Here is a 42356-nt window from a genome sequence, read left to right as displayed (position 1 = left end):
AGGCGCCGATGCCCCGCGACCCCGGCCCCTGGCCCCGGCTGTACCGACCGGGGTCAGGAGCAGTTCGCCCGCTGTTGGGTCCGCGGGCCCAGAACCGCTGGGAGGCGCCCCTCCAGCAACTCCACCCCGAGGGGTGTCAGAGCATGGCGAATGGTGTTCCCTACCCGCAGGCTCCCGATCAGCCCCGCGTCACGCAGCACGGTCGCATGCTCACTGGCCGAGGCTGGCGAGATATCGAGTCGGCGGGCGATCTCGTTGCCCGTGGCGTTCTCGGAGTCCGCGATCATCAGAAGGGTGGCCGCGCGGGTGCGGCCGAGTAGGCGTGCCAAGGTGTCGGCGCCCGGCGCGTATGCGGTCTGGTCCAGTGTCAGCGCTCTGGTGTCCCGGTTGATCGGATAGACCAGCATGGGCGCGAGCGATCTGTCCCGGAGTGTGATCGGCATGTTCCGACAGAAATACGAAGGCACCAGGAGCAGCCCACGCCCCTGGAGGAACAGGTCCTGCCGCGATGGGTAGTCGACCTCCAGCACGGGTGCCTTCCAGCGCACGGTCGGATGCAGACTTCCCAGGAGCCCATCGGTACCACCGGCCAGGAAGGCCTTGGCCCGGGCCGACCGCTCGGCGTCCACCGCGGACTGGATCTGCGCCCAGTACGGACGCAGGGCCTGCCGGTGGTACCGCCTCAGCGCTGACCCCAAACCCCTGAGTGCCCCCGGATCGCCCTGTGCCAGTGCCTCCGCCCACGACGGAAGCTTCTGTTCCGCGCCGAGCGTGGCGAGATCTGTACGAAGCTGTGTACGAGGGGTCGACAGAATCGCTTCGATTCCGCTTTCGACACAGGTGGTACCGCCGGCCGGCGTCAGGAAATCCGGTGAGTAGCCGCGAGGCGGGGCCAGGCGCAGCAGCGGTCGGGCCGCGGGATCGAGTGAACCCCGCATTCGAGTACGCCAGCCGAGCATCCCGATATCGTTGTCGTAGCTGCCCAGGACATGAATGCTCAGCAGTGTTTCCCACGCGGGATCAGGTCCTGGTGCAAGACGGATCCGACCGAGATCCTCCGCACTGAAGTGGATGCGCAGCACGAACGTACCCCCGTGAAAAGGCTGCCTACCCAGGCGTCTTACTGTTCCGGCTCGGTGTCCCCGGCGGTAGTGCCTATTCCGCCATCTGGTGACCTTCGGCCAGGACCGAAATTTATTTCACCTCCATCGGACGCGTCCTAGCGTGGGAGCCAAGCACCACGGGGTGGGCCGGAGGCTGCCGACGGCGTCTGTCTTCACCCCGGCAACGGAGGAAATCCATGACATCTGTACGTCGTACCGTTGGGGCACTCGCAACCGCAGCGGCGCTGCTCGCGACAACGGCCGTTCTGGCTACCGGACCTGCTTCCGCTTCTGAGCCCGCAGCGGTATCCGAGGCCCCTGGGGCCGAGCGGGCAGCGGCCTGGGACGGGAACATCTACCTGTACTACAGCGCGTCCGCCAACAGTTCCTGGAGCAAGTACGGGGGCGCGGTGAACGACTTCGCCGGACACACCTTCGCCGCCGGCGGGGAAGGCCATGGCCTGCGGGTCAAGAACAACGTCAACCGTGCCTGGAACAACGACGGCACCTGGGTCGCACGCATCTACTACAACGAGAACCAGAACGCGAGCGGCGCGGCTCCGTACGACGACTTCTACCCGGGTGACTCCCGCGCGCTCAACAACGGAGTGCGCAACAACAACGCCTCACTCGGCTGGTGGAGGTAGGAGGCAGGAGGTAGTCACCGTACTGCCCGCCCGTGTGCACACGGGCGGGCACCCGCACCACCACGGCCTGGGCACCGGGCCGGTTGCCTCAAGCAGGTCGCAGAAGGGGAGCCGCGATGAACCCGCTCAGCAAGCGCACGCTTGCGGCCTTGGTCCTCCTGTTCGCCACCGCCGTGGGTTGCGCTCCGGGTGATCGGTCACCGGGCCAGCAGCAGCGCCCACCCAGCCTGCGCGAATTTCCCACCCTGCTGTCGGTCGACTCCCTCGTACTGCCCATCGAGCCCTATCTCTTCACCGACCGTCAGGTCGCGCGGCTGCTCCAGGCACGGGCGGTACTGACAGCCTCCTGCATGCGGCGCTTCGGCCACCCCTGGCCCGTGCCGAAGTCAGCGCCACCGGACACCGGAACGCGCAATCCCGCCAACACGGCACACCGATACGGTCTCACCGACGCCGTGGCCGCATCCCGGCACGGCTACCATCCCGCTCCCGGGTCACCCCAGAAGCAGGTCAAGAGCAAGGTGGCAGCCGGGCCCACGCCCGCACCGGCCCATATGCTCGTCGCGACCGGACTCAACGAAGACGGCACCCCGGCGCAGCAGGACGACAGCGGGCGAGCGCTGCCTCGCGGGGGATGTCTGGGGGAGGCAACCGCCGCACTCTCCGGCTCCCCAGACAAGATCGGCAATCGGGAACTCGTCGGTGCCATCAACATCGGTAGTTATCAGCAGTCACAGCGTGACCCCCGGGTGACCGCCGTCTTCGGGGCGTGGTCGCGCTGTATGCAGCGGTACGGCTACGACTATGCCGATCCGACCCGGGCTCCTGGAAGATCACCCCTGTACCAGACCGACACCGCGGGCCCGGCGGAGATCGCGCTGGCGCGCAGGGATGTGTCGTGCAAGAGGGACACCAATGTCGTCGGGGTGTGGTCCGCCGTGGATGCGGACTATCAGCGGCGGGTCATGAGGGAGAAGAAGCCCGAACTGGCCGCGATCGCCGCGGACATTCGTACTCAACTGGCCAACGCCGATCGGGTGCTCGGCGGCCACTGACGAAACCGGCACACAGCGACGCCGCACCTGAGGGCGACGACCCCTTCGGGCAGGGATCGCCTGTGGCCGCCGCCCATCACCGGTGCAGCCGAACACACACAGGCGCCGCCCAGCCGACCGGGACGGGCGCCCACCTTCGTACTCCGTCTCCGTACTCCGCTACAGCGTTCCCTTTCGCCGTTCCCTGACCAGCAGATATCCGAGGTACGCGCCGCCGATGGCCATGGTGTAGATGCCGACCGGAAGGTTCTCAAAGAGCGGGAGCTGCTGTGCGCACAGGTCAGCCAGTACGAGGAGCAGCGCCCCGGTGAGCGCGGAAAGCAGCAGATGGGGCCCCGGTACCCGGGTGATCCGCTTGGCGATCTGAGGCGCGGTCAACGCGATGAACGCGATGGGACCCGCCACGCTGACCGCACCCGCCGAGAGCACGATGGCGAGGACGACGGCGAAGGTCTTGGTGTTCTTCGGGTTCGACCCCAGCCCTTGCGCGATGTCGTCGCCCATCTCACTGATGGACAGACGCCGTGCGATCAGGGCGGTCAGCGGGGCGGCGCAGAGCATCACGAGCCAGATGGTCGTCGCGTCATCCCAGGACCGCGCCGACAGGCTGCCGTTGACATACGACATCAGAGCGGAAGCCTTGTCCCGTTCCATGGCGTACACGACGTACTGCGTGACCGCGGTGCAGATCGCGGCAACACCGATACCGGCCACGACCAACCGCGCGGGATTGCGGAAGCCGGTCCCCGTGGAGACATAGACCAGCGTCATCGCCAGTACACCTCCCACGAGCGCGCCCACCGCTACCGGTACGGTTCCCGGCAGCATCAGCGCGGCAAACGCCGCCCCCGCGCCAGCCCCAGCGCCCAGCCCGATCACATCAGGACTGCCCAGCGGGTTGCGGGTCGCCGACTGGAACAACGCACCCGACAGACCGAGCGCGCACCCGGTTCCGAGTGCGACGACGAGCCGAGGGCCGCGGAGTCGCTCGAAGACGAAGGCGTTCTTGCCCTTCGCCCCACCGGAAACCGCCTCACCGAGTTCGGCCAGCGGAATGCCCAGCCGGCCGAGCGAGAGGGTGACGATCGCCACAGCGGCGGTCAGCACCAGCAGGACGACGGCCGTGATGAGGGACACTCGCCGAAGGGGGACCGCCACCACCCCTCCCACCTGGAGAAATCCCCGAGGTGCGGTGGAATGCGGGGCCGGTCGGGACGTGCCGCGCGCACAGTCGCCTCCCCCGCTGCCGGTGGGCTGCTTCCGCGGGGCTGGTGTGCCACTGTGCCGCGCCGTCATGCGTTCCCCCTCATTCTGCGTACGGCGACGAGCAACGCGGGAGCGCCGATGAAGGCGGTCACCACCCCCACCATCAGTTCCTGGGGCCGCATCACCACCCGCCCGACGACATCAGCGGCCAGCAGCAGCGTGGGTCCCGCGATCGCTGAGAACGCGATCTGCCAGCGAAAGTCCACTCCCACCACGGCCCGTACGACATGGGGCACGGCGAGACCGACAAAGGCGATCGGACCGACCGCGGCCGTCGCGGCCGCGCTGAGCAGTGTGGCCGCGACCAAGCCCGCCCCACGGACCAACCACGGGTTGGCGCCGAGCGAGGCAGCGGTCGCGTCACCGAGCGCCAGGGCGTTCAGGCTCTGACCCAACACCACGGCGAGGACGAGACCGACGACGGTGAACGGAAGCATCGCCATGAAGACGTCGAAGTCCCGGCCGCCGAGCGCGCCGACCACCCAGTACCGGTAGCTGTCGAACACCTGCGGCTTGCTCAGGGTGACCGCCTGGATGTACGCCATCAGCATCGCCGAGAGCACCGCGCCCGCCAGCACCAGTCGGACCTGGCTCTTGCTGGAACCCACCGAACCGATGGCCTGGACGGCGATCCCGGCGACCAGTGCTCCCGGCAGCGCCCACCACATGGTGGCGGAGTTGCCGGTGGCTCCCCAGAAGGCGGTCGCGGTGACGATGCTCGCACTCGCTCCCGCGTTGATTCCCAGGAGTCCCGGTTCGGCCAGCGAGTTGCGGGTGACGCCCTGCATCAGCGTGCCCGCGACGGCGAGCGCGAGACCGGCCAGCACACCGAGCGCGGTCCGGGGGTAGCGGCTTTCGATCACTGTCGTGACCTGTTGGCCGGCCGTACCGGACAGCACATCGACCACATCGCTGAAAGAGGTCGTCCGGCTGCCGAACATCACGCTCGCAAAGAGGGCGAGCGCCAGGAGGGCCACTCCGATGACCAGCGCATACGCACGCCGAGCAGTACCACTGCGCGTGGTACTGCCCGGCGGGAGCTGAGTGACAGTCGTCATCTGTCGGGTGCGCCTACTTGCCCGCGGCGACGACGGCCTTGTCGATCAGCGGCAGATAGCGGTCGATCACCCACGGCACGGTCAGCGGGTTGATGATCGAGGACGCCGTCACAAACGGGTTGTTGTCGCCGACCACGACGGCACCCTTCTGGATTGCCGGGATGGCCTTGTACAGGGGCTGGGACTCGATCTCCTTGCGGTTCTTGTCATCGCTGTAGAACGTGAAGATCAGATCGCTGTCCTTGAGCTTCTCCGCGTTCTCCAGACCGATGAGCGCCGAGTCCGTGCCCTCGGTCTCCTTGAAGGTGTTCACCACCGGGTCCACGGTGAGACCCAGCGAGGAGACCATCTTCACCCGCTGCTCTTCGGCCTGGAACACACCGAGAGTGCCGGGGCCGGTGTTGTAGACGTACGAGAACGTGAGGTCCTTGTAGTTCGGCCGGGTCTTGGCCGCGTCGGCCAGCTGCTTCTCGATGGTGTTCGTGAGCTTCTTCGCGTCGTCCGGCTTGCCCAGAGCCTTGGCGATGATGCCGATCTGCTGGTCCCAGTTGGTGCTCCACGGCAGATCGGGGTAGGCGACCGTGGGGGCGATGTCCTTCAGGATGTCGTACTGCTTCTGTGTGACGCCCGACCACGGCGCGAGGATGACATCCGGCTCCAGCTCGGTGATCGCTTCGAAGTCGATCTCCTCGCCACCGGTGAACTGCTTGGGCAGCTTGTCGCCCGCCTTGGTCACCGCCTCATGAATCCAGGGGAGGTATCCGGTCTTGTCGCTGCCCCAGGGGTAGCTCTCGATGCCCACCGGGGTGTGCCCCAGGGCGATGGCCGTCTCGGTAGAGCCCTGGCCCAGCGTGACGACACGCTTCGGCTGCTCGGTGATCTCCGCCGTACCCAGTGCGCTCTTGATCGAGACCGGGAACGCGCCGCCGCTCTTCTCGGTGCCAGCGGCCTTCTTGTCGCCCTCGTCGGATGATGAGCAACCACCAATGGTGAGGACAACGGCCGTGGCGGTGGCCGCGGCGGCGAGCGTGCGACGACGCACGCGAGTGAACCCGAGCATGGATGTTCCTCATGGAGTTGGTGTGTGGGTCGATCCGGCGTGGTCCGGATGGCCACCCCACCCGTAAACACGCCATGTCGGACATGACGGAACAGTGCGGCGCTGATCGACTTAGGTAAGCCTAAGCTACGATTGGCGAAACGTTCAACCACCCCCCTGATCGGGGGCTCGGCACTTCCGGCCTCGCGAGTCCGGGTGGTGCGGCTGAGGCAGGTGCCGAGATATCGGCCAAGATCAACAGTCGGCTGTGAGGCCGATCCTCGGGAACCCCGAGAGCCGCCCCCAGGAGGAACGGTACGAACTGGGCTACATCCGCTGCCGTGCGCGAGGTCTTTGGGTTGCCGTGGGGGAAACCGTCTCCGGAAGCCTGTGCGAACGTGGCCGAAAAGGAGTGTCGCGGACTCCGTCCTTACCGGATGGCCTATCCGGGGGAGCACCCTCTCCCTAGCATGGTCGCCCTGTAGCTCCTGTTCAAGAAACGCGGGTGAGGGCTGGATGCGTGGGGAGTCATGGCGCCCGGACGCCATTGACACGACTGTGCCGAGCGTGGCTCGGATGTACGACTACTACCTGGGGGGTAGCGACAACTACGAGTCGGATCGCGAAGCATGCGAAGAGCTGCTGAAGCAGGTGCCCAGCACCAAGGAACTGGCGGTGAACAACCGCCGCTTCCTCCAGCGGGTGGTGCGGCTGCTCGCCAGTGAACACGGCATACGCCAGTTCATCGACCACGGTTCCGGCCTGCCCACCCAGGACAACGTCCACCAGGTCGCCCAGGCCATCGCCCCCGAGTCGAGGGTCGTGTACGTCGACAACGATCCGATCGTGCTGGCCCACGGCCGTGCCCTGCTCAACGAGAATGACCGCACCGCGGTCATCCAGGCTGATATGCGTGACACCGACGGCATCTTCGGCCATGAGGAGACTACCCGGCTCATTGACTTCCGGCAGCCCGTCGCAGCGCTCTTCGTCTCGGTGATGCACTGCATCCCGGACGAGGACGATCCGGCCGCCTTGATCCGACGGGTCGCGGAGAAGTTGGTGCCCGGTAGCTTCCTGGTCGTCTGCCAACTCGTCAGTGACCGCCCCGAGATCCGCAAGTTCGTCACGGACTTCATGGCCGAGGCCACCGGCGGCCACTGGGGCCGGGTGCGTGAACAGCGGGAGGTCGCGGCCTACTTCGATGGATTCGACATCCTCAGCCCCGGACTCGCCGAGGTCTCCACCTGGCGGCCGGACAACGATCTCGCGCCCGTTCAGCAGACCCATGAGTGGCTTGAGTGGGGTGGCGTCGCCCGGATAGGCTGATCCGCCCTGATTTCCGGCAAGTCGCCGGTCGGCTGACACAACGGCCCTGGTCGCACACCGCTCGCGGCGGGTGCGATCAGGGCCGTCGGTTTCGGTGCTTCCGTCCGTCCGTCCGTCGCGCTCGCGGGCCAAGGTCGAGCCGAACGAGTCGGCGCCCTCTGCCAATCGCCGGCCCCCCTGCCGATGGCTGGACCGGCGCCCTCACGCGAAAGGCCACCCCTGGAATTCGCCTCTCAGGGGTGGCCTTTCGTATGCGATCAGTAGGCGTCGAGTCGTTTCTCCAACATGGCCCGGGACTCCGCGGGGGTCAGGGCGCAGGCGCCGAGCCGGTCCAGCATGTTGCGGTACTGCTCGACGGTCTGCGGCTTCTGGGTGAACGTCGAGTCGGTCAGATGCTCGATGTAGACGGCGTCCTTCAGACCGCCCAGGGCGAAACGCAGATAGGTGACACCGGTCCCGACACCCACCGCTGCCGACACATCGAGAGGGGCGATCTGAAGGGAGACCCTCGGGCGCTCCATCATGGCGATGAGGTGCTTGAGTTGCGCCCGCATCACCTCCGGGCCGCCGACCGTGCGCAGCAGCACGGACTCATCGAGGACGGTCCACAGATGAGGTGCGTCCGGCTCGTCAAGATGCCGCTGCCGCTCCTGCCGCAGCTCGACCCGGCGCATCACATCGTGGGAGAGGAGATGCTCCGGGCCGTTCGTGATCACAGCGGTGGTGTACTCGGGAATCTGGAGCAGCCCGGGTACGTAGAACGGCTCGTAGGTACGGATGCGCTCTGCCGCGCCCTCCAGGGCCACGAGCGGGGTGAAGAAGTCGGAGAGCACATCGTTGAAGGAGCGCCACCAGTCCGGTCTATGGGACTGTTCGACCAGCCGCAGGAACTCGGCTATGCGCTCCTCGCCGTCAACCCCGTAGAGGCCGAGAAGCGCAAGGGCATCGGCGTTTTTGCACCCATGGCGCCCCAGTTCGATTCGGCTTGTTTTCGAGCGTGAAAAGCCGAGTCGACCATCCACATCAGCCGGGTCGAGCCCGGCGGCAACTCGCAGTTCGCGTAGTTTGCCGCCGAGGATCACCTTCAGTGCGGTCGGGTTCTTCTCCACCGCCCCCAGGGGTCGTACGAACAACGACTCGTTCGGGTCGGTTGCAGCCATCGGGCGCTCCTGCGGACGCTGGGAAGGTGCCAGTATCCCCTACCGATGCTTCTCAGATATGGAACACGACGTTCCCTAGAAGCTTTTCAGCCAATCACAGAATCAAAGTCGCCACCTCTGGCTCCTGCCACGAACGCGGCTATCTCGTCCCGCGTATAGATCAGGGCCGGCCCCTGCGGGTCCCGGGAGTTGCGTATCGCGACCCGTCCGCCCGGTAGTTGTGCGAACTCCACACAGTTTCCCGTTGCGTTGCTGTAACTGCTTTTTGTCCATGTTGCCGCACTCAGGGTGTCGGCCCTCATGCCGTTGAAGAAACGCTCCACCGCAACAGCCCCTTGCTCTCCGAACGTACGTTCGTGCCAAATGGTACCGGTCTATGCAATCCCATTTGCAATCTCAGATGCAATTGCATTCCGACGTGATACTCGACCATACTCGTCCTCACGGCGGCTGCTACAGCGCCCGAAGTCCGCAGCCTCCAGGGGGACATGACCAGTGACGACCCATGTGTCAGCCTCGGCGAACGCGAGCACCAGGTACGGCGGCCGGTTGCGCGAGGCCGCCCCCGGTGTGCGCTGGCCGTTGGGCTTAACCGCGTCGAGCGAGCAGCCGTGGGGAGCGGGCCAGGGCGTCCGTCCGGCAGGTTTCGCGGCTTGCGGCCTGGATGGCCAGCTGCGCAACGCGCCCCAGGCTCGACGCTTTCTCGCATCCACCCTGGATCGATGGGCACTTCAGCGGGTACTACCTGACGCGGGACTGGTCGTCAGCGAGTTGGTGACCAACGCCGTTCAGCACGCACTGGAGCCGGGAGCCGGTGACCTGGGGGAGTACCCCGTCTGGCTCGGCATCTTCCTCCACCCCGATGAGCTGGTCTGCGCGGTCACCGACCCCAGTTCCAACCCGCCGTGTCCGCGTGATGCGGAAGCCTCGGCGCTGGGCGGTCGGGGGCTCGCACTGATCAGCGCGCTGAGCCGGACCTGGTCCTGGTCGCTGACCCCGCCACGGGGCAAGACGGTCTGGGCGACGCTTTCGCTCCAGCCGAGCAGCGGTTGAGATCCGGACCTGGGCTGCTGTGACACCGCCGCATCCGCGCGGGTGTCTGAAGAATGCATTCGTCTCCAGCCCGCCGTCCGGTCCACCAGGACCGAGGTCCGGTGTGTCGGAGCAAGCGCTCAAGTCAGCGCGACGCGAACGGGGTGGCCGCCGCCGGACAGGTCCTGGTGTGGTGGTGTGACAGTGTGCGGCTCGGCTTCAGAGCCCATACGATTCACTCTCGCCCTCCAGGAACGTTCCGAGCACCTCGATGCTCCCGATGGCGGAGGAAGGCACTCTCCTGGGATCGTCGGCGAGCACCACAAGGTCTGCCCGCTTGCCTGCGGAGATGGTTCCCGCGCTGTCTTCCCAGTGGCAGGTGTATGCGGCGTCCGAGGTGTAGGCGCGCAGTGCCTCCTCGACCGTGACTCCCTCGTCCGGACCGATGATCTGCCCCGAGAGCGAGGCCCGTTCCACCATGAACTGGATGGCCCGCAGGGGAGCGCCATCGGCGACCGGCCGGTCCGAACTTCCCACCAGGCGTACGCCGTTGTCGAGGAAGCCCCTGCCACGGTAGAGCCAGGGCGCACGCTCATCGCCCATGATCGCGGCGTAGTCGTCACCGAAGTGCCTCAGGAAGCCGGGTTGGATGACAGCGGACACCCCGAGTGCGGCGAATCTCGGCAACTGGTCGGGGCGGACGAGGCCCGCGTGTTCGATGCGGTGGCGAGCGTGGGGGCGGGGGTGCTGGCGCTGGGCTTCCGCCAGGGCGTCGAGTGCGACATCGACCGCCCGATCGCCGATGGCGTGCACGGCGAGCTGCCAACCCGCGAGATGTCCCTCGACAATGATGTCCTTCAGCGGTCTGGCGGTCTGCTGCAACTGCCCTGATTCCGAGGAGCCCTGGTAGGGGCTGCTGAGTGCGGCCGTTCGTGCCATCATTCCGCCGTCGGTGAAGATCTTGAGTGCTCCCAACGAGAGCCTGCCGTCTCCAAAACCACTGCGCAGCCCAAGACTGATGGCGTGGGTGGTTCGATCGTGGGGCGATGCCTCCACCGGGCCCAAGGCGTTCGCCGCCACCATGAGTTGGGTGCGAACCGTCAGTCGACCCTGGTCCAGGGCTAGTTGGAAGGCGCCGGCATCGAGCGGGCCATAGGCGAAGAGTTCGCTACCGAGGCCGGCCTCGGCACAGGCCGTGATGCCTTCCGTACGACAGACGCCCGCTGCCTGCTCGATCGCCGCCGCCAGTTCCACCAGCGACCGCGGTGGCCGCAACAGCCGTGCGGCTGCCATGGCTTCCTCCGCGAGAAAGCCCGCCGTACGCGTCGAGCCGACCGGCAGCAGGTCAAGGACCGCGGTGTTCACCACACAACCATGGCCGGAGACATGCCCGAGGAAGACCTTGCGGCCCGCGCTCACGGTGTCCAACTCCGCGGCGGTCAGATGACGGCCCAACGGGCGCTGATCGTATCCGGACAACTCCACCCAGTCGTCCGGTGCCGTGGCCGCGGCCGCGGTAGCGACCGTGCTGAGGATGTCGTCGATGGCGGTGCTGGGCGCGATGCTCACCGCCCGGGCGGCCAGCCCCGCCCACATCAGATGCACATGGGCATCGATGAATCCAGGAAGAAGCGTTGCCCCGCCGAGGTCCAGAACACGCCGGGCGGGGAGCGCGGCCACTTCATCGTCGACCCCGACGATCAGCCCTCGCCAGATGCCGAGTTCATGGCCGGCGGGACGGGCTGGGTCCATGGTGATGATGTTGGCGTTGGTGATCCTTGTGCAGAGCATGGGCGTATCCCTCCGGTGGAACGAGAACCGTCTGAATTCCCTCTAGTGATACGAAGTCACGCCTGGGTGGGGTCCATATCGATGCAGAAAGGACTATGTTTAGGTGAGGCTAACCTAAGAAGGTGTTGCGGTGTGGATGAGTACGGGGAGACTCCTGCGAACTCGTTGGAGGCATGGGCCGATGGCGTGGTAGCCCGTCTCGACGTGCACGAGGATATTGACCGCTCCTTGCTCTACGCCCTGCGCAAAGGGCCCAGTCTCCGCGATGAGACCGCTGCCAGAATGGCCGACGCCCTGCGGGCCGCGGCACTCGGACTGAACTCGGCCGGCTGCGCCATGGCCGCGGGTGTCTCCGAACGGCTCCTGCTCAACTGGCAGTCACAGGACCCGTCTTTCGCCGCCGCCATGGCCGCGGCCACCGATATGGCCCGAGCGCAGACCGCGGGATTGGCGGGCCCGCTGAACCCCGCCGCCCTGCGCGTACTGCTGCGGGCGCTACGCAACGGCGCGCTCCACGGCCCGGCCGCGGCGCTCGTGGGAATGTCGGGGCGTGCCCTCTATCGGCTGCGCAGGGAGAGCCCCGAGGTCGCCGCGTTGGTCGCCGCCGCGCGCCGAGCCAGGCCCAAGAAGGCGGATCGGCGCAGAAGGTCGCCGTATGAACAGCGCTATCGGCTGATCCGGCTTGATCAGGGTGTGGAAGTGGGAGCGGTGCGGGATTCCCGCCATGCCGGCCCTGGTACGGGGCATTCCCTCCGGGTCTGTGCGGAGGAGTCCGAGGCGCCGCAGTGCGACGGTGGTGACCCCGGCCGCCCGAGCGGTTGAGGCGTTCGCTTCGACGCGATCCCCTCCCGCACCATGGGCCTCACTGTGCCCGAGGGGCGGACCAAGGGTGGGCATCGGCTGGAACTTAGTCTAGCCTTACCTAAATTCTCGTGCTCTTTCGATGGGCACTGCGGGACGGTGCCGGAGGGGTGCGGTGGGTTCAACAACCCTGTCGGGAAAGGTAGTTCTCAGGACTTCGGTGGCCGGGCAGCGGCGCGATGTCGTGCTTGGCTCGCTCTTGGGGGCGGGCCATCAGGCCGGCGAGGCCCTGGTGCCCGTGGTGATCGGCGTGGTGATCGACCGCGGTGTCGCCCAGGGGGATGCGACCGGGCTGGTGCTCGGAATCGTCGCCCTCGGGGTCATCTACATCGGTCTCTCCTTCAGTTTTCGCTTTGGCGCCCGTGCGGGGGAGCGCGCCGCGGAGACGGCGGCCCACCGGCTGCGGACCCGCCTTGTGGGTCGGCTGCTCGCGCCCGAGGGCCAAGCGATGGGCGGGCGGCTCTCCGGTGAACTGACCAATATCGCCACGCAGGACGCCAAGCGCGTTGGCGCCGTCTGTATGGCGCTGATCGTTGGCATCTCAGCCCTGATGGGACTGCTGGTCAGCGCGGTCGTCCTGGTGCGGATCTCTGCCCTGCTCGGCCTGGTGGTCCTGCTGGGCACACCGCTACTCCTGTGGCTGGGGCATCTGTTGAGCAAGCCCTTGGAGCGGCGCAGTGAGGCAGAACAGGAGCGCGCCGCCCACGCGTCGGGTGTGGCGGCGGATCTGGTGACGGGGCTGCGCGTTCTCAAGGGCATCGGCGCTGAACCCGCTGCCGTCGCCCGCTACCGCCGCACCAGCGGTGACTCGCTCACCGCCACCCTCCGTGCGGCGCGCGCCGGGGCATGGCAGAACGGACTCGTACTCGCGCTGACCGGTGTCTTCATCGCCCTGGTCGCCCTGGTCGGTGGACGTCTGGCCACCGAGGGCGACATCAGCCTGGGCGAGTTGGTCTCGGCGGTGGGTCTGGCGTTGTTCCTGCTGGGTCCGCTCTCGGAGTTCTCCTGGGTCAACGCGGAACTGGCACAGGGCCGGGCCTCGGCCGCCAGGATCGCCGAGGTGCTCGCCACCGAGGGCGCCGTGCTCTCCGGCACCGGTACCCTTCCCCGTCCCGTACGAGGACGGATCCAACTGCGCGATGTCTCCCATGGATCGCTTCAAGCCCTCGATCTCGAAGTCGCCCCCGGCGAGATCGTCGGTGTGGTTGCCACCGAGCCCGCCGACGCCACCGCGCTCCTCGGCCTGCTGGCTCGCCGCTTCGACCCCGACAGCGGTGTGGTGGAGCTGGATGGAGTCGCGCTGAGCACCCTCGATCCCGGAGATCTGCGCACGGCGATCCTGGTCGCCGAACACGACGCGGACCTGTTCGAGGGCACCCTCCTCAGCAATGTCTTCGCAGCCGCCGACTCCGCGGACTCCATCGCCCGTGCCATGGCCGCCTCGGGCGCGGACGAGGTCGCCCTCACACTGCCCCAGGGAGGAGGGACCGCGGTGACAGAGCGTGGCCGCTCGCTCTCCGGTGGCCAGCGGCAACGGGTGGCGCTGGCGCGGGCTCTCGCGGTTGACGCCCCCGTGCTGGTCCTCCACGATCCGGCAACCGCGGTCGACGCGGTCACCGAGGCCAAGATCGCCGCCGGGCTCAGGGAACTACGCCACGGCCGTACCACGGTGGTGGTCACCACCAGCCCGGCACTGCTGGCGATGACCGACCGCGTCGTCCTGATCGAGGGCGGCAGCACCACCAGCACCGCGGCCCATGTCGAACTCGTCCGAGACCATGTCACCTACCGCACGGCGGTGCTCTCATGACCGACCGTCAACACCAGCCGTACGGGGACGAGGCGGCGGAGGGCTCCAGGTCCCCCAGCCGATCCGACGCGCCCCCCACCGCCGACCCGGTGGGCGAGGGCTCGCCGACGGCCCCGGCGGGCGATGAACCCGAGCGCACCCTCCTGCCCATCGCCACCGCTGCCCGCACCCGCGCAGCCGTCGCCGAGCTCCTACGCCCCCACCGCCGGCTGGCCATCGGCGGCTTCGCGGTCATGGTCATCGCAACCGCCGTCGGATTGCTCACTCAGCCGCTGCTCGGCCGTATCGTCGACATCGCCGCCGACCAGCGCCCGCCCAGCGCCTTGACCACCACCGTGCTGTTGCTGGCGGCCGTCGCCGTCGCCCAGGGACTCAGCACGGCTGCCGGTCTCTCCTTGATCTCGCGCCTCGGTGAGTCCGTCCTGGCCCAGCTGCGCGAACGATTCATCGAAAGAGCTCTGGGCCTGCCCCTGGAACAGGTGGAGCGCGCCGGCTCGGGGGATCTGACCGTCCGTGTCACCGGGGATGTGTCACTCACCGCCGACGCCGTCCGCAACGCCCTTCCGGAGTTGGCCCGCTCCCTGCTGGCGATCGTGTTGACCCTGGGCGCCCTAGCCGTTTTGGACTGGCGGTTCCTCCTCGCCGCCCTGCTGGCCCTCCCCGTACAGATCCACACCGCCCGCTGGTACGTGCGTCGCGCGGTCCCGCTCTACGCGGAGCAGCGGGTGGCCAACGGAGCTCAGCAGCAACAACTGCTCGACACCATCGGCGGCAGCTCCACCGTGCGCGCCTTCCGGCTGGAGAAGGAGCACAGCGAGCGGGTCGAGGAACGATCATGGTCCGTGGTCGGGCTGACGATGCGCGGCGTTCATCTGGTGCTGCGTTTCTACAGCAGGCTGCACATCGCCGAGTTCATCGGGCTCGCCGCGGTGCTGGCCACGGGATTTCTGCTGGTTCGAGCGGAGGCGGCGTCCCTGGGTACGGCAACGGCGGCCGCGCTCTACTTCCACAGCCTCTTCACTCCCGTCAACTCCGCCCTGGTGCTGATCGACGATGCGCAGTCGGCCATCGCCGGGCTCGCCCGCATCATCGGAGTGGCGGACCTGCCCCTCCCGAAGGAGCCCGAGCGTCCCCTGGCGCCGAAGGACTCCTCCGTAGCGGTGGCCGGGGTGAGTCACTCCTACCGAAGCGGCCACCCGGTCCTGCACGACGTCGCCATGGCCCTGCGCCCCGGCGAACGCGTCGCCCTGGTCGGTGCGAGCGGTGCCGGTAAGACCACGCTGGCCAAACTGATCGCCGGCATCCACCGACCGACCACGGGGTCCATCGAGCTCGGTGGTGCGTCCTTGGAGGACATCGGGCCGGGAGCGATCCGGCGTACCGTCGCCCTGATCACTCAGGAGACCCATGTCTTCGCCGGCCCGCTCGCCGATGACCTTCGACTCGCCAGCGCTGGCGCCACGGACGCCGAACTGCGGGCGGCTCTCGACCGGGTTGACGCCCTGAGCTGGGTCGAGGCACTGCCTGATGGAATGGCGACGGTCATCGGCGAGGGCGGCCACCGACTCAGCGGAGCCCAGACACAGGCTCTGGCACTGGCCCGGCTGATTCTCGCCGACCCTCCGGTGGTGATCCTCGACGAGGCCACCGCGGAGGCGGGGAGTACCGGAGCACGGGCCCTGGAGAAGGCCGTCTCCCGTGCGATCGACGGTCGTACCGCACTCATCGTCGCCCATCGGCTCACTCAGGCGGCCAGCGCTGACCGGATCGTGGTCATGGAGGCCGGGCGCGTAGTGGAAACCGGCACCCATGACGCGCTGCGGGCCGCTGACGGGCCCTACGCCGCTCTGTGGGAGGCCTGGTCGGACACCCGGCGGTCCCCGAACCACCCGGAGCCCGGCTCCTAGAACCCCACCCTCACAGCCCCCACATCAGGCACCACATTCTCCACCGCTCCACAGGAACCCGAACCGAAGGACCACCGATGGCCCGCTCGAAGAGAGCTCCACGGCTCGCCACCGCCCTCGCCTCCGCACTGCTGCTGTTCGGCACCGTCGCCGCGTGCGGTGGTGGCTCTGACGACTCCAAGGACTCCGGCAAGGACAAGGAGTCCAAGAGCCCGTCCAGTAACAGCGCCGCCGCCTATCCGGTCACGCTCCAGCACAAGTACGGCAGCACCACCATCAAGTCGGAGCCGAAGCGGATCGTCACCGTTGGCCTCACTGACCAGGACGCCGTGCTCGCGCTGGGCAAGGTCCCGGTCGGCACCACGGAGTGGCTCGGCGGGTACCCAGGAGCCATCGGCCCCTGGGCGAAGGACAAACTGGGCGATGCCAAGCTTCCGACCGTACTGAAGGACACCGGCACGGGTCCTCAGGTGGAGAAGATCGCAGCCCTGAAGCCCGATGTCATTCTGGCCCTGTACGGGGGCCTCACCAAGGCCCAGTACGACTCCTTGAGCAAGTTCGCCCCGGTGGTGGCCCATCCCAAGCAGTACAACGACTACGGCATTCCGTGGCAGGAGCTGACCCAGAAGGTCGGCCTGGTGCTCGGCAAGCCCAACGAGGCGGTGAAGGTGATCGCCGACACCGAGGCGAAGATAGCCGAGGCGGCGAAGCCCGAGTTCAAGAACGCCACCGCCATCATGGCAACCCCGTACGAGGGCATGTTCGTCTTCGGTAGCCAGGACCCGCGCTCCCGGCTACTGGGCAACCTCGGCTTCAAGCTGCCCGCTGGCCTCGACAAGGCGATCGGCGACCAGTTCGGTGCGAACATCAGCAAGGAGCGCACGGATCTCCTCGACCAGCAGGCCATCGTCTGGATCGTGGGCGATGTGGCGAAGGACAGCGCCAAGCTCCACAAGGACGCTTCCTACCGCGGTCTGAAGGTGGCCAAGGAGGGGCGTGAGGTCTTTGTCCACGAGACCAGCGACTACGGTCACGCCACTTCGTTCGTCACGGCCCTCAGCCTGCCGTACGTGGTGGAGCGACTCGCTCCGCAACTGTTGGCCGCGGTGGATGGAAAGCCGGAGACCAAGGTGGCTCCGCCCGCGTCCTGATCGGATGACGTAGCGTAGAAGAGGGAGCCGGGCCCATGGGCCCGGCTCCCTCTTCGTCTGCCTAACCCTCCATGGCTCGCACCAGGCTCTTGGGTCGCATATCGGTCCAGTTGGCCTCGATGTAGTCGAGGCAGGACTGGCGCGGCCCGGGACCGTGGACCACTCGCCAGCCTGCGGGAACCTCGATGAAGTCGGGCCACAGACTGTGCTGGTCCTCATCGTTCACCAAGACGGTGTAGACGCCATCGGGGTTCTCGAACGGGTTACTCATCGCCTTCGCTCTCCTGTCGTTGTGGGTGGTTCGTGGTGGGTGGTTCGATGTGGATGGTCGAGCTGTACGGGTCGGTCACCTCACCGGTCCCCGGTCATCGTCGCCGCACGGCCCAGCAATCCCTCCAGCGCTCGGAACCAGGTCTCCGCTAGATCCTGCACCATTTCCTGGGTCAGCACCCCCGTCAACCACGACCAGTGCGCGGCCAGTACCGGGCCGTCTGCCCGGTCCTCGGTGACCACATTGATGCCCAGCGCGTGGCCCTCCCGCATGGAGGCGTCCGCACCGATGTCGGCCACATCCTCCTCCGGGGCATAGGACCAGTCCGTGGCCTCGGGGATGCCGAACCGGCCCAGGTAGTTGAACTCGATCACCGGGGCGTCCAACTGTTCCAGGACCGCCCGGGTCCGGGGGTTGAGGTGCCTCAGCAGCCCATAGCCGACCCCGCCGCCGGGCAACGACGACAGATGGGCGCGGACGCGTGCCACGACCTCGTCAGCGGCCGGGCCACCCGCGAAGGCGTCGGCGAGCTCGATCGGCCCGGTGTCGAGCCGCACGGGGAAGACACTGGTGAACCAGCCGACCGTACGGGACAGATCCATGCTGTCGCCGCCGAGTTCCTCCTGCCGACCATGGCCTTCGAGGTCGACCAGGACCGAGGTGTCGCTGCCACCGTGCCGCCGTCGCCAGTCGGCCACGGCCAGCGCCAGCCCCGCGAGCAGCACGTCATTGACACTCGCGCCGAAGGCCGCGGGCACGACCGAGAGCAGCGGAGCGGTGTGTTCGGTCGGGAGCCGCAGCGCCAACTCCTTCATCGAGCCGGTGGTGTCCCGCGCCGGATCGAGCTGGCGCCTCAGGGGGAAGGGCTCAGTCCCCCCACCCAGGACATCGGTCCACACCGCCAACTCCGCCTCGTGCGCGGGGTCCTGCGCCAACTCGGTGAGCAGCCGTGACCAGCGTGCGAACGAGGTCTCGACCGGTGCCAGCCCAGCGGCGCGCCCGGCGGACACATCCGCCCAGGCGGCGGCCAGATCGGGCAGCAGAATCCGCCAGGAAACACCGTCGACGATCAGGTGGTGGGCCATCAACAGCAGTCGTCCCGGCTCCTCGCCGGCATCGAACCACACTGCCTTGACCATCGCCCCGGCGTCCGGATCAAGCTGGCCGCGCGCGGTGTGCGCCCGCTCCGCGACAGCCGTCCGCAGGGCGTCCGCGGTCATTCCGGTCGCGTCCACCCGCTCGATCCAGCCAGCGGCGTCCAGGGCACCCGCGGCGGGCACCTCCAGGGACCAGTCTTCCGCACCCGTGCGCACCAGCCGGGCCCGCAGGAGGTCGTGGCGGTCGGCCAGTGCCTGGAGCACGGCCGCCAAGGCGGTGTGATCGAGCGCCGCCGGGGTCTGTACCAGAGCGGCTTGGTGATAGCTGGCGAAGGGCCCGCCCAGTTCCCGCAGCCAGTGCATGACCGGGGTCAGCGGAACCGTACCCGTACCGTCGTCCGAGACCGCCACCAGATCCGTGATCTGGGCGACGGCGGCAAGACCCGCGACCGTCCGATGCCTGAACACCAGCCGCGGACTGATCCGCACCCCCGCCGCACGGGCCCGGGAGACCAACTGCATGGCCACGATGCTGTCGCCGCCGAGTACGAAGAAGTCGTCGTCGGCGCCGACCTGCTCCAGGCCCAGCACCTCGGCGAAGACGGTGCACAGCAGGTGCTCCACCGGAGTCGTTGGTTCCCGGCCGGAGGAGAGGGCGGAGAAGTCGGGTTCCGGAAGTGCCGCACGATCGAGCTTGCCGTTCGCCAGATGCGGCAGTCGCTCCATCACCACCACCGCGGCCGGGACCATGTAGTCGGGCAGCTGTCCCGCGAGATGGCTCCGCAACAGCACCGCGTCCGGTGATTGTCCCGCCGACGCGACCGCGTAGGCCACCAACTGCTGCCGGGCTCCATCGCGGCGGACCGTCACCACGGCCTGGGCGACGGACGGATGGCTGACCAGGGTGTTCTCGATCTCCGCCGGCTCGATTCTAAAGCCGCGGATCTTCACCTGGTCATCGGCCCGCCCCAGACAGTCGATCCGGCCATCGGTGGTCCAACGAGCCAGATCCCCGGTGCGATACAACCGGGTGCCCGGTGCGCCGAACGGATCGGCGACAAAACGTTCGGCCGTCAGCGCCGGGGCGCCCAGATAGCCACGGGCCAGCCCCCCGCCGGCGAGATACAACTCACCGATCACTCCGGGCGGCACCGGCTGGAGCCGTCCGTCGAGCACATAGGCCCGGGTGCCCGCGACCGGGCGTCCCACGAGAGGCCGATCGCTGTCGTGTACCCGGGCCGCAAGGGCATCGACGGTGGATTCGGTGGGTCCGTACAGATTGAACGCCTCCGTCCCCCGCAGCGAGCGCAACCGCTCCCACAGGGCCAGCGGCACGGCCTCGCCGCCCACGCCCACCACGGCCAACGGGCATTGGTCGTCCTTGACCAACCCGCTCTCCGCCATCTGCGCGAAGAACGACGGTGTCACCTCAAGGAAGTCAAAGCCGTGCTCGACGACGGCAGCCGCCAGCAGACCGGGGTCCCGTCGGGTTTCGTCGGACACCACATGCACACAGTGCCCGTCCAACAGCCACAGCTGTGGTTGCCAGGATGCGTCGAAAGCGAACGACCAGGCGTGCCCGGCCCTCAGCCGCGGTCGTCCGGTGGCTGCGACAGCGGGTGTGTACAGGGTCTCGCGATGGCTGTGGAACAGATGCCCCACGCTCTCATGGCTGACCGCCACGCCCTTGGGGCGGCCCGTCGATCCGGAGGTGTAGATGACATACGCGGGGTGGGCGGGCCGCAGCGGTGCCCGACGCTCGGCATCGGTGAGATCGCCGGCGGCCAACCCGGTCAGCCGCGGGTCGTCCACCAGGACCGCGGGCACCTCGCGCGGCAGTTCCCGAGCGAGCTCACGCGTGGTGAGCACCGCCACCGGCCGGGCATCGGTCAGCATGTCCTCGACGCGAGCCGTCGGGGTGTCCGGATCGAGGGGCAGATAGGCCGCGCCCGCCTTCTGTACGGCCAAGATCGCCTGGAGCCACCGTGCGGTACGGGGCAGTGACACCGCGACCAGGCGCTCCGGCCCGGCACCCGACTCCACCAGCAGCCGGGCCAACCGATTGGCCCCCGCGTTGAGCTCGGCGAAGGTCAGCTCCACACCGTCCGACGCCACCGCTGGCGCATGGGGGGAGAGCCGCACCTGCCGCTCGAAGAGGGCGGGCACCGTCGTCGGCCCGGCGATCGCCGGTCGGGCGTGCCACCCGGGGAGCAGCGACCGAAGTTCGTCATCACCCAGGATGTTGATCCCGCCGACCCGTACCTCGCGATCGGCGGCAACCGCCCGCAGAATGCGCAGCAGCCGCTTGGCGAATGACTCGGCCGTCGCCTGGTCGAACAGTTCGGCGCTGTACTCCAGCACCCCGTCGACGCCCTGGCCGTCCGATCGCTCCATGAAGTCGAAGGAGAGATCGAACTTCGCCGACTCCAGACCCACCTCCACCCGCTCGGAACGCAGACCTGGCAGCCCGACGTCGTCGCCGTCCGCGGCCAGATAGACGACCATCACCTGGAAGAGAGGATGACGGGCCAGCGAGCGCGCCGGATTGAGCACCTCCACCAGCCGCTCGAACGGCACGTCCTGATGGTCGAAGGCCGCGAGATCCGCTTCCCTCACCCGGGCCAGCAACTCCGCGAAGGTGGGATCGCCCGAGGTGTCGGTCCGCAGCACCAGCGTATTGAGGAAGAAGCCGACCAGATCTTCCAGCGCCTCGTCGCTGCGGCCGGAGATCGGCGAGCCGAGGGGGATGTCATCGCCCGCACCGAGCCGGTTGAGGAGGGTTGCCACGGCGGCTTGGACCACCATGAACATACTGACCCCGCAGTCCCGGGCCAGTGCCCGCAGCCCATGTGTCAACTCCGCGTCGAGAGCCAACTCCGCGGTGCCACCGCGATAGCTCGACTCCAGCGGACGCGGCCGGTCGGTGGGCAGGACCAACTCCTCGGGGAGACCGGCCAGGGCGTCTTGCCAGTAGCCCACCTGGCGTGCGATCAGGCTGGTGGGATCCGCCTCATCGCCCAGCACCTCCCGGTGCCACAGGGTGTAGTCGGCGTAGCTCACCGGCAGCGGTGCCCACCGGGGGGCGTGCCCGGCCGACCGAGCCGCGTAGGCGATCGAAAGATCGCGCTGGAGCGGCAGATCCGACCACTCATCACCCGCGATGTGATGCAGCAGCAGCAACACCACATGCTCACCGTCGGCGAGTTGGAACACCTCGATCCGCAGCGGTGGTTCCCGGTCCAGGGCGAAACCGTACGCGGCCGCATCGGCCAGCAGTCCGGGCAGCGCCTCCTCCCTGGCCCGCACCACCTCCACCGGAATCCGTGCCCGCTCCGGATCGAGGACGAGTTGGTACGCGGTGCCGTTCTCCTCCGGGAAGACCGTCCGCAGCGTCTCATGACGCTCGACGAGGTCCGCTACGGCAGCCCGCAACGCATCGAGGTCCAGCGCACCGGACAGCCGCCAGGCCGAGGGGATGTTGTAGGTGTCGCTGGGGCCCTCCACCTGGTAGAGCACCCACAGCCTGCGCTGTGCGGAGGACAGCGGCAGCCGTTGTGGCCTCGACCGGGACGTCAGGACGGGCCTCGCCCCCGCGACGGCGCCGCCGAGCCGCTGCGCCAGCTGGGCAACCGTGGGTGAGTCGAACACCTCCCGCAGCGACACCTCCACACCGAGAGCCGAACGCACCCTGCTGACCAACCGCATCGCCAGCAGCGAATGCCCTCCGAGTGCGAAGAAGTCATCGTCGACACCGACCCGAGGCACTCCGAGGACCGCGGCGAACTCCTCGCACAGCACTTCCTCGCGCGGTGAACGCGCCCGGCGCGACGATCGCGACGATACGGCCGTGGACAGGTCCGGCGCCGGCAGCGCCGCCTGATCGAGCTTGCCGCTGATGGTCCGCGGCAGCGACGGCACAGCCACGAACGCGCTCGGAACCATATGCGCCGGCAGCGCCCCCGCCACCTGGGCCCGCAGCTCAGCCGCGGCGGGAGCACGCCCTGGTACGGCGACGGTGTACGCCACCAGCCTGGGCGCCCCTGGGGAGTCCTCCCGTACGACCACCGCGGCCGAGGACACCGCGGGGTGCGCGGTGAGGACGGACTCGATCTCACCCAACTCGATCCGGAACCCGCGGAGCTTCACCTGTCCATCGGCCCGGCCGAGGAACTCCAGGCTCCCATCGCGCCGGCGCCGAGCCAGATCCCCGGTGCGGTACATCCGCTGACCCGAAGTGCCGAACGGGTCGGCGGTGAAACGCTCGGCGGTGAGCCCCGGCCGGTTCAGATAGCCACGCGCCAGCCCCTCCCCCCGGAGATAGAGCTCTCCCGCCACTCCCACCGGGAGCTGCCGCAGTTCAGCGTCGAGAACATACGCCCGGGTGTTGGCGATGGGCGCCGCCCAACGCTCGCCCGCACCCCCGTGCCAGCCGTACGCGTCGACGGCACACTCCGTCGGACCGTAGAGATCGTGCGCCTGCACACCGGGCAGCGCGCAGAGCCGCTCCCACAGTGCCGCGGGAGTCGCCTCGCCGCCCACCGCGATCACCCGTGGTGTGTACCCGCCGGGGGCCAGGAACCCGTGGTGGGTCAGTTCGCCCAGATAGGTGGGAGTGACATCGAGGAATCCGATCCGCTCATCGCGCAGATAGGCCAGCAGCGCCGCCGGATCGGTCATGGTGAGCTCGTCGAGTACATGCAGTTCATGTCCGGCCAGCAGCCACAACAACGGCTCCCAGGAACCGTCGAAGCTGAAGGAGGCCGCGTGGACCGCGCGCAGCGCCTCCCCGTCCGCGGCCCGCTCCGCGGGAGCCATCAGATCCGTCCGATGGGAGGCGAAGAGATTGCTCAACCCCCGATGGGTGCCGATCACCCCCTTGGGCCGGCCCGTGGAGCCGGAGGTGAAGATGAGGTACGCGGCGCTGTCGGCGTCCGGTACGGGCAGCGCGATCGGTGGTGAAGCCGGCGCCAGATCGTCCAGCAGAATGACCTCATGCTCCGTCCGCGGCAGTTTCGCCGTCAGTTCGGCCACCGTCAGCAGGCATCGAGGCGACGCGTCCCGCACCATGGTCTCCAGCCGATGCGGCGGATACTCGGCGTCGAGCGGCAGATAGGCGGCCCCCGTGGCCAGTACCCCCAGAATCGCGGGCACCATCTCCCGCCGGGGAAGCGCCAGGGCGACCACGTCACCCGGCCGGACACCGTACGCCATCAACGCCCGGGCGATGGTGTCGACCCGGGTCGACAGCTCGCCGAACGTCAACCGGACCCCACCGGTGACCAGGGCCGTTCGCTCCGGATGGGCCCCCGCCACCTCGGCGAACAACCGTGGCACCGAACGGGTCTCCACCGGCCGGTCCGTGGCGTTCCAGACCGCCTCGGCCGCCACCTCGCCATCGGTGAGCACACCAAGCCGTGCCACCCGCTGGTCGGGGTCCACGGCGAGCTGCCCAAGCAGCGACACCATGCGCTCACTGAGTCCCAGCGCGGTCCCCCGATCGCAGAGGTCGGCCGCGTACTCAAGGAGCAGCACCAGCGAACCGTCCGCGCCGTGGTCAACGAAGGTGAAGTCCAGATCGAACTTCGCCCAACCAGTCTCCATCTCCCACCACTCGGTCGGAAGACCGAGCACCTCGGGATCGCCGTCGGGCCGCAGATGGTAGCCCAGCATCACCTGGAACAGGGGGTTTCGGCCGGCGACCCGTACCGGATTGACCGCCTCCACCACGCGGTCGAAGGGCATGTCCTGATGCTCGAACGCGGCGAGGGCGAACTCCCGCACCCGACCGAGTAGTTCGGTGAAAGTGGGGTCCCCCGACAGATCCGTCCGCAACACCAGTGTGTTGACGAAGAATCCGACCAGATCGTCCTTGGCGGCGTCCGTGCGACCCGCGATGGGCGCCCCCAGCGGAATATCGTCACCCGCGCCCAACCGATGCAGGAGCGCGGCTGTCGCGGCCTGGAAGAGCATGAACATGCTGACCCCGTGCGCCGCGGCCAGCTCCCTCAACGCCCCGCCGACGGACGGGGGAACCTCTACCCGAACCGTTTCGCTCCGGCCGCTTCCCTCCGTCGTCCGAGGACGGTCCAACGGCAGCGTCAGCTCCCCGGGCAGCTCCCGCAGCGCCCCCGTCCAGTGCGCCAACTGCTCCTCGCCCACGCTCGCGAGCAGCTCCTCCTGCCAGAGGGTGTAGTCCGCGTACTGCACCGGTAGCGGCTCCCACCGAGGAGCCCGACCCGCCGTACGCGCCGCGTACGCCGTGTTGAGATCCGCCAGGAACGGACGGTCCGACCATTCGTCGGTGGTGATGTGATGCAGCACCAGGGCCACCACCTGGTCGGCCGGGGCCAAGGCCATCACCTCGATGCGCACCGGCAGTTCCACGGCGAGATCGAAGGGACGCTGCTGTGCCGCCTCGACGCGCGACGCGAGCTCGTCCTCGGTGCAGGTGCTCACCGTGAACTCCGGATCCGCTTCCGCCGTGGTGACGATCCACTGGTAGGGCTCGCCCCGGTGTTCCACGAACCGGGTCCGCAGGGTCTCATGGCGGCCCACCACATCGCCCAGCGCCGCCCGCAACGCGTCCAGGTCCAACTCACCCCGCAGCCGGAACACCAGCGGGAAGTTGTACGCGACTCCGCCGCCGGTGATCTGCTCCACCAGCCAGAGCCTGCGCTGGGCGGCTGACAACGGAATGCGATCCGGCCTTGACACCGCGGCCGTCAGAGCGGGGCGCGCGGGACGGGAGGAGTCGGCGCGTTGGGCCAGTAGCTCAGGGGTGGGTGCCTCAAACAGGTCGCGAATGGCCAACTCGGTGCCCAGTTCGGTACGGGCCCGGCTGATCAGGCGAGTCGCCAGCAGCGAATGCCCGCCCAGATCGAAGAAGTTGTCCTCCGCGCTGATGCCCGGCAGCCCCAGCACCTCAGCGAAGAGGCGGCAGAGCACATCCTCCTGCGGGGTGCGCGGTCCACGGCCTGCCGAGAGTGCCATGGCCGGCTCGGGCTCGGGTAGCGCCCGGACATCGAGCTTGCCGTTGTCGTTCATCGGCAACCCCGGCAGCACCACGAAAGCGGCGGGGACCATGTAGGAGGGGAGTCGCTGGCCCAGTTCGTCCCGTAGCCGTCGTACCAGCGACCCGGCGCCGCGGGCGAGCGCCGGGGCGTTGGCCCACGCCGACCCGGTGTGCGCGGGGCGGAACAGGCCGGCCGACAGTCGCGGTCCGTCCGATTCGGTGAGGAGGACGGCATCGAAGTATCCGGTGGTGGCGGACCAGGTGGTGAGCACCCGATAGCCCAGCGCGGCGCCGAGTCCACGCAGTTCCTGGGGGTCCGTACCACCCGCTTCGGTGTCCGGAAGCCGTCCCTGGGCCAGGGCCGCGACCGCGCTCAGTTCCCCCGCCAGCCGTGCGTCGGGCACCTTGGTGATCCGCACCGACGGGGGTCGTTGCCCGGTCAGCAGCGCCTGGAGTGCGGTGGCGGATGTCCAGCGGACCTCCGGGGCGTCGTCGACGCCTCGGGCTGCCGCGCCCGACCGGTAGAGGACCGTGTCATAGCGGTGCCGGGACAGCTCGTTGTGATGATGAGCGACCTTGGTCCGAAGATCGACCCCGTATCCCAGAGTGGTGAACCAGTCCGGGTCGACCAGCAGTTCCTTCTCCAGGGCGATGCCCCGATCCACCGCGCGACGGACCGCGGACGCGTCAGTGACCTCGACTGCTCCCGCGGACGTGGACGCAGCCGCCCGGGTCAGCTGGATACCGCTCTGGAAGGCACGGGCCGTGCGGAGATTGCGGATGTCTCCGACGAAGAGCGCACCCTCGTCGGTGAGCAGCTCCATCAGCCCGTCGATCACTCCACCGAGATGGTCCAGGCTCGGGAAGTACTGGATCACCGAGTTGATGACGATGGTGTCGAAGAAGTTCTTCGGCAGGCCATCGGTCACATCGGCCGGCTGGCAGCGCAGCTCGATCTTCGCCGCCAGCTCCGGGTCCCGTCGCAGATCCTCACCGAGCTTGCGAATCACCGGTGCGGCGAAATCGGTTGCCCAGTAGGCCTCGGAGTCCGGGGCCAGCTGGGAGAGCAGCAGCCCGGACCCCACTCCGACCTCAAGGACGCGCTGGGGCCGCAACTCACGGATCCGCTCGACCGTCGCCGCCCGCCACTCGCGCATGTGCTCCACCGGGATGGGCATCCCGTCGTAGGAGCTGTCCCAACCCGCGAAGTCCTCGGTGAAGACGGCCGTACCGATCTCGCTGTACTCGGCGGAGTAGATCTCCCGCCATTCACCGATCTGCTCCTGCTCGGCTTCCTCCCGTTCCGCGTCGCCGGGTTCCGCCGGCACGACATAGCCGACCAGCCGTTGGGTGCCCGGCGCTGCATCGTCGTCGCGGGCGATGACGGCGGCCTGGGCGACCGAGGGATGCCCGGCGAGGGCCGTCTCGATCTCCCCGAGCTCCACCCTGTGACCACGGATCTTCACCTGGTCGTCGGTGCGCCCCAGGAAGTCGAGATTGCCGTCCGGACGGCGCCGTACCAGGTCGCCGGTGCGGTACATCCGCTCACCGGGCTCCCCGAACGGGTCGGCCACGAACCGCTCGCCGGTGAGCCCGGGCCGGCGGAGATAGCCACGGGCCAGCCCGGCTCCCGCGATGTACAACTCGCCGGCGACACCCTCCGGGACCGGTCGCAACCATCCATCCAGGACATGTGCCCGGGTGGCCCGGATCGGACGGCCCACGGTCGGGGTCGCGCTGTCCTCCGTACCACCGCCGAGGGTGTTGATGGTGTACTCGGTCGGTCCGTACAGGTTGTAGCCGTACGTTCCCTCGGTATCGCGCAGCCGGTTCCAGACCGCCTCGGTCACCGCCTCCCCACCGAGCAGGACCAACGGCGGACGGTGCCCCTCCAGCAGCCCCTCCTCGATCAGCAGATGGGCGTAGGTCGGGGTCACATTGACGACGTCGACCCGGTGCGTCTCGCAGTAGGCGACCAGCGCCAGCGCGTCCCGACGCAACTCCTCATCGCAGATATGGACCTCATGGCCCTCCACCAGCCACAGCAACTCCTCCCACGACATGTCGAAGGCGAAGGACACCGTGTGGGCGATCCGCAGTCGACGCCCACCGGCCGAGCGAATCGCCGGCGCGAAGATCTCCGACTGGTGGTTGAGCTGCATGTTCGTCAGACCGCGGTACGGCGTCACCACACCCTTGGGAAGACCCGTCGAGCCCGAGGTGTAGATGACGTACGCGGGGTGGTCGAGGCTGAACTCCACCGGAGCCGGCTGATCGGAGAACTCCGCCAACTCCGCCGCGACCACGGAATCGTCCAGGAGCAACCGCGGTAGGTCCGCCTCCAACGTGCGGGAGACCGCCGCGGTCGACAGCAACAGCAGCGGGCGGGCGTCCTGGAGCATCAGCGAGAGCCGGTCCGCCGGATGGTCCAGCTCCAGGGGAAGATAGGCGGCCCCCGTACGCAGCACCGCGAACAGCGCCACGACCATGTCGAGCGAGCGCGGCAGCCCCAACGCGATGACCGTCTCAGGCGCCGCTCCACGCGAGCGCAGCAGCCGGGCCATGCGATTGCACCGGGCGTCCAACTCGGCGTACGTCAACGTCCGCGCGCCGAAGACCAGCGCCGTGGCGTCCGGGGTACGAGCCGCCTGGGCGGCCAGCATATCGGCGACGGTCTCCTTCGGCACGGATACCCGGCTCGCCGCGTCCTCCAGCGCCAGCCGGACGCGTTCCCCCGGCAGCAGCGGGTCGAGCGAGCCAACGGGTGCCGAAGGGGCGGCCGTCAGCCGCTCAAGCAGCAGCGTGAAGCGGTTGAGCAACCCCTCGGCGAACTCCGCGCTGATCACATCCGGACGGTGGGCGAGCGTCACCCGCACCCGTTCTCCCGGCGTCACGATCAGGTTCACCGGGTAGTGGGTCGCGTCCACGTTCGCCACGGCCCGCGCGCCGTGCTGCTGTGCCAACCCGGCGAGGCGCTCCTCCGTATCGGCGTTACGGAGTACGAACAAGGTGTCGAACAGCCGCCGATGCCCACTCTCCGCCTGCAGCACACCGAGCCCGACATACTCGTGGGCCATCAACACCAGACGCTCCGCCTGGACCCGGCGCAGCAGGGTCAACACCGGCTCGCGGGGATCGAAGGCGATCCGGGCCGGCACGGTGTTGAGGAACATCCCGATGACGTTCTCGACGTCCGGGACCTCGCTGGGCCGGCCGGCGACCGTCGTACCGAACACCACGTCATCCCGGCCGGTGGCGCTCGCCAGGGTCAGTCCCCAGGCCGCGGTGAGCAGTGTGTTCGCGGTGAGCCCGTGCTGTCGTGCGGTCACCCGCAACCGCTCACTCCCCGCTGGGGAGAGCACGGCGTCGAGTTGCTCGGGCACCACGGGTTCCAGAGAGCGGTCACCCGCCGCGGGCACCAGCAGCGTCGGCTCGTCCAGACCGGCCAGCGCGCCCCGCCAGGCAGCCGTGGACGCATCGGAGTCCTGACCGTCCAGCCAGGTCAGATAGTCCCGGTAGGAACCGGGCCGAGCCAGCGCAGCGGCGTCGCCCCCGCTCTCGTACAGGGCGAAGAGCTGGTCGAGGAAGAGCCATGCCGACCAGCCGTCCCAGAGGATGAGATGGCGGCCGATCACCAGTCGGTCGCCGCGTTCCGCACCCAGCCGGACCAGCAGCATGCGAAACAGCAGCGGTCGGCTCAGATCAAAGCGGCGCACCCGCTCCGCGGCCATCAACTCGTGCAGCCGGACCTCCTGCTCCGAGCGGGGGAGGGCCGACAGGTCCACCTCTTCCAGCGGGATCTCGGGGTCACGGACGATGAACTGGACCGGTTGACGCAGCCCTTCGCTGGTGAAGCCGGCCCGCAGCCCGGGGTGGCGGGCGAGGAGCGCTCGTACGGCGGTCCGCAGCCGGTCCGCGTCCACCCGCTCGGCCAGGTCAAAGGACTCATGGACGGTGTACACATCCAGCACGCCGTCGTCGTAGGCGGCGTGGAAGAACAGCCCTTCCTGGAGGGGTGCCAGCGGCCAGACGTCCTCGATCCGGCCCGGTGCCAGCCGCTCGACCCCCGCCCGCTCCTCATCGCTGAGGACGAAGACGGAATCGGCCCGGGTCGCGGGGTCGGTGACCGTCGACGCGGCAGCCGCGAGCGCGGCCGGAGTGCGGTGCTCGAACACCGTACGCGGATCGATGGCGAGCCCCGCCCGACGGGCACGGCTGCAGACGCTGATCGACGTGATGCTGTCGCCGCCGAGCAGGAAGAAGTCATCGTCGATGGAGACGCCGGCCACCTTCAGTACCTCGGCGAAGATCTCCGTCAGCACCTGCTCGCGGGCATCGCGCGGCGCCCGAGCAGCGGCCCGTACCGCCTCGGGTGCGGGGAGCGCGCCCCGGTCCAGCTTTCCGCTCGGGGTGAGCGGCAGCGCGTCCAACCGCACATAGGAGTCCGGCACCATGGGCGTGGGCAGCGCCTCGGTGAGCAGGGCCCGGAGCGCACCGGTGTCCAGGCTCTCCGGCGCCACCACATAGGCCACCAGAGACCCCTCACGAACGGTGACCGCGGCCTGGGCCACCCCCTCCTGGCGTACGAGCGCGGACTCGATCTCTCCCAGTTCCACCCGGTTTCCGCGCAGCTTGACTTGGCGGTCGGTGCGGCCGAGGTACTCGATCTCCAGATCGGGGCGCCGCCGCACCAGGTCGCCGGTGCGATACATCCGGGCTCCGGGCGGACCGTAGGGGTCGGCGGTGAACCGCTCCGCGGTGAGCGAGGGGCGGTCATGGTAGCCGAGCGCCAACTGCACACCGGTGAGATAGAGCTCCCCGGGTACTCCGTCCGGCACCGGTCGTAGACAGGAGTCCAACACCCGCAGGCCGGTGTTCCACACCGGCCTGCCGATGGGAACCGTGCCGCTGTCGCCATCCAGCAGTGGATCGAAGCGGTGGTGGGTCACATCGACCGCGGCTTCGGTCGGTCCATACAGATTGTGCAGGGGTACGCCCGTCAGGGTGTGCCAGCGGTGTGCCGCCGTACCGGGCAGCGCCTCGCCGCTGCTGAAGACATGGCGCAGTGTCGCCGCCCAGGACGGATCGTCGGTGACCTCGTCGACGAGGAGGAACGCCTCCAGCATCGAGGGCACGAAGTGCATCGCGGTGATGTGCTGCCCCCGGACCAGGGAGGCCAGATAGGCCGGGTCCCGATGGCCGTCCGGCTTGGCCAACACCACCGCCGCCCCTTCCAGCAGCGGCCAGAAGAACTCCCACACGGAGACATCGAAGCTCGCTGGGGTCTTCTGCAGAACGCGGTCGCCGGGGCCGATGCGGTACTCGTCCTGCATCCACGCCAGCCGGTTGACGACCGCGCCATGGCTGACCAGCACGCCCTTGGGGCGGCCCGTCGAGCCGGAGGTGTAGATCAGGTAGGCGGGATCGTCCGGATGGGCGGGCGGGCCCAGGGGCAGGGCGGGGGAGTCCTGGTCGAGCGTGTCGATCAGCAGCGGAGTCAGGCCGCTCCCACGGGGCAGACGGGCCGCTGACGCGCTGGTGGTGACGACGGTCATCGCCCCGGAGTCGGTGAGCATATGGACCACCCGGTCGGCCGGGTAGTCCAGCTCGACGGGTAGATAGGCCGCACCGGACTTCACCACCCCCACCAGGGCGACCATGAGGTCCGCCGACCGTTCCACGGCGACCGCCACCAGGCGTCCAGGCCCGGCGCCCTGGGCACACAGCACACCCGCCAGGACCTCGGCCCGGGCGTCCAGTTCCGCATAGGTCAGGGGCTCCCCGTCGAACACCACGGCCGTCGCCTGCGGGGAGCGGGCGACCTGTGCCGCGAAAGCGGCTGCCAAGGTGGTGAGGGGAACATCGTGTCGCTCACCGTCGTTGTGGGCCGTGGCCAACTCGGCGGACGAGAGCAGCTCAAGTGCTGCGGCCGGTCGCTCCGGGGCGTCGGCGAGTGCCTGAAGGACGCGGGACAACCGATCGGCGATGGCCCGCACACTCGGCGAATCGAGCCTGTTGGCATGGTACTTGAGCCGGAGGTCCAACTGCTTGCCGGGCTTGACGATCAGCGCGAGCGGATAGTGAACGGCGTCATGGAACTCATGGCCGGTCATTCGCACGGTGCCCGAGGGGTCCCGGAGATCGACGTCCGAAGGGTAGTTCTCGAACACCAACAGGGTGTCGAAGAGCTCACCGCTGCCGGCGTGTGCGGTGAGCCGCTGGATCTCCGCCAGCCCGAGCTGCTGATGGTCCAGGAGGGCGGCCTGCTCGTCCTGGAGCCGGGTGAGCACAGTGGTGAGCGCCTCACCAGGGCCCCAGCGGAAGCGGGTCGGTACGGTGTTGATGAACAGCCCCACCATGGATTCAACGCCGTCCACCGCGCTGTTGCGCCCTGACACCGTGGTCCCGAACACCACGTCCTGGCGACCGGTCAGCCGTCCGAGCAGCAGTCCCCAGGCAGTCTGGACCACAGTGCCCAAGGTGACACCATGGTCACGGGCCCGGTCCACGAGCCGTGCGGTGGTCCGCTCGGAGAGTTCCAACCGGATCTGCTCCGGTCGTAGCGGGGTCGTCTCGGCAGGGGTGGTGACCAGTCTGGTCGGCTCCGCCAGATCGGCGAGCGCGGTGCGCCAGGCCTCCCTGGACCCCTGGTGATCGAGTTCGGCGAGCCGCCGCAGATGGGCGCGGTAGGGGGTGACGGGCGGTAGGGCCGCGGGGCCTGGGCCGTAGAGCGCGAGAAGCTCACGGTGGATCACCGGAAGCGACCAACCGTCCGCGACGATGTGGTGGAACGTCAGCACGAGTCGGCTCTCACCGTCGGCGAGCCGGACAAACGCGCAGCGCAGCAGCGGCGGATGGGCCAGGTCGAAGCGGCGCGCCCGCTCAGCGGCGGCGATCGACGCCAACTCGGCAGTATCCGAATCCCCGACCTCGCGCCAGGGCAGCTCTACCTCGCGGGCGATGATCTGCACCGGAGCACCATCGGGGCGTTGCCGGAAGGCCGACCGCAGCGGAGCGTGCCGATCGAGCAGGGCCTGCGCCGCGCGACGCAGCGCCAGGGGGTCCACGGGGCCGGTCAGTTCGATGATCTGCTGGACGACATAGGCGTCCGCGTCCTGACCGCGGCTGAGCAGGGTGTGGAAGAAGAAGCCCTCCTGGAGCGGTGTGAGCGGCAGTACGTCCTCGACCGCCAACGGGCGCTCGCCCTGGATCTCCACCAGTTCGCCCGGAGCGAGTTCGAGCAGCGGTGCGGTGTCCGGCTGCTCCGTTCGGGCAGCACTGCCCGTACCGTCGGCGCTCGCCGCCAGGGCGAGGGACGCGACCGTTCGGTGTCGGAACACATCGCGAGTGGTGAGTCGCAGCCCGGCCTTACGTGCCCGGACGAGGAGTTGGATGGCGGTGATGCTGTCGCCGCCCAAGGCCAGGAAGTCGTCGTCGGCCGAGACCGAGCGCAGTCGCAGGACTTCCGCGAACAGCGCGGCGAGCAGGGTCTCCCGCTCGCCGTGCGGGGGGCGGCCCGAGCTGAGCGCCGCGTAGTCCGGGGCGGGCAGGGCGTTGGCGTCGAGTTTTCCGCTGGGTGTCACCGGTAGCTGTCCCAGCGCCACAAAACCGGACGGCACCATGTACTCCGGCAACCACTCGGTGGCATGCGCCCGCAGTGCCTTCAGCAGGGTGGTGATGTCACGGAACGGGGCCGGCCGATTGGCCAGCGGAAAGCCGCTGCCCGGCTGGTAGAGCCCGGAGGAGATCTCTTCGCTCGTGGAGCCGCTCGCGGATTCGCTCGTTGAGCCACTGGCGGATTCGCCCGTGGTGAGGACCACATCAACGGCGCCGTCGTCGGAGGTGCCGTTCCAGGTCATCGCCACCCGGTAGCCGTGCTCCGCCCCCAGCGCGGTGAACGCTTCCGGATCGACCCGGTGGGTATCGGGCTCGGGCCCGCTGCGGTCCTCCAGCAGACGGATATCGGCGAGGTCGTCGACGAGCCGGGCATTGGGCACGGTGGTGATCCGCACCCGCGGCGGACGCTCGGCGAGCAGTTCGGCCAGTGCGGTGAGTCCATTGAGTTCGCCCCAGCGCACGGTGTGCTCCGGGGGAGTCACCACCGATGACCGCGCTGCCGATGCGGTGGGGCGCAACACCACGTCGTACCGGTATCTGCTGAGTTCGTTGTGGTGGTGGGCGCGTTTGATCTGGATCTGTGCGTCGAACCCGGGCAGGGCCGCGAAGAAGTCGGGGTCGAGCAGTAGCTCGCCCTCCCAGGCGACGGACTGATCGACCGCGGTACGCAGTCCGTCCTTGTCGGTGCCGTCGGCCGCCCTGCGGGTCTCCACCGCGGCTCGCAGCGTCCTCAGCAGCCGCAGATTGCGCACATCGCCGACGAAGATCCGGCCACCGGGCGCCAGTAGCCCGCGCACCTGACGCAGCACATCGGTGAGATAGGCGGCACTCGGGAAGTACTGGGCGACCGAGTTGATCACGACCGTGTCGAAGAAGCCCACCGGCAGCCCGCTGATGTCATGAGCCGGCTGGGCGCGCAACTCCACCCGGTCCGCGACCTGGGGTAGGGCCGTGTCCAGCCGGTCCCTCAGCGCCTGAACCGCGGCTTCGGAGAGGTCCGTACCCCAGTAGCTCGTGCAGTCGGGTGCGATACGGGAGAGGATCAGGCCGCTGCCGGCCCCGATCTCCAGCACCCGGCGGGGTGCTCCCAGCTCCCGGATGCGGGCGACGGTGGCGTCTCGCCACTCCCGCATCTCCGCGAGCGGAAGGGGACGGCCGTCGTACATGCTGTTCCAGCCGGCGAAGTTCTCCTGGAGATCGGTGGAGCCGCTGATCCTGGTGGGGGCGACCTCTGTGCCGGCGGCCCCGTAGAGCAGTTCATGGAGCGCCTTCCACTCCTGGACCTGCTCCTCCTCGCCGTGGCCCTGGTGCGCGTCGACCACCGGAACCACATAGGCGGCCAGCCGCCGGTCGCCCGGTCGGTCCTCCCGCGCGATCACCGTGACCTGGTCGACGAAGGGGTGTCGGCGCAGCACGGACTCGATCTCGCCCGGTTCCACCCGGAAGCCGCGGATCTTCACCTGCGCGTCCGAGCGGCCGAGGAACTCCAGCCGTCCGTCCGCCTTCCAGCGAACCAGGTCGCCCGTGCGGTAGAGCCGCTCACCGGGCGCACCGTAGGGGTCGGCGACAAAACGCTCGGCCGTCAGCCCGGCCCGCCCCAGATAGCCGCGCGCGAGGCCCGCGCCGCCGAGGTAAAGCTCACCGGGCACCCCGGCGGGAACGGGACGGAGCCGGCCGTCGAGCACATAGGCGCGGGTGCCCGGGTCGGGGCCGCCGATCGGGACGATGGCGCCGGATGGGGTGTGGGGGTCGCAGCGACCGAGGGTGGAGTTGGTGGTGGCCTCGGTCGGGCCGTAGGCGTTGAACATCATCCGGCCGCCCGCATAGCGTCCGACCAGTTCGGGTGAGACCCGCTCGGTGCCCGCCAGCAGGGTGGCGGCGGCCGGGAGTTCCACGTCGTCCGGCATCGCGGCCAGCAGCGCGGGCGGCAGGATCATAAAGGTGATGCCGTTGCTGTGGGCGTACTCGGCGAGCGCCGCGCCGGGCACCCGGCGTTCGGACGGAACGACGACCAGCCGCCCGCCGGACAGAAGTCCCAGGCAGAGGTCCCAGAACGCCACATCGAAGCTGGGCGAGGCGAACTGCAGGACCCGGCTCTGGGGTCCGATGCCAAAGCGCTCGCTCTGGGTGGCGACCAGTTTGGCCACTCCGCTGTGCGCGAGCACCACACCCTTGGGGCGGCCCGTCGAGCCCGACGTGTAGATGACGTAGGCGGCGTTCAGGACGCTCAACGGTCCGCGGTCGGCCTCGTCGGGATCGTGCGCCGGGCGCCTCACCAGCTCATCCGCGATGCCGGGCGCGTCCAGCAGCAGGCGGGCCATCCCCTCCCGGGCCGGGATGTCCTCGGCGGTCTCCGCGGTGGTCACCAGACAGGTCGGTTGCGCGTCGTCGAGCATGTAGGCGATGCGGTCGGTGGGGTAGTCGTGGTCGATGGGCAGATAGGCGGCACCGGACTTCAGTACGGCGACTTCGGCGACGATGAGGTCGGTCGAGCGTGGCAGCGCGAGCGCGACGATGCTCTCGGGGCCGGCGCCCCGGGCGATCAGGGCATGCGCCAGCCGGTTGGCCCGCTCGTCCAACTCCGCGTAGCTGAGCCGTTCGTCCTCGAAGACCAAGGCGGTCTCATCGGGGCGCCGGCGAACCTGCTCGGCGAACATCTGAGGCCAGGTGGCGAGCGGAACGGTGTGTTCGGTGGCGTTCCACTCGATGACCACCCGCCGCAGTTCGTCCGGCGTCATCAGGGCGAGTGCCCCCACCGGTGCTTCGGGCCGGGAAACGCCCTCACCCAGGAGGGTTGTGTAGTGGCCGAGGAGCCGGTCGATGGTCGCGTCCTCGAAGAGATCGGGGCGGTAGATCGCCCGCACCTCACCAGACAGGATCTCCAGCACCAGATCGAGCGATGGGGCCGGGTCACCGTCCGGGGACGCGCCGTCGGACCCCTCGGCAGGACGGGGGTCCGTGCCCGTCGAGCGCGACGCGTCAACGGTTTCGGTCTCGAACGCGGTGTTGAAGAACAGTCCGCCGCCGCGGGTGGGTTCCGGGTTCAACTCCGAAACCAGGAGGGCCAACCGCAGCCGTTGGGCCTGTCCATCTGCGCGGACCCGCGCCACGGTCCGTACCAACTCGGCGAAGGGCACATCACCGGCGACAGGGATCCGCAGGGGAAGCGAACCGTGGCCGACCGTGAGGTCGGGGGCTCCGCTGTATCGGTGCAGCAGCGCGCAGTACGCCGCGATCAGCACCTCCGGCGCGACCTCCGAGCGATCTCGCCCAAGGGGACGAGTGCGTACGGCCGTTGTCGGCGCCGGACTCAAGGGATAGGGCCGGTCGACCGGTAGGGCCGTCTCCTGCGGTTGCGGTGTGAGTGACTGCCGCCAGTATGCGACGAATTCTTCAGGGACTGCCACAGAACCGGACAAGTTGGCCGCGCCTTCCAGCAGGTCAATTCCGGCCTGAGGCCGGAGACGGACCTGGCCATACTAAGGTAAGGGTTACCTAATTCAACAGTGCCGCATTCCCTGGTGGGGCCAAGGCGCCGAGTGGGCTTACATTTAAGGCCTGCCTAACCTAAGGAAGTTGATGTGGGGAGCTTGGTGACCAAGGCGAAACGCCCCCGCACGGTGCTCCTCCTGGCACTGCCGGGTGCCGCGCTCGCCGCTCTGGTCGTGCTGTCCATGCTGTTCGGAGCCCTGACCGTGGCGCCCGACCAGGTGTGGGACACCCTGCGGGGCCATGCGCCCAGTAACCAGATCCGCAATGCCATCTGGTCCGTGCGGGTACCTCGCACCGCACTGGGCATCGCCGCCGGAGCGGCCCTTGGCCTCTCCGGCGCGCTGATGCAGGCCCTGACCCGAAACCCCCTGGCGGACCCCGGGGTGCTCGGCGTCAGCGCGGGCGCCGCGTTCGCCATCGTGCTGGCCGTGGGCGTCCTCGGCCTGAACTCCGTCTACGGCTACATCTGGTTCGCCTTCGCGGGTGCGCTCGGGGCCAGCGTTCTGGTCTATGTGATGGGCGGACTGGGACGATCCGGTTCAACACCGGTCAAGCTCGCCCTCGCCGGAGTCGCCATCACCTCCCTGCTCTTCTCCCTCACCAGCGCGATCGCGCTGACCAACCCGGACGCACTCAATCGCTACCGGTTCTGGTCCGCGGGCTCCCTCGCCCACCAGAACGGGGAAGTCCTCCTCCGGATACTGCCGTTCATCCTGGCCGGAGCCGTCATCGCCTTCGCGTTGGCACCCTCGCTCAACAGCCTCGCCCTCGGCGACGATGTGGCCACCTCGCTCGGCCAGCGGCTCGGTCTGATCCGTGTGCTGGGCGTCACGGCCGTCACCCTGCTCACCGGCGCGGCGGTGGCCGTGATCGGGCCCGTGGTCTTCATCGGCCTGGTGGTCCCACACGTGGCCCGCTCACTGACCCAGTCAATGGGCGTGGGCCCCGACTACCGCTGGCTGCTGCCCCTCTCCGCCGTTCTCGCCCCGTGCCTCCTCCTCGCGGCAGACATCGTCGGACGGCTGCTGGCCCGCCCGGTCGAGATCCAGGCCGGTGTGCTCGTCGCCTTCATCGGCGGCCCCTTCTTCATCGCTATGGTTCGCCGCCGACGACTCGCGGAGCTGTGAGCATGACCGATCTGCTACCCGCCCGCTCTGTTGACCGGATTCCCTACCGGCTCTCCACACCGCCGATCTCCGGTGTGCTGCGTCCCCGGCTCGCCGTCGTCTGTGTCGTTCTCGCGCTCGCCGTCTTTCTGGTGTTCTGCTGGGGGATCTCCGTCGGAGACATTCCCTACTCGCTCGTCGAGGTCGTCCAAGCGCTGATCGGTACGGGAGACGCCGGGACCCAACTCATCGTGCGGGAGCTGCGGCTGCCCCGAGCGGTGACCGGACTGCTGGTGGGCATCGCCTTCGGAGTCTCCGGCGCACTGTTCCAGACCATGACGCTCAATCCGCTGGCGAGCCCCGACATGATCGGAATCACCCAGGGCGCGGGCGCCGCGGTCGTCGCGGGCATCGTCCTGGGCTGGGACGGCGGACTGTCGACCCAGGTCCTCGGTCTGCTCGGGGCGTTGGGGGCCGCGCTCCTCGTCTACGCGCTCGCCTGGAAGCGGGGCACCACCGGCTATCGCATCGTCCTGGTGGGCATCGGCATCGCGTGGATCTGCACCAGCGTCACCGACTACCTGATGGCACGCGGCAAGCAGTTCGAGGCTCAGGCCGCCCTCGGTTGGCTCGTGGGAAACCTCAACGGGCGCACCTGGGACCATGTCGGCCCGCTCGCCGTGGTGCTGGCGGTACTGCTGCCCGGAGCACTGCTGCTGGGACGGCTGATGCGTACGCTCCAACTCGGCGACGATGTCGCCCGAGCCCTCGGCACCCGGGTGCAGCCGGTCCGGCTGGCCATCTTGTTCACCGGCGTCGGACTGGTCGCGTTCGGCACCGCCGCGGCGGGCCCGGTCGCCTTTGTCGCGCTCGCCGCACCGCAGATCGCCCAGCGCCTGGCGGGCACCGCCTGGCCGCCACCGATCGCGGCGGGGCTCACCGGAGCGCTGGTCGTCCTCTCATCCGATCTGATCGCGCGCGAGCTGATCTCCGGCACGGAGCTTCCCGTCGGCATCGTCACCGGCGTGCTCGGCGCCCCCGTACTGCTGTGGCTGCTCATCCGCGCAAACCGCGCCGGCTCAGGAGGCTGACACCATGTCAAGGGAACATCTGACCAAAGCCGGTCCCGATCTGCGAGCGGAGGGGCTACGGCTGGCGTACGACCAGCGAGTCGTCGTGGAGGACCTCGACGTAGCCATCCCCACCGGTCGGATTACGGCCATCGTCGGAGCGAACGCCTGCGGCAAGTCGACCCTGTTGCGGGCGCTCGCTCGGCTGCTGTCTCCGCAGGCCGGTTCCGTCAAGCTCGATGGCCGACCGGTGCACTCGATTCCGACGCGGGAACTGGCCCAGCGACTCGGCATCCTGCCGCAGTCACCGGTCGCCCCGGAAGGACTGACCGTGGTCGACCTCGTCGGCCGCGGCCGATCTCCCCACCAGACGTGGTGGCGCCAGTGGTCCCGGTCCGATGAGGACGCGGTACGGGACGCCCTGCGAGCCACCGCGATGACCGACCTCGCGGACCGTCCCGTGGACGAACTCTCCGGGGGGCAGCGGCAGCGCGCCTGGATCGCGATGGCCGTGGCCCAGGGCACGCCGGTGCTCCTCCTCGACGAACCTACGACCTACCTCGATCTGGCCCACCAGATCGATGTGCTGGACCTGATCACCGATCTCAACCGCCATGAGAACCGCACCGTCGTCATGGTGCTGCACGATCTCAACCAGGCATGCCGCTACGCCGACCATGTCATCGCCATGAAGTCGGGCCGGATCGTCGCCGAGGGGCTGCCCACCGACGTGATCAGCGCGGACATGGTGGAGGAAGTCTTCGGACTGCGCTGCCGGATCGCCACCGACCCCGTCAGCGGGACTCCGATGGTCATCCCGGTGGGGCGCCACCATGACAACGAGGACGCCGTGGCCGTCACCGGAACCGCGAGCTGAAGCCGATCCCGCGACTGGGCCGGCCGGGCGGGAGCCCGGCCGGCGATCCGCTAGGGCCGCGCGGTCAGATATCCGCCCATGGTGCGGAAGTAGTCGCTCGCGGCGTGCTCGGAACCGTCCTCGGTCCGTATCCGGCGCACCAGCAGACCGCGGTGGCGGCCGGATCGTGCGTCGCGACCTGCGACGATCACGACTCCATCACCCTCCCGGATGAAGATGCGCCCGGGGGTACCTCCGTACCGCCCCTCGGAGACCGCCGCGGAGATGATGCGGATGCGTGCTCCGCGATGGTGGGTGAAGGCATTGGGGTAGGGATCGGACTGCGCACGGACAAAGCGCTCCAGGTCCTGGGCGGGCCAACTCCAGTCGATCCTGCTGTCCTCGATCGACCTCTTGTGGAAGAAGCTGGCCTGTGAGCGGTCCTGCTGGGTCCAGACCGCCTTCCCCGAGTCGATCAGCGTCAACGCGTCCCGCACGATGGGTCCGATCAGATCCACCGTGCGATGGAAGAGATCGGTGGCCGTGTCGCTGGGGCCCACCGGTACCGAGCGTTGGAGCACGATGTCGCCCATGTCGAGTTCGGCGTCCATCCGATGGGCGGTGACGCCCACCTCGGGCTCGCCGTTGATGAGCGCCCAGATCAGCGGGGAGAACCCGGCATAGCTGGGCAGCAGCGAGTCATGCACATTGAGCGTGCCATGGGGCGGCAGCTCGAAGATCTCCGGCGGCAGCCAGGTGCGCCAGTTGTTGGCGACGATGATGTCCGGCTCCGCGGACTTCAGGGCGGCGAGTAGCTCCTCGTCGCCCGGACGGCTCCGCAGGAGCACGGGCAGCCCGTGCCGCTCGGCTAGTTCGGCGACCGAGTCGTCCCAGATCTTCTCGTACGCATGGTCGCTCCTTGGATGGGTGACGACGAGTACCACCTCGTGCTCCGAGTCCAGCAGGGCCTGGAGCGTGCGATGACCCCAGGTCTGATAGCCGAACATGGCGACCCGCATATGAATCCTCCTCAGAACATTGCAAGGTTAGCCTTACCTTATCTAACATATGCCTGCTGAGGGAGGCGATGACGCGGTGGACACACTGCACAGTGGTTCGGGCACCATCTACGACGTTCTGGGTATTGGCTTTGGACCGTCAAATCTCGCGCTGGCGATAGCAGTTCAGGAGTACAACACCCAAGTCACCACTGAAGAGAGAATCGTGGCGGGCTTCTTGGAGCGGCAGCCGCGGTTCGGCTGGCACCGGGGGATGCTCATCGACGATGCCACCATGCAGGTCTCATTCCTCAAGGACCTGGTCACCATGCGCGACCCGACCAGTGACTTCAGCTTTCTCTGCTATCTGCGGGAGCGGGGGAGACTGGTCGACTTCCTCAACCAGAAGACGCTCTTCCCGCTGCGCATCGAGTTCCACGACTACCTTGAGTGGTCCGCGGCGCGGGTGGCCGATCTCGTGGAGTACTCCTGTGAGGTCGTCTCGGTGCAACCGGTCACCGAGGGCGGGGAGGTTCGCTGGTTCGACGTCACCAGTCGGGATCCCCGCACACCCGGTCAGTTGACGGTCCGTCGAGCACGGAACCTCTGTATCGCCACCGGTATGGAGCCCCATCTGCCGCCGGGCACCGTTCTGTCGGAGCACGTCTGGCACACCAGCGAACTCCTGCCCCGGGTCGCCGATCTGGTGAGCAGCGGAAAGCCCGTGCGCCGGGCGGTCGTCCTGGGAGCCGGCCAGAGCGCGGCCGAGGCCGTCGAGTACCTGCACCGCAGCTTCCCGGACGCGGAGATCTGTTCCGTCTTCGCCAAGTACGGCTACACGCCGGCCGATGACAGCCCCTTCGCCAACCGCATCTTCGATCCGGAGGCCGTCGACCTCTACTACGCCGCGCCACGCGAGGTGAAGCAGTCGCTCTTCGACTATCACCGGGGCACCAACTACTCGGTGGTGGACATGGAGTTGATCGAGGCGCTCTCCAAGACCATGTACCAGGAGAAGGTCCAGGGCAGACAGCGGTTGAGGATGCTCAACATCTCGCGCATCCGCGAGGTCGACACCGCCGAGGGCCGCCTGGGGATCACCGTGGAGTTCCTCCCCACCGGTGAGCGCGAGGTGCTCGACGCCGATCTCCTGGTCCATGCCACCGGCTACCAGCCGCAGGGCATCGGCGAACGGCTGGGGGAGGTCAGCAAGCTCTGTCTCCGGGACGAGGAGGACGCACTGGTCGTCGGCCGCGACCACCGGGTGGCCACCAGCGCCAACGTTGTCTGCGACATCTACCTTCAGGGCGGCACCGAGCACACGCACGGCATCACCTCCACCCTGCTGTCCAACACCGCGGTCCGGGCCGGGGAGATCCGGGCCTCCCTCATCGCCCAGCGGCTGGCGAGGAGGCAACCCGCGGACAGCGCACACTGATCACGATCGGAGGAGCATCTCCGTCGGCCCTCTCCCAGGCCCGATCACGGATGGACTTCCCGCGTTCGGCCGACGACGGAACCCCCGACGGACAGCGACACCTCCTGATCACCCGTGCCATGCGTCACACCCCGGTCCGCCGCCGGACCGTCCTCAAGGCCGGCACGGACCGAACTCGACCCGGGCCCGG

At 68.6% G+C, this 42356-nt stretch carries 22 protein-coding genes; 12 read left to right on the top strand and 10 right to left on the bottom strand.

Annotated features, from left to right (window positions below):
* Window positions 1-53: 53 nt before the first annotated feature.
* Entirely contained in the window at window positions 54-1082 is a 1029-nt protein-coding gene (locus tag NBG84_RS20120; protein WP_250920914.1) for a MarR family transcriptional regulator, read from the bottom strand.
* Between the two features lie 218 nt (window positions 1083-1300).
* Here NBG84_RS20120 and NBG84_RS20115 point away from each other — a divergent pair, with 218 nt between their 5' ends.
* Window positions 1301-1750, top strand: coding sequence for a hypothetical protein (locus NBG84_RS20115; protein WP_250920913.1), 450 nt, complete (start codon window positions 1301-1303; stop codon window positions 1748-1750).
* Window positions 1751-1866: 116 nt separating this feature from the next.
* Window positions 1867-2805 (top strand): hypothetical protein, encoded by a 939-nt coding sequence (locus NBG84_RS20110; protein WP_250920912.1) that lies wholly within the window; start codon window positions 1867-1869, stop codon window positions 2803-2805.
* A 159-nt stretch (window positions 2806-2964) separates the two neighbouring features.
* On the opposite strand, the gene NBG84_RS20105 is transcribed toward NBG84_RS20110, so the two are convergent.
* The 3 genes from NBG84_RS20105 to NBG84_RS20095 are packed head-to-tail and all read right to left on the bottom strand — an operon-like array spanning window position 2965 to window position 6189.
* Window positions 2965-4101 carry a FecCD family ABC transporter permease gene (locus NBG84_RS20105; protein ID WP_425608666.1) on the bottom strand — a complete coding sequence of 379 codons (1137 nt, stop codon included), beginning with the start codon at window positions 4099-4101 and terminating at the stop codon, window positions 2965-2967.
* The gene (locus NBG84_RS20100) at window positions 4098-5129 is read right to left on the bottom strand and encodes a FecCD family ABC transporter permease (protein WP_250920910.1); all 1032 of its coding nucleotides are present in this window, start codon (window positions 5127-5129) and stop codon (window positions 4098-4100) included. The genes NBG84_RS20105 and NBG84_RS20100 overlap by 4 nt, the downstream gene beginning before the upstream one ends.
* A gap of 13 nt (window positions 5130-5142) precedes the next feature.
* A complete protein-coding gene (locus tag NBG84_RS20095) occupies window positions 5143-6189 on the bottom strand; it encodes an iron-siderophore ABC transporter substrate-binding protein (protein ID WP_250920909.1) in 1047 nt (348 codons plus the stop codon).
* 495 nt (window positions 6190-6684) lie between these two features.
* Here NBG84_RS20095 and NBG84_RS20090 point away from each other — a divergent pair, with 495 nt between their 5' ends.
* A complete protein-coding gene (locus NBG84_RS20090) occupies window positions 6685-7497 on the top strand; it encodes an SAM-dependent methyltransferase (RefSeq protein ID WP_250920908.1) in 813 nt (270 codons plus the stop codon).
* A 257-nt stretch (window positions 7498-7754) separates the two neighbouring features.
* Here the strand turns inward: NBG84_RS20090 and NBG84_RS20085 are convergent, their stop codons facing one another.
* Window positions 7755-8657 (bottom strand): helix-turn-helix domain-containing protein, encoded by a 903-nt coding sequence (locus tag NBG84_RS20085; protein ID WP_250920907.1) that lies wholly within the window; start codon window positions 8655-8657, stop codon window positions 7755-7757.
* An 86-nt stretch (window positions 8658-8743) separates the two neighbouring features.
* Window positions 8744-8959, bottom strand: coding sequence for a DUF397 domain-containing protein (locus NBG84_RS20080; RefSeq protein WP_250921095.1), 216 nt, complete (start codon window positions 8957-8959; stop codon window positions 8744-8746).
* Between the two features lie 193 nt (window positions 8960-9152).
* Here NBG84_RS20080 and NBG84_RS20075 point away from each other — a divergent pair, with 193 nt between their 5' ends.
* The gene (locus NBG84_RS20075; protein ID WP_250920906.1) at window positions 9153-9710 is read left to right on the top strand and encodes an ATP-binding protein; all 558 of its coding nucleotides are present in this window, start codon (window positions 9153-9155) and stop codon (window positions 9708-9710) included.
* Window positions 9711-9908: 198 nt separating this feature from the next.
* Here NBG84_RS20075 and NBG84_RS20070 read toward each other — a convergent pair whose 3' ends face one another.
* Window positions 9909-11480 carry an amidohydrolase gene (locus NBG84_RS20070; protein ID WP_250920905.1) on the bottom strand — a complete coding sequence of 524 codons (1572 nt, stop codon included), beginning with the start codon at window positions 11478-11480 and terminating at the stop codon, window positions 9909-9911.
* Window positions 11481-11612: 132 nt separating this feature from the next.
* Here NBG84_RS20070 and NBG84_RS20065 point away from each other — a divergent pair, with 132 nt between their 5' ends.
* From NBG84_RS20065 to NBG84_RS20050, 4 genes are all read left to right on the top strand, one after another.
* Window positions 11613-12302, top strand: coding sequence for a hypothetical protein (locus tag NBG84_RS20065; RefSeq protein WP_250920904.1), 690 nt, complete (start codon window positions 11613-11615; stop codon window positions 12300-12302).
* Between the two features lie 121 nt (window positions 12303-12423).
* Entirely contained in the window at window positions 12424-14151 is a 1728-nt protein-coding gene (locus tag NBG84_RS20060; protein ID WP_250920903.1) for an ABC transporter ATP-binding protein, read from the top strand.
* The gene (locus tag NBG84_RS20055; RefSeq protein ID WP_250920902.1) at window positions 14148-16058 is read left to right on the top strand and encodes an ABC transporter ATP-binding protein; all 1911 of its coding nucleotides are present in this window, start codon (window positions 14148-14150) and stop codon (window positions 16056-16058) included. Before NBG84_RS20060 ends, NBG84_RS20055 begins: the two co-directional genes overlap by 4 nt.
* Window positions 16059-16135: 77 nt before the next feature.
* On the top strand, window positions 16136-17209 hold the full coding sequence (locus NBG84_RS20050; RefSeq protein WP_250920901.1) for an iron-siderophore ABC transporter substrate-binding protein: 1074 nt from the start codon (window positions 16136-16138) through the stop codon (window positions 17207-17209).
* A gap of 61 nt (window positions 17210-17270) precedes the next feature.
* On the opposite strand, the gene NBG84_RS20045 is transcribed toward NBG84_RS20050, so the two are convergent.
* Both NBG84_RS20045 and NBG84_RS20040 read right to left on the bottom strand, forming a co-directional pair.
* Window positions 17271-17480, bottom strand: coding sequence for an MbtH family protein (locus tag NBG84_RS20045; RefSeq protein WP_250920900.1), 210 nt, complete (start codon window positions 17478-17480; stop codon window positions 17271-17273).
* An 80-nt stretch (window positions 17481-17560) separates the two neighbouring features.
* Window positions 17561-36613, bottom strand: a complete 19053-nt coding sequence (locus NBG84_RS20040) for a non-ribosomal peptide synthetase (RefSeq protein ID WP_250920899.1) — start codon at window positions 36611-36613, stop codon at window positions 17561-17563.
* A 186-nt stretch (window positions 36614-36799) separates the two neighbouring features.
* Between NBG84_RS20040 and NBG84_RS20035 the strand changes: the two genes are divergently transcribed.
* Genes NBG84_RS20035 through NBG84_RS20025 form a run of 3 tightly spaced genes read left to right on the top strand, consistent with a single transcriptional unit; the run spans window position 36800 to window position 39751 of the window.
* Window positions 36800-37825: a FecCD family ABC transporter permease gene (locus tag NBG84_RS20035; RefSeq protein ID WP_425608665.1), complete on the top strand. Its 1026-nt coding sequence runs from the start codon at window positions 36800-36802 to the stop codon at window positions 37823-37825.
* A gap of 2 nt (window positions 37826-37827) precedes the next feature.
* Window positions 37828-38895, top strand: a complete 1068-nt coding sequence (locus NBG84_RS20030) for a FecCD family ABC transporter permease (RefSeq protein ID WP_250920897.1) — start codon at window positions 37828-37830, stop codon at window positions 38893-38895.
* 4 nt (window positions 38896-38899) lie between these two features.
* Window positions 38900-39751, top strand: coding sequence for an ABC transporter ATP-binding protein (locus NBG84_RS20025; protein ID WP_250920896.1), 852 nt, complete (start codon window positions 38900-38902; stop codon window positions 39749-39751).
* A 50-nt stretch (window positions 39752-39801) separates the two neighbouring features.
* Here NBG84_RS20025 and NBG84_RS20020 read toward each other — a convergent pair whose 3' ends face one another.
* Complete coding sequence (locus NBG84_RS20020; RefSeq protein WP_250920895.1) at window positions 39802-40749, bottom strand: methionyl-tRNA formyltransferase; 948 nt, start codon at window positions 40747-40749, stop codon at window positions 39802-39804.
* A gap of 49 nt (window positions 40750-40798) precedes the next feature.
* Between NBG84_RS20020 and NBG84_RS20015 the strand changes: the two genes are divergently transcribed.
* A complete protein-coding gene (locus NBG84_RS20015; RefSeq protein ID WP_250920894.1) occupies window positions 40799-42166 on the top strand; it encodes a lysine N(6)-hydroxylase/L-ornithine N(5)-oxygenase family protein in 1368 nt (455 codons plus the stop codon).
* Window positions 42167-42356 lie beyond the last annotated feature (190 nt).

Origin of the sequence: Streptomyces albipurpureus (assembly GCF_023701525.1) — a bacterium.
Lineage (GTDB): Bacteria > Actinomycetota > Actinomycetes > Streptomycetales > Streptomycetaceae > Streptomyces > Streptomyces albipurpureus.
This window is presented reverse-complemented; position numbering and strand designations above follow the sequence as displayed.

What these genes read in the sequence shown, in the direction of transcription:
- NBG84_RS20115 (WP_250920913.1), top strand. Translation starts at nt 1,301, where the DNA reads ATGACATCTGTACGTCGTACCGTTGGGGCACTCGCAACCGCAGCGGCG.
- NBG84_RS20110 (WP_250920912.1), top strand. Translation starts at nt 1,867, where the DNA reads ATGAACCCGCTCAGCAAGCGCACGCTTGCGGCCTTGGTCCTCCTGTTC.
- NBG84_RS20105 (WP_425608666.1), bottom strand. Translation starts at nt 4,101, where the DNA reads ATGACGGCGCGGCACAGTGGCACACCAGCCCCGCGGAAGCAGCCCACC.
- NBG84_RS20100 (WP_250920910.1), bottom strand. Translation starts at nt 5,129, where the DNA reads ATGACGACTGTCACTCAGCTCCCGCCGGGCAGTACCACGCGCAGTGGT.
- NBG84_RS20095 (WP_250920909.1), bottom strand. Translation starts at nt 6,189, where the DNA reads ATGCTCGGGTTCACTCGCGTGCGTCGTCGCACGCTCGCCGCCGCGGCC.
- NBG84_RS20090 (WP_250920908.1), top strand. Translation starts at nt 6,685, where the DNA reads ATGCGTGGGGAGTCATGGCGCCCGGACGCCATTGACACGACTGTGCCG.
- NBG84_RS20085 (WP_250920907.1), bottom strand. Translation starts at nt 8,657, where the DNA reads ATGGCTGCAACCGACCCGAACGAGTCGTTGTTCGTACGACCCCTGGGG.
- NBG84_RS20080 (WP_250921095.1), bottom strand. Translation starts at nt 8,959, where the DNA reads ATGAGGGCCGACACCCTGAGTGCGGCAACATGGACAAAAAGCAGTTAC.
- NBG84_RS20070 (WP_250920905.1), bottom strand. Translation starts at nt 11,480, where the DNA reads ATGCTCTGCACAAGGATCACCAACGCCAACATCATCACCATGGACCCA.
- NBG84_RS20060 (WP_250920903.1), top strand. Translation starts at nt 12,424, where the DNA reads ATGGGCACTGCGGGACGGTGCCGGAGGGGTGCGGTGGGTTCAACAACC.
- NBG84_RS20055 (WP_250920902.1), top strand. Translation starts at nt 14,148, where the DNA reads ATGACCGACCGTCAACACCAGCCGTACGGGGACGAGGCGGCGGAGGGC.
- NBG84_RS20050 (WP_250920901.1), top strand. Translation starts at nt 16,136, where the DNA reads ATGGCCCGCTCGAAGAGAGCTCCACGGCTCGCCACCGCCCTCGCCTCC.
- NBG84_RS20045 (WP_250920900.1), bottom strand. Translation starts at nt 17,480, where the DNA reads ATGAGTAACCCGTTCGAGAACCCCGATGGCGTCTACACCGTCTTGGTG.
- NBG84_RS20030 (WP_250920897.1), top strand. Translation starts at nt 37,828, where the DNA reads ATGACCGATCTGCTACCCGCCCGCTCTGTTGACCGGATTCCCTACCGG.
- NBG84_RS20025 (WP_250920896.1), top strand. Translation starts at nt 38,900, where the DNA reads ATGTCAAGGGAACATCTGACCAAAGCCGGTCCCGATCTGCGAGCGGAG.
- NBG84_RS20020 (WP_250920895.1), bottom strand. Translation starts at nt 40,749, where the DNA reads ATGCGGGTCGCCATGTTCGGCTATCAGACCTGGGGTCATCGCACGCTC.
- NBG84_RS20015 (WP_250920894.1), top strand. Translation starts at nt 40,799, where the DNA reads ATGCCTGCTGAGGGAGGCGATGACGCGGTGGACACACTGCACAGTGGT.